The following is a 56,011-nucleotide window of genomic DNA, read 5'->3' on the forward strand; positions in this document are numbered from 1 at the left end:
CTGTGGAACACCAGCATGTCGCCGGCGCGCAGCTTCTCCTCGCGCACGTTGTCGCGGATGACCTTCTTGTCGCGGTTGATCGCCAGCAGGCTGATGCCGTTCTGCTTGCGCAGCCGCATCTCGCGCGCGGTCTTGCCGATGAACTTCGACGTGGGTGGCACCACGGCTTCGGAAATGCCGGCGCGGCTGGGATTGAACAGGTCGCCGAAGTGGCGCAGGCGCGAGGACATCCGCAGGAAATGGTTCTGCGCGAAGTCGGACACTTCCTGCCGCGGGCCCATCACGCCCAGCACGCTGCCCACCCAGATGCGCATGTCCGCCGGCGGCGCCAGCCGGGTATCGTTGCCGGTCTGCAGTGCCAGCATCAGCGGGGCGTCATGCATCGCTTCGGCTTCGCCCAGCGACATGCCCACCAGCGGGCTCTCGGCGCTGACGACGAGTTCGAACACGTCGCCTTCGATGCCGTAGGTGTTGGCGAAATAGCTTTCCGTGCGCGCCGGCGTCACCGCACCATCGCTGTCCGGCGTGTCTTCCTTCAGCTTGCGGTCGCCGTAGAAGCGGAAGTACAGCAGGGACGCCACCACCAGCGCCAGTCCGACCGGCGCCGGCGCGAACATGCGCAGGGGCTCCAGCGTGGCCATGCCCGACGGCAGGTTGTTGTTGGCCGACACCAGCAGGTCGTTCAACAGGATCAGCGGCGAGTTGCCGACCATGGTGAACGCGCCGCCCATGACGATGGCGGCGGCGATGGGCAGCAACAGGCGCTGCAGCGACAACCCGGTGCGCGACGACAGCCGCGAGGCGACCGGCATGAACAGCGCCATCACCGACGGGTTCTGCATGAACGAGGAATTGAGGCTGGCGATGGCGGTGGTCATCAGCAGCAGCCGCTGCTCGATGCCATGCCCTCGGCGCAGCAGCCACGAGGCGAGACGGTTCAGCGCGCCGGTGCGGTCTAGGCCGGCGCCCAGGATCATGGTGGCGATGATGCTCATCACCGCGTTGCCGGAGAAACCGCCGAAGATCTCTTCCGGTGCGATCAGCCCGGTGATGCCCAGCACCACCAGCACCACCAGGGCCACCAGGTCGGCGCGGATGCGTTCGAACAGGAACATCGCCATCGTGAAGCCGACCAGCCCGAGGACGAGCTTCATGTCGTTGGTCAGCGTCAGCGCGTTTTCCATGTCGCGGTCGGTTTCCTGGTGCGTGCTTCGGTGCTACTCGCGGTCGTACAGAAGATCCCACACGCCATGGCCGAGCTTCTGGCCGCGCGTCTCGAAATGGGTCTGCGGCCGCCAGGGCGGGCGGGGCACGCTGCCGCGTGGGCCGGCGCGGTTGCGCAGGCTCGGCGTGGCATCGAGCACGTCCCACATGTGCTCGGCATAGTCCTGCCAGTCGGTCGCCGCGTGCAAGCGCCCGCCGCTGCGCAGCTTGCGCACGAGCAGCGCGGCGAATTCCGGCTGGATCAGCCGGCGCTTGTTGTGGCGCTTCTTGTGCCAGGGATCCGGGAAGTAGATGCGGACTTCGTCCAGTGCGCCGTCCGCGACCTCGTGCTGGAGCACCTCCACCGCGTCGTGGTGGTAGATGCGCACATGGTCGCTGCCGTCTTCGGCCAGCGCGTTCAACAGCCGGCCCACGCCGGGGGCATGCACTTCCAGGCCGATATAGTCACGCGCGTCGTCGTTGGCGGCGGCGAAGCGCAGGGCCTCGCCGTTGCCGAAGCCGATTTCCAGCACGCGCGGCGCCCGGCGGCCGAATACCGCATCGTAATCGCGTGGCTGGCCGGTGTAGTCCAGGCCGAAGCGTGGCCACTGGGTATCGAACGCCCGCTGCTGCGCTTCGGTGAAGCGGCCCTGGCGCAGCACGAAGCTGCGCACCTGCCGGCGGCCTTCCTCCACCGTGAAAGGCTTGGGTGGGGTCTTGGCGCCGGAACTGGAGAACGGGTCCGTCATCGGGTCAGCCGATCAGCCCGTCGATCGGGCTGGAGGCCGAGGCGTTGCGCTTGCGCGGGATGCGGCCGGCCAGGAACGCTTCGCGGCCGGCTTCCACGGCCTTCTTCATGGCGCTGGCCATGAGCACGGGATGCCGGGCGCCGGCGATGGCGGTATTCATCAGCACGCCGTCACAGCCCAGCTCCATCGCGATGGCGGCATCGGACGCGGTGCCCACGCCGGCATCGACCAGCACCGGCACCTTGGCGTTCTCGATGATTTCCAGCAGGTTGTACTTGTTCTGGATGCCCAGGCCGGAGCCGATCGGCGCGGCCAGCGGCATCACCGCCACGCAGCCGATCTCTTCCAGACGGCGCGCCAGGATGGGGTCGTCGCTGGTGTAGACCATCACCTGGAAACCGTCCGCCACCAGCTTTTCGGCGGCGGTCAGGGTCTGCACCACGTCGGGATACAGGGTCTTCTGGTCGCCCAGCACTTCCAGTTTCACCAGGGTGTGGCCATCGAGCAACTCGCGGGCCAGTCGGCAGGTGCGCACCGCGTCGTCGGCGGTGTAGCAGCCAGCGGTGTTGGGCAGCAGGGTGTAGCGGTCCGGCGGCAGCACGTCGAGCAGGTTGGGCTCGTTCGGCGACTGGCCCAGGTTGGTGCGGCGGATGGCCACGGTGACGATCTCGGCGCCCGCGGCCTCGGTGGCCAGGCGGGTCTCCTCGAAATCCTTGAACTTGCCGGTGCCGGTCAGGAGGCGGGAACGGTAGGTCTTGCCCGCAATCACCAGCGGGTCGGTCGGGATGGAATTGGACATGCGGCGATTATCGCCGATGTTGGCGAAGGCGGGGCCGCGAATCGCGCACCCGGGCGCGCTCAACCACCGCCCAGCGCATGCACGATTTCCACGCGGTCGCCCGGATGAAGGGCCTGCGTGGCGTGCTGGCTGCGGGGAACGATGTCGCCATTGACCTCGACGGCCACGCGGCGCTCGGCCAGCCCTTCCTGCAGCAGCAGCGTGGCGATGGTGCTGCCGGCCGGCAGCGGGCGGGTCTGCCCGTTCAACTGGATGTCCATGCCGCCATTGTCGCGCATGGGCAGGGGTCAGGCGTAGACGGGGCCGGTACATGCCGCATTGCAGCGTGTGTGCCGGCCGGCTTGGTGGAACGATGCGCGCCATGCGCAGCCGTACGGGAGAGACGGCGTGCAGCCCATCCACTTCTTATCTGCCCCGGAGATTGCATGAACCGTTCCTCTTCGCCTGTCCGCTCGTTGCTGGCCGTTGCGCTGGCGCTGGCGGCGGCCCCCGCGCTTGCGCAGGAAGCCAATTACTCGCAGACCGTGTTCTTCGGCGACAGCCTGACCGACTCCGGCCACTTCCGTCCGGCGCTGATCCAGGCGGTGGGCCCCAACGGCGCGCTGCTGGGCCGCTTCACCACCAATCCGGGGCTGGTCTGGTCCGAGTACATGGCCGAGTACTACGGCACGGCGGCGCTGAGCGCCAACCAGGGTGGTACCAACTATGCGGTGGGCGGTGCGCGCGTGGGCACCAACAGTGCCGGCGCGCTAGGTGCCATCCCGGCCCTGACCACGCAGGTGAACAGTTATCTGGCGGCCAACGGCGGCCGCGCGGATTCCCGCGCGCTCTATACGGTGTGGGGCGGGGCGAACGACCTGTTCGCCGTGGTCGGCGGGGCGCCCGCGCAGGCGACCATCACCAACGCGGTGACCGCGCAGGTCGGTATTGTCGGCACGCTGCAGACGGCGGGGGCGCGCTACATCCTGGTGCCGACCGTGCCGGACCTGGGCGCGACGCCGCAGTTCCGCGCGCAAGGCGCGGTGGGCATGGCCACCGGCACGCAGCTGTCGACCACGTACAACACGGCCCTGTTCGGCGCACTCAACGGCGCCGGCCTGCGGGTGATTCCGCTGGACACTTTCAGCCTGCTGCGCGAGATCATCGCCAGCCCGGCCGAGTACGGGTTCGGCAACGTCACCGGTACCGCCTGCAATCCGCAGATCACCGCGTCGTCCGTGACCTGCAGCCCGCTGAACTACGTCACGCCGAATGCGCCGGACACCTATGCGTTCGCCGATGGCGTGCACCCGTCGTCGAAGGCGCACAGCATCCTGGCCGATTACGCCGTGTCGATGCTGGAAGGGCCGCGCCAGATCGCGCTGCTTCCCTACACCGCGTCGGTGATCGGTCGCGGCCGTGCCGATCGCGTCGCCTCCCATGTCGACGGCAAGCCTGAGGCCGACGGCATGCGCTGGTGGGGCGACGTGCGCGGCGACTTCCTGCGCTACGGGCACGGTGACCTGTACGACGGCGCCAGCCCGGCCGGCACGTTCGGCGTGGACTGGTCGCGAGGCTCGATGGTGTTCGGTGCGTTCGGTGGCTATGGCCGCGGCAGCTACGACTTCGGGCTGCGCGGCGGCAGCTTCGACCAGTCCGACGCCACGCTGGGCGGTTTCGTGGGCTGGTACGGCGACAGCCTGTGGGCCAATGCGCAGGTGAGCTACAGCTGGCTTGCCTACGACGTGGACCGCGAGGTCGTGCTGGGCGACGTGGTCCGTCGCCACAGCGGTTCCCCGGACGGCACCAACCTAAGTGTCGGCGCCAGCGCCGGTTACGAGTTCGGCGAAGGCGCTTTCCGCCATGGCCCGGTGGTCAGCATCCTGTCGCAGACGATCGAGATGGACGGTTACAGCGAGAGCAATGTCAGCTCCACCGCGCTGGCGTATCCGGACCAGGACTTCGATTCGCTGATCGGCAGCGCCGGCTGGCAGGTGAGCTACGCCATCAACGACCACCTGAAACCCTACGGCCGCCTGACGGTGGACCGCGAGTTCGAAGACCCGGCCGACGAAGTATTCGCGCAGTCGCTGTCGCTGCCGGGCACCCTGCCGTATGCGGTACCGGGCCTGGAAACCGACGACAGTTACGGCACCCTGCTGATGGGTGCACGCACCAGGCTGTTCGGCCTGGATGCCGACCTGGGCGTGAACACCACGGTCAACCAGGCGGGCGGTACCAACACCACGGCGTTCATGACCCTCAGCGGCAGCTTCTGATCGCCGCGGGCGGGCGGCGCCGTATTCCGGCGCCGCATTGCCTTGCCGGTCCCGCCCGGCATAGACTTCCCGCACTCCGCGGGTGTAGCTCAATGGTAGAGCTGTAGCTTCCCAAGCTACTGACGAGGGTTCGATTCCCTTCACCCGCTCCACGCCCCTCCCCCTCGCCACATTCTCGCCGCGCCCGCCTGTCACGGTGGTTTCGCGCGTACGTGTCATGCTGTCGCACGACCTCTTTCCCGCATGCCCATGAAGCTCGCCATCCTGTCGCGCAACAGCAAGCTGTACTCGACCCGGCGGCTGATCGAAGCCGCCCGCCAGCGCGGCCACACGGTGCGCGTGCTGGATCCGCTGCGCTGCTACATGCGCATCGCGTCGACCGGCTTCCAGCTGCGGTACAAGGGACGGCCGATCGCCGGGTACGACGCGGTCATCCCGCGCATCGGCGCGTCCATCACGCGCTACGGCACCGCGGTGCTGCGCCAGTTCGAACTGATGGGGACCTATACCCCCAATCCGTCCGACGCCATCCTGCGCGCGCGCGACAAGCTGCGTGCACACCAGCTACTCGCGGCGCAGGGCATCGACCTGCCGGTGACGGTGTTCGGCGACAACCCGGACGACACCCAGGACCTGCTGTCGATGCTGGGCCCTCCGCCGCACGTGATCAAGTTGAACGAGGGCGCGCAGGGCGCGGGCGTGATGCTGACCGAAAAGCCCTCCGCCTCGCGCAGCGTGGTCGAAGCCCTGCGTGGGCTCTACGCCAGCTTCGTGGTCCAGGAATTCATCGCCGAGGCGGATGGGGCCGACCTGCGCTGCTTCGTGGTGGGGGACGAGGTGGTCGCCTCCATGCGCCGGCAGGCACCGGAGGGCGACTTCCGCTCCAACCTCCACCGGGGCGGTACCGCGCTGAAAGCGGTGGCCACCGAAGAGGAAAAGGCGGTCGCGATCCGGGCTGCCCGGGTGCTGGGCCTGGGGATCGCGGGGGTGGACCTCATCCGCTCCCAGCGCGGCCCGCTGGTGCTGGAGGTCAATTCCACCCCCGGCCTGGAAGGCATCGAAGGGGTCTGCGAGGTGGACGTGGCCGGCAGCATCGTCGCCTACCTGACGCGTGCCACCCGCTAGCGGCCGGTTCAGGCCCGACGTGACCGGCTGGGCGTTTTCACCTGGAATTAACGCGGCCTTTAACGGGTGTTTAATCGCTGCCCGCGTAGCCTTGTCCGGACCGCAGCTCTGCGTTCCTCCCGGTGATTCATCTGGACAGCACAGGATTACGGTAATCGGGGCATTACTTGGCCCAAGCGGGCGTCCGCCCGCTTGGGCTTTTTCTTGCCGGAACCGGCAGAAGCGTAATCTCCGGTATCTATGCCAGAATCGGGGCGATACCGCTGACCGGCAACCTGCACGCATCGCTGCCCGGAAAGCGTTCCCCCCGCCGCATTCCACTCCTCTAAAGGTGCAAGGATGTACAAACTCGCTTTGACTTCGCTCATGATGTTGGCCTTCGCGGGCACTGCCCACGCCACGATCGATTCGTCCAGCAAGAAGGCCCAGGAACACGCTGCACTGGATGTCACCGGCTCGTTCGCCGAACAGCGGCAGGCCATCGATGCGAGGCTGGCCAATGGCGAGACCTACAGCGAGATCAACCAGGAGGACCGGAAGACGGTGAAGGAAGCCCTGGATCGCATGGCGGCCGTGCTCGAGCAATCGGGTGGCGTGGCCGGCCTCAACGAGGAGCAGAAGGTGCGGGTGTTCAACGACCAGGAAGTGGTCAACACCATCCTCACCCGTGCCGCGGACGACAGCCGCCTGGTCTGCCGCCGCGAGAAGCGCATCGGTTCCAACCGCCCCACGACGCAGTGCATGACCGCCCTGCAGCGCCGGGAGCAGCTCGAGGAAGCCCGCAAGTCCATGACCCAGTCGCAGCGGTCCCAACTCTAAGGCACTCTGATTCATGCGCATCCTTGTAATTGAAGACAACAGCGACATCGCCGCCAACCTGGGCGATTACCTGGAAGAGCGCGGCCATACGGTCGATTTCGCCGCCGATGGCGTGACCGGCCTGCACCTGGCCGTCGTCCACGAGTTCGATGCGATCGTGCTGGACCTCAACCTGCCCGGCATGGACGGGCTGGAAGTCTGCCGCAAGCTGCGCAACGAGGCGCGCAAGCAGACGCCGGTGCTGATGCTGACGGCGCGCGATTCGCTGGACAACAAGCTGGCCGGTTTCGATTCCGGCGCGGATGACTACCTGATCAAGCCGTTCGCGCTGCAGGAAGTGGAAGTGCGCCTCAACGCGCTCTCGCGCCGCGGCAAGGGCGTGCAGACGCGCGTGCTGGAGGTGGGCGAGCTGGAGTACAACCTGGACACGCTGGAAGTGCGTCGCCAGGGCAAGCTGCTGCAGCTCAACCCGACCGCGCTGAAGATCCTGCAGGCGCTGATGGAAGCATCGCCCGCCGTGGTGACGCGCCAGGAACTGGAAACCCGCGTCTGGGGCGAAGAACTGCCCGATTCGGATTCGTTGCGCGTGCACATCCATGGCCTGCGCGCCGTGGTCGACAAGCCCTTCGACAGTCCGTACATCCAGACCCGCCATGGCATCGGATACCGCATCGCCGCACCCGATGCCAGCAGCTGAGTCGTCGAAATCCCGCCGCCACCGCCGCTTCCGGCGGCGGCTGCGCACCCGCATCATCCTGTCGTTCGTGCTGTTGGGCTTTGGCCTGACGCTGCTGCTCGCGTTCTCGGCCAACTGGGTGCGCAATCGGGTCGAAGAGGATCTGGTGGTGGACGCCATCAGCCAGAACATCAGCGAATACCAGCGACGGTATATGGAAAGCGGCGGCCGCCAGCGCGACCTGCGCGTGCAGACGATGCGTGCGTATGCCTTCGCGCCGGACAAGTTCGAGCAGCTGCGAAGTGAGCAGCCAGACTGGTACGAACTGCCGAACGGTATTCATGCATTGTCAGGCACGGACGGCGACGGCTCTCCGTTCTCGTATTGGCTGGCGGTGCAGAAGACACCCGAGGCGTGGTTCTTCCTTGCCTATGACATGACCGAGTCCGCCAAGGGCAAGGACAAGTTCAACCGGGCATTGATCGGCGTGGTCGTGGTCTTCACCGGTATCTCGCTTCTGATCGGCTGGTGGTCGGCCGCGCGCGTGATGAGCCCGGTCTCCGAACTCGCTGCGCGGTTGCGTTCCTACCGCGGCAGCAGCAATCCGCGTCCGCTGGCCCCTCATTTTCCTGAAGACGAAGTCGGCGAGCTGGCAAAGGCGCTGGACGACTACTCCGGTCGCCTGACCGAAGTCGTGCAGCGCGACCGCGAATTCAACGCCGACGTCAGCCACGAGCTGCGCACGCCGCTGGCCATCATCCGTGGTTCCGTCGAGCTGATGCTGTCGCGCCCGGACATGGACGAGAAGACGCGCACGCGGGTGCAACGCATCCAGCGCGCCGAACAGCAGTGCACGGACCTGATCAGCGCGCTGCTGCTGCTCTCGCGCAACGAGCGCGGCCATGGCAATACCGACGTCGCGCGCGTGGTCGAGCAGTTGCTGGATGCCCACCGCGCCACGCTGGGCGGCAAGCCCCTGGTGCTGCGCATGGAAGGCGAGGGCGGTGTGACGGTGGATTCCCCCGAAGCGGCGCTGTCGGTCGCGCTGGGCAACCTGATCGGCAACGCGGTGAAGTACACCAAGGAGGGCGAAGTGGTGGTGCGCCTGTTGTCCGATGCGGTGGAAGTGGTCGATTCCGGCCCCGGCCTGAGCAAGGAGGACGCTGCGCGCCTGTTCGAACGCGGCTATCGCGGTACCCACGCCGGCCACTCGCATGGCGGCGGCATCGGCCTGTCCATCGTCAGCCGCCTGTGCGCGCTCTACGACTGGCAGGTGAGCGTGCGGCCGGGCGAGCCCAAGGGTGTCGTCGCGACGCTGCGCTTCTCGCCACAGCGTGATGTGGCAGTGCCGGATGCCCTGGAGCCCCCTGCATCGCGCACCTGATCGCGCGCGATTGCCGGGTTACAGCACGATCCAGAAGCAGTTGTAGGCGCGGCGTATGCCCAGCGTCGTGTTGGACGGCGTGGCGCTGCTCTTCAGCGTCTGCATCACGCGCAGTCCGACAGGTCGCTGCCGCTGCGAGGTCTGCGGGTAATAGCCGTCGGCGTTGGCATCCACTACCAGCCCGGACTCATCAATGATGGGTGCGGGCTCCGGCCGTATCGGCACGATGTCCACCAGGGGCCGCTGCACGATGGCTTCCAGTCGGTCCAGGATGCGGTTGGCGGAGGCATCGGGAACGCCAGACCACTGATAGACGCCTGCGAGCCGGTTGACGTCCTTGGCATTGATGGCGGCGGTGATCTGGTAGACCAGATCGCTGAGCGTGCGCGAACAGCCGCCCCGGTAGAGCGGGCCCGTCGTGGCCGCGCCCGCGTTGCTGACATCGGGCAGCCGGTTCATCGCGCCGACGTCCTCGCAGGCTTTGTCCGTGTAGACCGTCTCGCCCGACATGGTCGTGCAGCGTTGCACGCCCTGCGCGCGCGCGGACGAGGCGGGCAGGAGCCAGGTGCCGGAAAGAACGCTGGCGGTCAGCAGGAGCAGGAGGAAGCGCATTCCGCCAGCCTACCCGTGGCCACGGCGGAAAGTCAGCGGTCCGCCCGCAGATATGTGCGGGCCGTTCAGTTGCTCATCCGCCGCGTGAAGAGGCCTCGCGGAGAGGCGTCCGGAGGCGTGCGGTTCAGCGTGCTACGTTCAACCGCGACAACACCGCCTGGGTGGGCTTGGCCAGGTTGAGCGTGTAGAAGTGCAGGCCCGGCGCGCCGCCGGCGACCAGGCGTTCGCACAGCCCGGCGACCACGTCGGCGCCGAAATCCCGTACCGCCTCGGCGTCGTCGCCGAACGCCTGCATGCGCTTGCCGATCCAGCGGGGAATCTCCGCACCGCACGCCTCGGAGAAACGCCGCAGCTGGGTGAAATTGGAGATCGGCATGATGCCGGGGATGATCGGGATCTCCACGCCCGCCTTCCTCACCTGGTCGACGAAATGGAAGTAGGCGTCCGGGTTGTAGAAGTACTGGGTGATCGCACCGTCGGCACCCGCATCCACCTTGGCCTTGAAGTGCTTCAGGTCGGTGAGGGCGTCATCAGCCTGCGGGTGGGTTTCCGGGTAGGCGCCCACTTCGATGTGGAAATAGTCGCCATGCTCGCTGCGGATGAACGCGATCAGCTCCGAGGCGTAACGCAGGTCGCCCGTGAACCCCATGCCGGAAGGCAGGTCCCCGCGCAGTGCGACCACACGCCTGCAGCCAAGCGCCCGATAGAGGCGGAGCAGTTCGCGGATTTCCTCGCGGCTTCCGCCCACACAGGACAAGTGCGGGACCGATTCGAACCCATGGTGCTGGTGCAGGTGTCGTACGGTCTCGGAGGTATAGCTCAGCGTCGAACCGCCGGCACCGAAGGTGCAGGACACATAGTCTGGCGCATACACCTTCAGCTTTTCCGCCGTGCGGTCCAGCTGCGCGCGCTGTTCGTCGGTCTTGGGGGGATAGAACTCGAAGCTGATGGCAGGCATGAAGGGGGCCGTTCGGATCGTGGCGGCATTATATCTCTTCATCGGGATGAATGATTATCTGTCGCTGCCGAGCCTGTTCCATGGGCTGGGCTGCCGCCCGCACATGCCGCACGATCCTGTGGCGCAGTGCCCGTGCGGGGTAACCTGTCGGTCGTTTTCTGGCCCGCCATCGCATGACCATCGTCCTCACGCCGTTCGCCCGCACCCGCCTTTTCCCCGCCGACAAGCGCCGCAACGCCATCCAGGACTGCAGCCCGGAGGCCTTCGAACGCCGCCTCAATGAGGAGGCCCCGGTTGAAGTGCTGGAGGGCTACGCGCCGTTTTGTCGCCTGCATGTGCACCGCAACTGGACGTCCACCCGCTGCCTCACCGTGCCGGTCACCGACGACAACCGTCACCAACTGCGTTCGTCATACGAGGCGCGCTCCTCCGACGAGCTGCCGGTGCTGGTGCGCTGGTTCGAAGGTATCGAGCCGCCCGTGGCCGATTACCTGGTCGTCATCGTGTACAGCGCCGCGCAGCTGGCGAAGGAAAATGCGCCCATCGAAGGCGACTGGGGCGTGGTCGGCTGCCTGTACACCGCCACGCCGCACGAGATCCCGATGACGCCCATCACGATGATGCGCAATGCCTTGGGGGTGGAGGAGGGCGGCTCCGGCGTGCCGCTCGATCGCGAGGCCTACCGGCGGAGCGTGGCGTTCTGGGAACGCAATGCCAACTGGCGTCCCTGACGCGCGACACGGGAAGCCATGCATTCACGCGCTGACCATCTACGGCACGGAGGATTTCATTCCAGCGCTGCCAACGCATGGTCCAGCTGCGTCGACGGTGACTCCTCAATGCTGAGCCGGACTACATCGGTCTCCGCGGTGGGTTCCTCCAGCGCGGCAAACTGGCTGTCGAGCAGCGACGCGGGCATGTAGTGGCCGCTGCGCGCGAGCATCCGTGCGGCGATGAGCCGCTTGTCTCCGTGCAGGAACAGGAAGCGCAACGGAACCCCGGTCGCACGCAGCCTGTCGCGGTGACGCCGGCGCAGGCCGGAGAACGCCAGTACCACGCGTTCGCCTGCCGCCGTGCGGCGCTGCAGCTCCAGGGCGATGCGGCGCACCCAGGGTGCCCGCATGCGGTCGGTCAGGGGAAGCCCGCCGGCCATGCGCGCCTTCGCGCCGATGCTGTGGAAATCATCGGCATCCAGGAACGCGGCGGGCCAGGCGTCGGCCAGTGCGTGCGCCAGCGTGGTCTTGCCACTGCCTGACACGCCCATCACCACGGCGACCCGGATCCCGCTCATGCCGGCAGTTCCACCCGCACCTGGTACGTGCGTCCGGCTTCGATACCTTCGATCGCATTGTCGTCCTGCCACTGCCCGTCCAGTGCGACGCGCATCCGCGCGAGCCCTGTAACGCGTTCGATGTACATCTCGAACACGGCGCCCCGGAAGCGGCGTGTTGCGCGTGCCGATGGCCAATGGGAAGGCAGCTGGGGCGCGATCCGCAGCCCATCGCCATCGCCGCGCATACCGAACAGTTCCTCCACCAGGCAGCGGTACAGCCAGGCGGCCGTACCGGTATTGAAGAGCTGGCTGGAGCGGCCGGCGGTGCGCGGGTGCAGGCGCCACGCGCCGCGGTAGTAGTTGGGCACGAACACCGGCAACTGGCCACGCTGCAGGCAATCGGCGGCGTCCGGCGTCGGCAGCATCGCGCGCAGTACCTGCCATGCACGGTCGGCGTCGCCGGCCTGGTACAGGCTGTACAGATAGAACGCCGCCGCGTGGTTGTAGACCGCACCATTCTCGGCCGTGCCCGGGAATTTCTGCGTCACCCGTCCGACATCCTCGCGCATGCGGGTGTACGGCGGGTCATACATGGTCACGCCGTAGGGCGACACCAGGTGCGTGTCGACGGCGGCCAGCATGCGCGCGCGCTTGTCGGCGTCGGCCGCGCCACTGAGGATGGCCCAGCTCTGCGGGTTGAGGAAGATGCGGCCTTCGCCATCCCCGCTGACGCCGAACGCGACACCATCGTCGGTGATGCCGCGCCCGTACCAGTCGCCGTCCCACAGGTGTGCGTTCATGGCGGCGTTGCACGCCTGCGTGCCCACGCGGAACTCGTCGGCGAGCATGTCGTCGCCGCGGCGCGCGCAGATCTCCGCCCACTGCTTCAATGCATAGGCGCTGGCCAGCGTCAGCCAGCCGGACACGCCGCGTCCGCGCCAGCCGACCATGTTCATCGGGTCGCACCAGTCTCCCTGTGCGATGTAGCTGAGGCCGCGCGCATCGCGTGCCTGCAGCAGCCAACGCATGGCGCGCGTGATGCGTTCCGACACGCTGGCCACCTGTCCGTGGGCGTCGGTCACCGTGGCGTCGAGGATGCCGTCGTCGCCTGTCTCGTCCAGATAGGCCCGCAGGCAGATCGGCAGCCACACGCAGTGGTCGGTGTGCGGGATCTGGTTGATGTACTTCAGCTCGGCGCCCTCCACCAGCAGGATGCCGTCCGGCATCGCCCCGGAAGGCTCCTGCTGCGACAGGGCATGCAGGAACGCCGCCCGCGCCGCTTCCGGACGCAGGAAGCCCATGCCCATGTGGTCCTGCAGGTAATTGCGCGTCTGCGGATCGGTGGTCAGGCGGTTGACGTCGCCGTGGTAGTAGACCTGGCGCGGCAACCAGTGGTTGGCGAACGCATCCAGCCACGGGTCCGGTGTCTCGACGCGCAGGCATCCCGTGCCCGCGTCAACGTAGGCCGCGCTGCCTGCCGCCGCTCCCGCGAACGCTTCCTTCGACAGGTGCCGTTCGCGCAGGCGCCGGATCTCGTCGTCGTCGCGCGCCGGCGCGAACAGGAAGCGGTACTCCTGCACGTCATCCTCTGCGAGTTCCACCCGGTACTGCAGCACGGCGGTGGGCATTTCGTAGGCCGCGTCGCCGCCGCCCAGCAGTTCCTGGCCGACGATGGCCTGCGGTGCATGCAATCCGCCTTCGCCTTCGAAGTTCGCCTGCTGGGCTTCCCATGCATCCGGCGTCCGCTCGTAGAGCAGCACAGTGCGGTCCTTGAAGGCGCGGTTGCGGAAGTAATCCTCGACTTTCTGGTAAGGCGTGACGCTGGCGCAGACGATGCCGCCGAGGTCGTCGCGATGGCTGCCCGACTGGTTCATCCACGACATGTAGCCGACCGGGAAGTAGGGATACAGGCTGAGGCGTCGCCGGCGCCCCGAACGGTTGTGCACGCGCAGCGTCCACAGTTCCGCCACCTCGTCCACCGGCAGCATCACGCCCATCTCCACCTCGATGCCGTCGCAGCTGACCCGCCATGCCACGTCGGACAGGCCGACGGAGAATGCGAATGCATCCGGCATCCGTCGCACGGGCTCGTGCGGTACCGAGAAGAGCCTGTGGTCTTCTTCGTCCTTCACGTAGCAGAAGCGACCCGGGTGATGCGCGTAGTAGGGCTGCTCCGGCTGCATGAAGGTCTTGGCCTCCAGCGTGGGTGCATGCGCGTACTTGGCCGGTTCGGGCTGCATGAACTGCGCGGTGGCGAATCCCCGGCAGTTGAGCTGCAGCAGCATCCGTCGGTTCCACAGGAACGTGGACGCGGCCGGCATCGCGGTGGGACTCGTCAGGACGAAGCGGCGTCCCTGCTCTTCGAAACCGTAGGGCAACCTGGTCATGCAGCGGCTTCCCGACGGGATTGCAGGTCGCTCTGCACCTGCGACAGGTTGGTCGCATCCAGCGGGTAGAAACGCATCACCCAGGCCGCCAGCAGGGCGACGGCGCCGGGGATCACGGTCAGCAGCAGCACGATGCCGAGCCGCGAGGCGTCCGACTGCGCCGCGTTGGCCACGTAGCCCATCCCGGCCAGGATCCAGGCGATGGTCGCCGACGCCAGCGCGCCGCCGAGCTTCTGCGAGAACGTCGCGGCGGCAAAGGTCATCGCAGTGGCGCGCCGGCCGGTCTTCCATTCGGTGTAGTCGGCGCAGTCGGCGTACATCGAGAAGGCGAGGGGCGACTTGGGTCCCAGCATCAGCCCGACCAGCAGGTTCAGCGCGAACATGAGCCAGACCGCGTCAGGGGGGATGAAGAACATCGCACAGCTCACCACGCCGACGCCCGCCATCAGCCACGCCATCAAACGCCGCTTGTCCACGTAGCGGGTCATCAGGGGCGTCAGCCCGGCGCCCACGGCCAAGGCCAGCGCATAGGCGCCCAGGAAGAGACCGGTCAGCTCCGGCCGCTCGAGGTGGTACTTGAGGTAATACGCCAGCGAGCCGCCACGCATCACGATGGTCACCATGATGATCAGCGCCAACGCGAACAGCACCATCCACGGCCGGTTGTGCAGCAGGTCGATCACGTCCTGGCGGACGGCGCTGCTTTGCTGCGGCAGCGGTGCGACACGTTCGCGCGTGGTCAGGAACACCGTGACGAACGCGGCGGTGGCGACCACGCCGTACAGCGACAGCGTCAACTGCCAACCCAGCGCCTCATCGCCACGTCCCAGCCACCGCACCAGGTCCAGCGTGAGCCAGTTCACCGCCATCGTGCCGGCGAAGGCGGCGATGAAGCGGAAACTGATCAGCTGGGTGCGCTGCTGGCTGTCGGCGGTGATGACGCCGGAGAGCGCGGAATAGGGAATGCTCAGCACCGTATAGGCGAGCATCATCAGGGTGAAGGTCGCGTACGCCCAGACCAGTCGTCCCCCGTCGTCCAGGTCGGGTACGGTCCACGTCAGCACGCCCGCCAACGCCATCGGCAGTGCACCGAAAAGCAGATAGGGCCGGAACCGACCAAACCGGCTGCGCGTGCGATCGGCGATGGCGCCCATCAGGGGATCGGTGATCGCGTCCACCACCTTGGTGACCAGCATCATCGTGCCGACGGCGGCAGCGGCCAGTCCCATCACGTCGGTGTAGAAAATGAGCAGGAACGCCGAGATGTTGGCCCAGTAAAGGTTGAAGCCGAAATCGCCGACGCCGTAGCCGACCTTCTCGCGCAGGCGAGGCTCCGTGCTGCTTGCGGGATGCGCGGTCGCTCCGCCCCCCTGATCAGGTCGCATGTCCACTCCCGGGATGATGGTTCGCTCCGGCCCACGAAACGCATGCGTCGCGGCGACCGAAACGGCGGCCAAGCTTGCGATGATCGCGGCAGTGAGGCAAGCACCCTTGCGGTCCCGTCGGCCGGCATCCGTGCGCCAGCACGGGCGTGGCCGGCCGCGGAATGCAGAACGGGCGCCGTGAGGCGCCCGTTCCGGGAGTACAGCGCAATCGCCGGAGCGATCAGTAGCGGTAATGGTCCGGCTTGTACGGGCCTTCCACCGGCACGCCGAGGTAGTCGGCCTGGTCCTTCGTCAGCTTGGTCAGCTTCACGCCGATCTTATCCAGATGCAGGCGGGCGACTTCCTCGTCCAGGTGCTTGGGCAGACGGTAGACGGTCTTCTCGTACACGTCCTTGTTGGCCCACAGGTCGATCTGCGCCAGCGTCTGGTTGGCGAACGAGTTGGACATCACGAAGCTGGGGTGGCCGGTGGCGCAGCCCAGGTTCACCAGGCGGCCCTCGGCCAGCAGGAAGATGGCCTTGCCGTCGGCGAACACGAACTTGTCCACCTGCGGCTTGATGTTGATCTTCTGCACGCCCGGCAGGTTGTACAGCGCATCGACCTGGATTTCGTTGTCGAAGTGGCCGATGTTGCAGACGATCGCCTGGTCCTTCATCGCCTTCATGTGATCGATGGTGATGATGTCCTTGTTGCCGGTGGTGGTGACGTAGATGTCGGCCGTGCCCAGCGTGTCTTCGACGGTGTTCACCTCGAAGCCTTCCATTGCCGCCTGCAGCGCGCAGATCGGATCGATCTCGGTGACGATGACGCGCGCGCCGTAGGCCCGCAGCGAGTGCGCCGAACCCTTGCCCACGTCGCCGTAACCGCAGACCACGGCGACCTTGCCGGCCAGCATCACGTCCATCGCGCGCTTCAGGCCATCGGCCAGCGATTCGCGGCAGCCGTACAGGTTGTCGAACTTCGACTTGGTGACCGAGTCGTTGACGTTGATCGCCGGGATGAGCAGCGTGCCGGCTTCGGCCAGCTGGTACAGGCGGTGCACGCCGGTGGTGGTTTCCTCGGAAACACCCTTCCAGGACTTGACCACTTCGGTCCAGTAGCCGGGGCGTTCCTGGTGCACGCGCTTGAGCAGGTTCTTGATGACCTGCTCCTCATGGCTCGACGAGGGGCTGTTGACCCAGTCCGAACCGTTTTCCAGCTCATAGCCCTTGTGGATCAGCAGGGTGACGTCGCCGCCGTCGTCGACGACCAGTTCCGGCCCGAGCTTGCCGTTGCCGAAATTCAGCGCGTCCAGCGTGCAGTCCCAGTACTCCTCCAGCGTCTCGCCCTTCCAGGCGAACACCGGCGTGCCGGTGGCGGCGATCGCCGCGGCGGCATGGTCCTGGGTGGAGAAGATGTTGCACGAGGCCCAGCGCACGTCGGCGCCCAGGTCGACCAGCGTCTCGATCAGCACGGCGGTCTGGATGGTCATGTGCAGCGAACCGGTGACGCGCACGCCCTTCAGCGGCTTGGCGGCGGCATGCTTGCGGCGGATGGACATCAGGCCCGGCATCTCGTGCTCGGCGATGTCGATCTCCTTGCGGCCCCAATCGGCCAGGGAGATGTCGGCGACCTTGTAGTCGCCTTCGGTGGAGAACTTGCGTACTGCGTTCATTGCGGTGGCTCCGGGGAAGTGGCGAGCTGTGCTCGCATTCTTGACCGGGCGCCGTTACAGGAACGTCCTGCCGAGCCTGGCCGTGCTGTTTCCACGGTCGCAGCGCCCCTCGGCGAGGGTGCGCATTATATCGCTTCCTCCGGATGGAAAGATGGCCCGCCGACGGACGCGATGGGGTAGGCTTCGGATGTTGCCGTGCAGCAGACCATTTGTCCGTGCGGACAATACCAATCCACACCATCGAACGACGACGCGACCCCGCATGAACAGCCCCCGCAGTCTTGAATTCGCCGCTCCCGATGTTCCCCTGCGTGAAGACGTGCGCCGTCTCGGCGCACTGGTCGGCGACATGCTGGCCGAACAGGTCTCGCCGGAATTCCTCGCCAGCGTGGAACGGGTGCGCACCACCGCCATCGCGCGCCGCCAGACCGATGCGCCCCCGCAGTCGCTGGCCGGCCTGCTGGACGGGCAGCCGCCGGAACAAGCCGAAGCGCTGATCCGCGCCTTCAGCACGTATTTCCAGGTGGTCAACATCGCCGAGCGCGTGCACCGCATCCGCCGCCGCCGCGACTACCAGCGCACGGGCGGCACCACGCCGCAACCGGATGGCCTGCACGATGCGCTGTCGAAGCTGAAGGCACAGGGCGTCACGCTGGAGGAGCTGGCCGACTGGCTGCCGCGCCTCGACATCGAGCCCGTCTTCACGGCGCACCCCACCGAAGCCGTGCGGCGCGCGCTGCTGGAAAAAGAACAGCTGATGGTCGCCAGCCTGATCAACGGGCTGGATGGCCAGCGCACGCCCGGCGAACAGGCCACCGACATCGCGCGCTTCCGCATGGCGCTGACGTCCGCGTGGCAGACCTCCGACTCCTCACCCGTCCGCCCGGGCGTGGAGGATGAGCGCGAGCATGTCGGCTTCTACCTGGTCGAGGTGCTGTATCGCGTGATCCCGGTGCTGTACGAAACCCTGGAGAACGCCATCACCGAGGTCTACGGTCCGGCGCCCCGGGTTACCAACGACCTGCCGCGACTGCTTCGCTTCGGTACCTGGGTGGGCGGCGACATGGACGGCAACCCCAACGTGGATGCCACCACCATCGCGGCAACGCTGACCGCGCAGCGCAACGCCATCCTGACGCGCTACCTGAAGGAACTCCGCCAGCTGACCACGCTGCTCAGCCAGTCCAGCGCGGTGATCGGGGTGTCGCCTGAAGTATTGGCGCGCGTGGACGAGTACCGTGCGCTGATGCCGGCGGCGGCGGCGAAATCACGCCCGCGCCATGGCGACATGCCGTACCGCCTGCTCAACGACCTGATGCGTGCCCGCCTGCAGGCCACCCTGGAAGACCGGCCGGAAGCCTATGCGTCGCCCGAGCAGTTTGCCGGGGACGTGGACCTGATCCTGCAGAGCCTGGAAGCCAATCGCGGCATCCATGCCGGTTGGTTCGCCGTGCGCCGGCTGGCGTGGCGCGTGCGTACCTTCGGGTTCCATCTGGCACGCCTGGACGTGCGCCAGGAATCCAGCGTGCACGCGCGCGCGGTGGCCGCCGCGCTGGGCGATGACGGTTGGGAAGCGCGCGATGCGGTGGATCGGGCCGCGCGGCTGGCGCCGTATGCCGGCGGTCAGCAGGCGTTGCCGCCTTCGCAGGAAGAAGGCAATCCCCGCCTGGATGCGGTGTTCGCGGCACTGGCCGATGCGCGGCAGCGCCACGGCAGCGATGCGCTGGGCGCCTACATCATCAGCATGGCGCACAACCGTGCCGACGTGCTGACCGTGCTTGCGCTGGCGCGGCGCGGCGGCCTGGTGGATGCGGAAGGCAACGTGCCGCTGGACATCGCGCCCCTGTTCGAAACGGTGGGCGACCTGCAGCACGGACCGGACACCCTGCGCGACCTGGCGGCCGACCCTGTCTATCGCGCGCACCTGGCGTCGCGCGACAACGTGCAGATGGTGATGCTGGGGTATTCCGACAGCGGCAAGGATGGCGGCATCGCCGCTTCGCGCTGGGGCCTGCAACGCGGCCAGGTGGAACTGCTGCAGGCGGCCAAGGAGCTCGGCATCAAGCTGACGTTCTTCCATGGCCGCGGCGGATCGATCAGCCGCGGCGGGGGCAAGACCACCCGCGCGGTGGATGCCTCGCCGCGTGGCAGCGTGGACGGCCGCCTGCGGGTGACCGAGCAGGGCGAGGTGATCCATCGCAAGTACGGCATCCGCGCGCTGGCGCTGCGCTCGCTTGAACAGTCGGTGGGCGCGGTGCTGGTATCCAGCCTGCGGCCGCGCCCCGCCGAGCCGAGGGAAGAAGCTTGGCGCGAGGTGATGGACGTGGTGTCGCGCGAGAGTACGCGCGCCTATCGCGCCTTCGTCGAGGCGCCGCGCTTCATGGATTATTTCCGCAGCGCCACGCCGATCGACGTGATCGAGCGGATGACGCTGGGCTCGCGGCCGTCGCGTCGCCTGGGCCAGGACGCGGCGCTCGGCAACCTGCGCGCGATCCCATGGGTGTTCGCCTGGAGCCAGGCACGTGCGGTCATTCCCGGCTGGTATGGCGTGGGCAGCGGATTGAAGGCGGTCGTGGACGCCGGCGGCGAAGAGACGCTGCGCGAGATGGCGCGTGACTGGCCGTTCTTCAAGACCTTCCTGGACGACATCTCCATGGTGCTCGCCAAGGGCGACCTGAGCATCGCGCAGATGTTCTCGCGCATGTCCGGTGACCTGCACGACGAATTCTTCCCCCGCATCCAGCAGGAGCACGCCTCCACCCTGCAGTGGGTGATGGCGTTGAACGGCAACACCTGGCTGCTGCAGCACGACCAGCGGCTGGCGCTGTCCATCCGGCTGCGCAACCCCTACATCGACCCGATCAGCGTGATGCAGGCCGACCTGCTGAAGCGCTGGCGCGCGAGCGGCCGCGAGGACGAGGCCCTGCTGCACGCGCTGGTCGCGAGCATCAACGGCGTGTCGCAGGGCGTGCAGAACACGGGGTGAGCCGGTTTGCTGTTGTAGGAGCGACGTAAGTCGCGACCGCACGTTGTCAGATCGCGGCCGAGAACGGAGCCCAGCCATGGGCGGCCGTCAGGTCGCGGAATGCATTCAACCGCTATCGGCAGTCAATGTCTGCGGTCGCGACTGACGTCGCTCCTACAAGGAGCCAGTCGCTCACCCATCCAGCTCCGACCAACGCCGATAGGCCTGGTCCAGTTCCGCCTGCTTCGCGGCGAGTTCGTCGTTGGCGCGCTGCAGGTCGGCCGGGGCCTGCTGGTAATAGGCCGGGTCGTTCATCGCCGCGGTGCGTGACGCGATGTCGGCTTCGAGGACTTCGATACGCCCGGGCAGCTGCTCCAGCTCGCGCGCTTCCTTGAAGCCCAGCTTGCGCTTGGCGGTGACGGGCTCGGGTTGGTGCGAGAGCGTGGGCTTGGCGGGCGCTGCGGAAGTGGCGACCGGCGTGCGACGCTGCCGAAGCCAGTCGGTATAGCCGCCCACGTAGTCGCCCAGCCGTCCTTCACCCTCCAGCACCAGGGTGCTGGTGACCACGTTGTCGAGGAAGTCGCGGTCGTGGCTGACCAGCAGCAGCGTGCCCTTGTAGTCCAGCAGCAGTTCTTCCAGCAGCTCCAGCGTTTCCACGTCCAGGTCGTTGGTGGGTTCGTCCATCACCAGCAGGTTGGAGGGCTGCGCGAACAGCTTGGCCAGCAGCAGGCGGTTGCGCTCGCCGCCGGACAGGCGGGTGATCGGCGCGCGCGCACGCTCCGGCGAGAACAGGAAATCCTGCAGATAACCGATGATGTGCTTGCGGCTGCCATTGATCTCGACGAAGTCGCTGCCCTCGGCCACGTTCTCCAGCGCGGTGCGGGTTTCATCCAGCTGGCTGCGGTGCTGGTCGAAGTAGGCGATCTGCAGGCCCGTGCCGAGCTTCACGTCACCGTGTTGCGGCGCCAGCTCGCCCAGCAGGATCTTCAGCAGCGTCGACTTGCCGGCGCCGTTGGGGCCGATGATGCCGACGCGGTCGCCGCGCAGGATGGTGGCCGACACGTCGTCCAGCAGCACGCGGCCGTCATACGCCTGGGTGATGCCCTTGGCCTCGATGACCTTCTTGCCGGAATTCTGCGCGCTGGCGACTTCCATCTTGACGTTGCCGGACAATTCGCGCCGCTGCGAGCGTTCGCGACGCATCGCCTTCAGCGCGGTCACGCGGCCTTCGTTGCGGGTGCGGCGCGCCTTGATGCCTTGGCGGATCCAGACTTCCTCCTGGGCAAGCAGCTTGTCGAAGCGCGCGTTCTCCTGCGCCTCGGCGTGCAGGCGTTCCTCGCGGCGGCGCAGGTAGTTGTCGTAGTCGCCCGGCCAGCTGGTCAGCTGGCCTCTGTCGATCTCGATGATGCGGGTGGCCAGCGAGCGCAGGAAGCTGCGGTCGTGGGTGACGAAGACGATGCTGCCGTCGAACTGCTTCAGGAAGCCTTCCAGCCAGGCGATCGCTTCGATGTCCAGGTGGTTGGTGGGTTCGTCCAGCAGCAGGATGCCCGGCTTGCGCACCAGCGCCTGGGCCAGCAGCACGCGACGCTTCATGCCGCCGGACAGCGCGGCGAAGTCGGTGTCTTCCGGCAGTTCCAGCCGTTCCAGCACCTGTTGCACGCGCCGGTCCAGATCCCATCCGTGCTGCGCTTCGATCTGCGCCTGGGCTTCGCCCATCGCGTCCATGTCGCCATCGTGCAGCGCATGGTGGTAGCGCGCCAGCAGCTGGCCCAGGTCGCCCAGGCCCTGCGCGACGACGTCGAACACCGTGCCTTCCGTGTCCTGCGGGACCTCCTGCGCCATGCGCGCGACCACCACGCCGTTCTGCACGCGGATTTCGCCGTCGTCCGGCTTCAGTTCGCCGGCCATCAGGCGCATCAGCGTGGACTTGCCGGCACCGTTGCGGCCGACGATGCAGACGCGTTCGCCGGGTTCGATGGACAGGTCGACGTGTTCGAGGAGGAGCGGCCCGCCGACACTGAAGTCGACCCGCTGGAATTGCATCAGGGACATGGGGACATTGTACCGGCGCGGGGTTGCGCCATGCGGGGAAAAAAGAAAAGCCCCGCCAGGGCGGGGCTTCTCGGCAACGGGCAGGCCCGCGGCTTACTTCAGCTTGGCATCCTTGCGCAGCGCGTCGGCGCGGTCAGTCTTCTCCCAGGAGAAGGCGGTCGCGGTGTGCTTCTTGCCGGCGCCGTCCACGTAGCTGATCTCGCGCGGCTTGCGGCCGAAGTGGCCGTAGCTGGCGGTGGCCTGGTAGATGGGGTGCTCCAGGTCCAGCATGCGGGTGATGCCGTACGGGCGCAGGTCGAAGTGCTTGCGGATCAGCTTCTCGATGACGTCGTCACCCACCTTGCCGGTGCCGAAGGTGGTCACCGAGATGGAGGTCGGCTCGGCCACGCCGATGGCGTAGGAGACCTGCACTTCGCACTTGTCGGCCAGGCCGGCGGCCACGATGTTCTTGGCCACGTAGCGCGCGGCATAGGCGGCCGAACGGTCCACCTTCGACGGATCCTTGCCCGAGAACGCGCCGCCACCATGGCGGGCCATGCCGCCGTAGCTGTCGACGATGATCTTGCGGCCGGTCAGGCCGCAGTCGCCCACCGGGCCGCCGATGACGAACTTGCCGGTCGGGTTGATGTGCACCTTGTTCTTCGGCAGCGCGTCCAGCCACTTCTTCGGCAGCACGGGCTTGAGGATGCTCTCGCGCACCGCCTCGATCAGGTCCTTCTGCTTGATGTCCGGGTCGTGCTGGGTGGACAGCACGACGGCGTCGAGGCCGAGGATGCTGTTGCCGTCGTAGCGCAGCGTGACCTGCGACTTGGCGTCCGGGCGCAGCCACTTCAGCTTGCCGTTCTTGCGCACCTTGGCCTGCTGTTCCACCAGGCGGTGGCTGTAGTACAGCGGGGCCGGCATGAATTCCGGCGCCTCGTTGCAGGCGTAGCCGAACATCAGGCCCTGGTCGCCCGCGCCCTGTTCTTCCGGCTTCTTGCGGTCCACGCCCTGGTTGATGTCAGGCGACTGCTTGCCGAGCATGTTGATGATGGCGCAGGTGTGGCCGTCGAAGCCGACGTCGGAATTGTCGTAGCCGATGTCGTTGATGACCTTGCGCGCCAGCGACTCGATGTCCACCCACGCGGTGGTGGTGACTTCGCCGGCCACGATGGCGGCGCCCGTCTTCACCAGCGTCTCGCAGGCAACGCGTGCGCGCTTGTCCTGGGCCAGGATCGCGTCCAGCACGGCGTCTGAAATCTGGTCGGCGATCTTGTCCGGATGACCTTCGGAGACCGATTCGGAGGTGAACAGGTAGCTGGACATCAGGCTTATATCCTTTAATTCGGATGAAAAGATGGGCGCGCATGATACACGCCGGAGGCGGCGCGTGCATTTTGCGCCGTTCAGGGTTGCCCGGGGTTAAGCCCGCATCACGTGCCGCCTTGTGTCACCGGACTGCCAGAAAACCGCAACGGCGCTGTCGCAGGCCAGGCGCAGGCTGCGCGGCGAAACCCCGCCGCAGGCCCTGCCCACGACCATGCGCCCCCTGGAACAGCAGATCGTCGAACGTTACCCGCACTGGTTCCGGGGCCGTCGCGCCGGGCTGACCCGCCCGCTGCTGCGCACGCTGGGCCGCTGGTCGCGGATCGATGAGGCACATGACTTCCTGGCAGGACATGCGCATCTGCGCGACCTCGCCTTCGTCGACGCGGCCAGCGATTTCCTCAACCTGCGCTGCCGCGTGGACCAGGGCGATGTCTCCCGCATTCCCGCCCGGGGCCGGTTGCTGATCGTCGCCAACCATCCGTCCGGCGCGCTGGACGCGCTGGCCCTGCTGCAGGTGGTCGGCAAGGTGCGGCAGGACGTGCGGATCGTCGCCAACGACCTTCTGGCGGGCATCGACAGCCTGGCAGGCCTGCTGCTGCCGGTACGCATCCTGGGTGGCCGGCCGACAGCGGACAGCGTGCGTGCCGTGGAGCAGGCGCTGAAGGACGAGCAATGCGTGATCGTGTTCCCGGCCGGCGAGGTATCGCGATTGTCACCGCGTGGCATCCGCGACACGCGCTGGCGGCGTGGGTTCCTGCGCTTCGCACGCAGCACCGACACGCCCGTGCTGCCCATCCGTGTGCAGGCGAGGAATTCCGTGTTGTTCTACGGCGCGTCCACGCTGTTCAAGCCGGCGGGCACCGCGCTGCTGGCGCGAGAAATGTTCAAGCGCAGCCAGCAGTGCGTCACCCTGCGCATCGGCCGCACCATGGTGCTGGACCGCGACACGGATACCAAGGCATTGCTCGCGCGGGTGCGCGCTGAACTGTATGCCTTGGGTCGGCGGCAGCCCGCGGATACGCGGGAGAAGGCCGAACCGGTGGCCGCACCGGTCGATGGCGCATTGCTGCAGCCGTGCATCGATGCCATGGAGGTGCTGGGCCAGACCGGTGACGGCAAGCGCATCTGCGTGGGCAGGCTGGGGCCGGATTCTCCGCTGCTGCGCGAGATCGGCAGGCTGCGCGAACTGACCTTCCGTGCGGTGGGCGAGGGCACCGGCAGGCATCTCGACGTGGATGCCTACGATGCCTGGTACGAACACATCGTCCTGTGGGACGCGCCGCAGCGCAAGATCGCCGGCGCCTACCGCATCGCGCGCGGCGCGCCGGTGCTGGCGTCCCACGGACTGAAGGGACTCTACAGCGCGTCGCTGTTCCGCTATGCCGACGAGGTATTGCCACGGCTTGCGCAGGGCATGGAACTGGGGCGCAGCTTCGTGGCCCCGGAATACTGGGGCAGCCGCAGCATCGACTATCTGTGGCAGGGCATCGGTGCCTATCTGCGGCGCCATCCGGGTGTGCGTTACCTGTTCGGCGCCGTATCGATGAGTGCCGCGCTGCCGTTGCATGCGCGGGAACAGATCGTCGCCTACTACGCCCACTTCTATGGAGACCATCGCGGTGACGCGGCATCGCGCAATCCGTTCCGCTACACCGCCGTCCCGCCTTCATTCCAGGCGCTGGATGCGGAAACGGCGTTCCGCGTGCTGAAGGCGAACCTGGACGTGCTGGGGGCGAGCGTGCCGATGCTCTACAAGCAGTACACCGACCTGTGCGAGCCGGGCGGCACGCGTTTCCTGGCGTTCGGCGTGGACCCCGCCTTCAGCGGCTCGATCGATGGCCTGATCCAGGTGGACCTGCACCGGATCCGCCCGAAGAAGCGGGCGCGCTACCTGGGCGAGGTTTCCCGGACAGCGGAGGCCGGGGCGTGAGTCCGTTGGCCGCGCCACCGCCGATGCGGCGCGCGGTTTTCGTCTCCGACGTGCACCTGGGCTCGAAACACTGCCACGCGGCGGAATTCGCGGATTTCCTGGGCGGACTCCACTGCCGTCGCCTGTATCTGGTCGGCGACATCGTCGACCTGTGGTGGATGGCGCAACGGCGCGCGGCGTGGGATGCCGCCCACAACCGCGTGGTCGAGGCCCTGCACGCGCTGGTGCGCAACGGCACCGAACTGGTCTATGTCCCCGGCAACCACGACCGTCCGATCCGCCGCTTCTGTGGCCTGATGCTGCCGGCGATGCAGGTGCGCCGCCGCGCCATCCACGTCACGCTCGACGGCCGCCGCCTGCTGGTCATCCACGGCGACGATTACGACGGCATCACCCACTTCGGCGGGCTGCAGGAGAAATTCGGCGACTGGCTCTACTACCGCATCCTGACCGGCAACCGCCTGACCAACCGCATCCGGCGCCGGCTGGGCCTGCGCTACTGGTCGCTGGCCGAATACCTCAAGCGCCAGAGCGACGCCGCCGAACGCTACATCGGCCGCTTCGTGCAGGCCGGGCTGGATGACGCGAAACGCCGCGGCCTGGATGGCATCGTCTGCGGGCACATCCACCGGGCGGCGCTGTTCCAGCGCGATGGCCTGCTGTACGCGAACGACGGTGACTGGGTCGAGAGCCTGACGGCGCTGAGTGAAGAAGCGGACGGCCGGCTGTGCCTGCTGGGACACAACGGGCAGGTATTGGCCGAGGTCGCACCGCGATTGCAGCTGATGGTCAGCGGGGTACCGCGGGCGGCCTAGCGGCCCGCCTTCGATCCGCCGGGTCGGCCTGCTAGCATCCGGCCATGGATTCCCTCAGCCAGATCGTCCTCGGAGCCGCCGTCGCCGCGGCCATCGTCCCCGCTTCCCATCGCCGTTCCGCCTTGCTGGCGGGCGCCGCGCTCGGCACGCTGCCCGACCTCGACAGCCTGCCCATCGCATTGTTCTCGGACAATCCGATCACGCTGATGACCGTGCACCGCAGCTTCAGCCATTCGCTGTTCGTGCTGCCGCTGGTGGGGTGGCTGGTGTGGTGGCTGTTCAAGCGTTACGGCAAGGGGCGGGTGGCTGCTTCGCCGGCACGCTGGTTCTGGGCCATCCAGCTGGCGCTGGTCACCCATCCCCTGCTGGACGCGTTCACCGTGTACGGCACGCAGCTGTGGTGGCCGCTGGCGTCATCGCCGGTGATGTGGTCCAGCGTCTTCATCATCGACCCGCTGTACACCGTGTGGCTGTTGGTGGGATGCGTGGTGGCGTGGTTCGCGCGCGGGCGCGTGGTCGCCCAGCGCGCCTTGGTGGCGGGGCTGGTGCTGAGCACGGCCTACCTGGGCTGGTCGCTGCTGGCCAAATCCATGGTGGACCGGGAAGCCGAACGTACGCTCGCATCCATGGGCCTGGGCGGCGCGCCGTATTTCTCGGTGCCGATGCCGTTCAACACGCTGCTGTGGCACGTGGTGGCCATGACGCCCAGCGGCTACGTGGAAGCCGAGCGCTCGGTGGTGGCGGACGAAGGGCCGCTGGTGTTCCGTGGTTATCCGTCGCAGGTGCAGGCCCTGGCCGAGGCGCGCGACATCGTCGCGGTGAAACGCCTGACGTGGTTCAACCGCGGCTTCATGCGCGCGCAGGTGCAGCAGGACCGGCTTGTGCTGTCGGACCTGCGCATGGGGCTGGAACCGGACTACAACTTCCGCTTCGAGGTCGCGGAGCGGCGCGGGGACCGCTGGCAGGCGATCGCGCCCGTGCAGCAGCCGTGGACGGCACCGGTCTCCGGCATGGCGGGCCTGCGGTCACTCATGGCGGCCATGTGGAAACGCATCCGGGAACCTTCACCCGAACCGCTGCGCGCATCGATGGGCTAACCGTCATGCAGTGTGGTGCGTGCGCGACTCGCGCGCGGCACCATGGCACGCGAGGCGTCCTGCTACATCACGGTTGCCCGGATCGCGGCAGCGGATCCGGGCATCGTGTGCATCGCCACGCATCGGACGCGTCGTGCGCGCCCGCGGCGCTCAGGAGCCGGTGACCGCTTCCTTCTGGACGTCCTTCGCGGGCGTGCTGTCGTCCTCGCGGGCCACGCGGGTGGCCTCGTCCTTGTCCGACGCCTTCTGCAGGACCACGGACTGGCCGTTCATCAGGCGCTGGTAGTTCTCTTCGCCCAGTGCGCTGCGGAACTTTTCCACCGAACGCTGGTAGGTGTACGGATACTCGGCAAAGGACGTGCGGTTGCCCAGGATCATCTGCACCTTGCGTTCGCTGAGGCCGGTGTGTTCCGAAAGCTGCTGGATGGTGTCGCCAGCCTGCGCGGAGAAAGGCGCGGCCAACAGGGCGACAACGAGTGCGGTTCTTGTATTCATGACATCCTCCTCGGGAGGTGATTACCGCTTGCTTGCTGCGTGTGATCGCAGGCCGGCGGGGGAACCGGCGTGGTCATCCTCGCGCTGCATGCAAGCGGGCCCCAGTGCCGGAAAGCACAGTGACTCCGGTCATGTTTACGATGCGTATACCTTCGTCAATAGACCGTCGCGCGGGCCTGCACGAAGGCATAGAAGAACACCGCATCCGGATCGTTCTGCACGTCGTGCATCTCGCGCCGCATGCCGTCCACCACGTCCTGGGTGACACGCCCGGCCTGCACCAGCGAGTCGGCGGCCGACAGCAGCAGTTCCTCCCAGAACGCGATCATGTCCTTGCGTCGCGCCGGCTCGCGGTTGTCGAAATGCACCGTCTTGATCTCGGTGGTGACGTCGCGGTAGCCGCCGGCCAGCAACAGGTTCCCCAGCTTCGCGCCGATGAACGGGTCGCCGCCGCTGTCGTACTGGAAATCGTTGAACGCCATCCAGTAGCGCCAGGTATTGGGTGAATAGGGGTGCAGCAGGAACGACGAATTCATCACCTCGGTGACGTAGATCGGCGAGCCGGGAGCCAGCACGCGACGCACTTCGCTGAGGACGCGTGCGGGGTTGGGGACATGTTCCAGCACCCAGCACAGGAACGCCGCATCGAAGTCGCGCGCCGCGTACGGCAGGCGGCTGGCATCCGCCTGCTGCAGCGTGTAGCGGTCGCGGCACCAAGGCATGGTGGCGAGATTCTGCCGCGCGGCGTCCAGTTGCACCTCGTTGAGGTCCACACAGGTCACGTGCAGGTCGGGAAAACGGCGCAGCAGGATCTCGGTCTGCGCGCCCACGCCACTGCCCACTTCCAGCAGGCGGCGGGTGCCTGTGTAGTCGACGTGGTTGAACAGGGTGCTTTCCAGCAACCGCGCCTGCTTCATGAGCCTTGCCTGTTCGACCGGGGAAAAGCCGTGCAGGTAGGTGGGAGTGTCTTCGCTGGGGGTCATGGGAAACTCCGGGAAAGAAGTCAGGCGGCTGCGGGAAGGCCCGGCGCGACGCCGGCGACCAGCGCGTCGAAGTAATCCTGCGTCAGTCGGATCTGTTCGTCGGCGCTGTCCGCGCGGTTCACCACGGCGCGGAAGGCGAGGTTTTCGGGACGGTCCTTGGCATACCAGCCCAGGTGCTTGCGGGCGATGCGCACGCCTTGGGGTTCGCCATAGAAGCCATGCAGCGCCTGCAGGTGACCCAGCAGGATGTCGCGGATTTCCTGCAGCGTCGGTGAAGGCAGATGCTCTCCGGTGGCGAGGAAGTGCGCCACTTCGCGGAAGATCCAGGGGCGACCCTGCGCGGCACGACCGATCATCACCGCGTCCGCGCCCGTCTTCCGCAGGACATGGGCGGCTTTCTCCGGCGAGTCGATGTCGCCATTGGCCACCACCGGGATGCGCAGCGCGGACTTGATGGCGGCGATGGTCTCGTACTCGGCCGTGCCGGTGTAGTGCTGGTCGCGCGTGCGCCCATGCACCGCGAGCGACGCGATACCGCTCTGCTCGGCGATATGCGCGATGACCGGTCCGTTGCGGTGGTCGCAATCCCAGCCGGTGCGGATCTTCAGGGTGACCGGTACGTCGACGGCCTTCACGACCGCTTCCAGGATGCGGCCCACCAGCGCCTCGTCGCGCATCAGCGCCGAGCCGGCCCAGGCGTTGCAGACCTTCTTGGCGGGGCAACCCATGTTGATGTCGATGATCTGCGCGCCATGGTCGGCGTTGTAGCGGGCGGCGTTGGCCAGCTGCCCGGGCTCGGTGCCGGCGATCTGCACGCTGACCGGCGTGGGTTCGCCGTCGTGGTCCATGCGGTGCAGCGACTTCTGCGTGTTCCAGAAGCGCGGATCGCTGATGGTCATTTCCGACACCGCCAGGCCCGCACCCAGCCGCTTGCAAAGCAACCGGAACGGCTTGTCGGTGACGCCGGCCATGGGAGCCAGCATCACGCGCGGCTGGATGAGGTAAGGACCGATCTGCATGATGGCATTATCCGCCGCAGGTTCGGTCCGGGGAAAGGCGGCGGCCGGCTCAGTCCGGGAAACGCGCCACCACATCGGCCAGCGCGGGCATCGACAGCGCGGCGCCGGGGCGTTCGGTGGAAAGCGCCGCGTACCGGTTGGCGGCGCGTACATGGTCGGCGAAGGCGGGCAGCGGGCCTGCGGCCAGCGACGCGGCCAGGGCGCCGTTGAAGGCGTCGCCGGCGCCGGTGGTATCGATGCTGTTGACGTTCTCGGCCGCGACCCGGTAATGCGCGCGCGCATCGCCGCGCAGCTGTTCGTCCGGATGCGAAACGTACACGCCGGTGGCGCCCAGGGTCACCACGACGGTGCCATGCGGGAGCAGCAGCCGGCAGTGCTGGTGCAGGGTCACGCCGTCCAGCGTGGCGACGTCATCGGCGCTGATGCGTTCGCCCAGGTGACGGGCGAGGAGGGCGGCGAATTCGGTTTCGTTCGGCGTGATGACGTCCGCCTGCGACAGCAGGTCGGTCGACGTCGCGGCGTTCGCCGGTGCGGGATTCAGCAGCGTGGTCGCCCCGTGGCGGCGGGCGGCCTGCAGAGTGGACAACACCGTTTCGACCGGCGATTCCAGTTGCACCAGCACCACGCCGGAACCCGCCAGTGCGGTGTCCTGCTGCGCCACGAAGGCGGCATCCAGCACCGCGTTGGCGCCCGGACCGATGACGATCATGTTGCGGCCGTGCCCGTCCACGTAGATGCCGGCCGTACCGGTGGCCTCTTCACTGGCCTGCGCGCGAAGGTCCAGGCCGTCGCCTGCCGCCAGCTCACGCGCCAGCGTGCCGCCGGCATCGTTGCCCAGGGCGCAGATGAACGTGGTGGAGGCGCCGGCACGCGCCGCCGCTATGGCTTGGTTGAATCCTTTTCCGCCCGGGCCGCTGGCATAGCGCCCGGCAATGGTCGCGCCGGCATTGGGCAGCGTGTCGCAGCGCCAGACGTGGTCGACATTGAAGGAGCCGACGACGGTGACGTGGCCGGAGGCGGATGGGGTGGGGCTGTTCATCGGGGAATACCTGGAAACCGGCTGGCGGAGGTTCCGCCATCAGGGGTTGTAACGCAGTCAACGGGAACGAAGCGGCCGGCGCGGACGCCGGCCCGCCGTCAGCCGAAGTGGGACAGTACGCCGGCGATCGTCGCCGTCATCAGCGTGGCGATGGTGCCGCCCAGCACGGCCCGCAAGCCGAAGCGTGCCAGGTCGGAGCGGCGTTCCGGGGCCAGGCCGCCGATGCCGCCGATCTGGATCGCGATCGAACTGAAGTTGGCGAAACCGCACAGCGCGTAGGTGGCGATCAGCCGCCCTTCCTCGCTGAGCGTCACGCCGGGGGTCTGCCCGTTCACGATGCCTGCCAGCTGCAGGTAGGCGACGAACTCGTTGATCACCACCTTCTGGCCGATCAGCGAACCCACGGTGTTGGCGTCCTGCCACGGCACGCCGATCACCCACGCGATGGGGGCCAGCACGTAGCCGAAGATCGTGGCCAGGTCGGTGGGCTTGCCGATCATGGCGGACAACCCGGTGACCTCGCCGACCCAGGTCAGCGGCGCATTGATCAACGCGATCAGCGCGATGAAGGCCAGCAGCATCGCGCCGATGTTCAGCGCCAGCTTCAGGCCGTCGCCCGCACCGGCCGCGGCGGCGTCGATGATGTTGCTGGAGGTCTTCTCCACTTCCATCTTCACCGTGCCGCGGGTCAGCGGCGTGCCGGTTTCAGGGATCAGCAGCTTGGCTACCACCAGGGTCGCGGGTGCGGCCATGATGCTGGCGGCCAGCAGGTGCTTCGCATAGAACGCCTGCTGTTCCGGGTCGCCACCGCCCAGCATGCCCACGTAGGCCGCCAGCACGCCGCCGGCGATGTGGGCCATGCCACCGATCATCATGGTGATGAGTTCGGATTCGGTCATGCGCGGGATGTACGGGCGCACCGTCAGCGGTGCTTCGGTCTGGCCGATGAAGACACTGGCGCAGACGCTGGTGGTTTCGGCGCCGGACACTTTCATCACCTTGGTGATCGCCAGCGCCATGATGCGCACGATGAACTGCATCACGCCCAGGTGGTACATCACGCCCATCAGCGCAGCGAAGAAGATGATGGTGGGCAGTACCTGGAACGCGAAGATGAAACCGAACTTCTCGGTGTCCATCAGGCTGCCGAAGATGAAGCTGGAGCCCGCCTTCACGAACTCCAGGATCTTCACGAAGCCATGGCCCAACCAGTCGAAGACTTCGCGCCCGCCCGGCACCAGCAGGACCAGGGCGGCAAAGCCGATCTGCAGGGTGATGCCGGTGGCGACCAGCTTCCAGTCGATGGCCTTCCGATTGTTGGAAAACAGCCAGACGATGCCGATCAGCACCGCCAGGCCGAACAGGCCAAAGCCAATCCGCCCCAGGACTTCCACCATGCAATCCCCCAACCGTCGTCGTTCTTTTGATCGCGCAGTCTAGCAGCCGGGCCCCGGCCCCAGCCGTTCAGCCGACGCCCCGCCAGGCCACCCAGCCAGCCAGTGCCAGGAACACCACCGCGGCCAGCGTTCGGGCCAGCGCCAGCGGCAACCTGTCGGCAAAGCGATGCCCCAGCCAGACCACCGGCAGGTTGGCCAGCAGCATGCCGATCGTGGTGCCGGCGATGACCTGCCACAGCGGCTCGTACCGGGTGGCCAGCAGGACGGTGGCGACCTGGGTCTTGTCGCCGATTTCCGCCAGGAAGAACGCCACCGTGGTCGCCAGGAAGGCGCCGTGGGCCGGCAGGTTGTCGGCTTCGTCTTCCAGCGTGTCGGGTTTGAGCGTCCACAGCGCCACCGCCAGGAAGCTGGCCGCCACGCCCCAGCGCAGCACTTCCGGTGACAGCCACTCGGTGAGTTCCGCGCCCAGCCAGGCCGAGATCGCATGGTTGACCAGCGTGGCGGCGAGGATGCCCAGGGCGATCGGCCAGGGCTTGCGGTAGCGGGCCGCCAGCAGCAGGGCCAGCAGCTGGGTCTTGTCGCCGATTTCGGCCAGGGTGACGGTGCCGGTGGAAACCAGCAGGGCGTGCAGGGACAGCATCTACAACTCCGGGGCCAGGCATTCGCGTCGGGCGCGAAGGCAAACGACGCGCTGCCCGGCCCGGGTAAGCACGACGCCTGCCTTCGGTCTTGCCCGGCGGAAGCCAGAAGCTTCGCCCCGCGCACCATGGTCTGCGACCAAGTGTGTTGACGCGCGGAACCCGCTTGCCGCGGGTGGGCTACTCCCCGGAGGAGGAAAGTGCGCGCATTGTAGCCAGCCCCGCATGATCGGGGCGGAGTCGTTCTCATTTGGCGTGGGCCGGCACGGGCGCGCGGTAGGATGGACCCTCCCGCAGCAGGGGTGGATCATGCGCTACCGTCGCCTGGGCAGTTCCGGTCTCCCGCTCTCCGCACTGTCCTTCGGTGCCTGGGTGAATTTCGGCCAGCAGGTGGGGCGCAGCGAGGCGCGCGAGCTGCTGGCGCTGGCGTGGGAGCACGGGGTCAATTTCTTCGACAACGCCGAGGTCTATGGCCATGGCGTCGCCGAGCAGGTGATGGGCGATGCCCTGCGCGACCTGCGTCTGCCGCGCGACGGTTATTGCATCTCCAGCAAGGTCTATTTCGGTGCCTGCGAAGACCCCAGGCCCACGCAGCGCGGCCTGTCGCGCAAGCATGTGACCGACGCCTGCCACGCCGCGCTGCAACGCCTGCGCGTGGACTACCTTGATCTCTTCTATTGCCATCGCCCCGACCCGGAAACCCCGGTGGAAGAAACGGTGCGCGCGATGGATGCGCTGGTGCGCCAGGGAAAGATCCTCTACTGGGGAACGTCGGAATGGCCGGCGGCGCGCATCCGCGAAGCGGCCGATGTCGCACGAAGGCACCACCTGCAGGGGCCGACGATGGAGCAGCCGCAGTACAACCTGCTGCATCGCCAGCGCGTGGAGCTGGAATACGCGCCGCTGTACGCCGAACTCGGCCTCGGTACGACGACCTGGTCGCCACTGGCCTCCGGCTTGCTGACCGGCAAGTACGACACCGAGGTGCCGGCCGATTCGCGACTTGGCCAGGTCGGGCACGGCTGGCTGCGCGACCTGGCGTTCGGCGACCCGGGCAGTCATCGCCGCGAGCGGGTGCGGCGGTTCACCCGGCTGGCAGGGGAACTGGGCGAAAAACCGGCGCCCCTGGCGATTGCCTGGTGCCTGCGCAATCCGCACGTCTCCAGCGTCATCCTGGGCGCCAGCCGGCCCGAACAGCTGCGGGAGAATCTCGGCGCGCTTGACCTGGTGGAGCGCTACGACGACGCCGTATGGGCGCGATTGACGGCCGCCGCGGACTGATCGCGCCACACATCGGTCGGCCCGTGTCGCCCTATTGACTCGCAAATAAGAATCATTATCATCTGAATCCGTTCCACCACGGAGCTTCCCGATGATCACCAACGTCACTCCCTTGCCGAACGTGGATGCCTCGCTGCTGCGCGAGCGTCTGGGCTCACCGGTCCAGGCGCCCGTCGCAGAAGAATCGCTCGACAGCGAACTGCTGCTGAAAGGGCGCCGCGAGATCCTGATCCGGCATGGCGACCGCGTCTACCGCCTGCGCCACACCAGCAACGACAAGCTGATCCTCACCAAGTAAACCGCATTGCCAGCGCTGCCGCAGCGGGCGAAAGCCTCCGCTCCGGTGTCGCGTTCCACCACAACCTGATCTCTCCACCTGGGCGCCAGCCATCGGAATACCGGCCGCCAGCCTTCCGGGTTTTCCCACACCCTTAGGAAAGCTGTACGCCGATGATGCGCCCCACGCTGCTGAGCACCGCTCTGTGGCTGGCATTCGCCAGCCTCGCCCATGCCGAAACCGCTGCCGATACCTCCGGCGCCCCCTCTTCTTCCGCCGATGCGGCCACGCACGAATTCGAGCGCATCCAGGTCACGGCCACGCGCAGCGAGCGCGCCATCGGTGATGTGCCGAACACCGTCAGCGTCATCGACCGCGAAGAACTGGACGACCACCTGGTCCGCGACATCAAGGATCTGGTCCGCTACGAACCCGGCGTGTCGGTGACCTCGAGCTTCGGCCGCTTCGGCTTGGGCGGTTTCCGCATCCGTGGACTGGACGGCAACCGTGTGCGCATCCAGACCGACGGCATTCCCGTGTCCGACGCGTTCTCGATCGGCAGCTTCTCCAACGCCAACCGCGACTTCGTCGATCTCGACACGCTGAAGCAGGTGGAAATAGTCCGTGGTCCGTCCAGTTCGCTGTACGGCTCGGATGCACTCGGTGGCGTGGTCTCGTTCATCACCAAGGATCCGTCCGACTATCTGGAAGACGGCAAGGACGCGTACTTCGGCTTCAAGCTGGGCTACGACAGCAGCTGGGATGGCCTGTTCGGTGGCGCCACGGCGGCCTTCGGTGGCGAGCGCTGGAGCGGACTGGTGGCCGTCAGCCATCGCCAGGGGCAGGAAACCGAGAACCAGGGCAGCGTCGGCGGCACGGGCGCGACGCGCACGCAACCCAATCCCCAGGAGCGCGATGGCCGCAGCCTGCTGACGAAGCTGGTGTTCGCGCCCAGCGAGGACCAGCGCTTCAAGCTGACGGTGGAAGGCAACGAGGACAGCGCCGATACCGACCTGCTGACGCAGCAGGGCTTCCAGTCGCTGACGCGCGCCACCAACGTGTCGGTCATCGCGCGCGATCACCAGACCCGTGCGCGCGTCGCGTTCACCCACGAATGGGACCAGCTCGGCACCGCGTTCGCCGACAGCCTGGACTGGCAGATCTATCGCCAGGACAGCGAAACCACCCAGTACACGCGCGAGGACCGGACCCTGCCGGCGCCGACGCTGCGCGACATCCGCGAGCGCGAGTTCAATTTCGACCAGCGCACGTACGGCCTGCAGGCCAACTTCCGCAAGCGCTTCGGCGAAGGCGTGCGCCATGACCTGGCCTACGGGCTGGATGTGTCGCAGACCGAGACGCGCCAGAAGCGCGATGGCCTGCGTACGTTCCCGCTGACCGGCACCAGCACGCCGGTGATGTCGCCCGATGTGTTTCCGGTGCGCGACTTCCCGGTCAGCGAGACCACCAATGCCGCGCTTTACGTACAGGACGAGATCAGCTTCGCCGACGGTGCCTTCCGCCTGGTGCCGGGACTCCGCGTGGACCACTACCGTCTGCAGCCCGAGCTTGACCCGATCTTCGCCGGTGACAATCCGGGCGTGGCGGTGGTGGACATCACCGAAACCAGTGTCTCGCCCAAGCTTGGCATGGTGTGGCACTTCGCACCGGACTGGTCGCTGTTCGGCGGCTACGCGCATGGCTTCCGCTCACCGCCCTACAACGACGTCAACATCGGCTTCACCAATGTGCAGTTCGGTTATACCGCCATCGCCAATCCGGACCTGAAGCCGGAAACCAGCGACGGCCTGGAACTGGGCGTGCGTTTCTCGGGCGAGGCGGTCTATGCAAGCCTGTCGGGCTACTACAACCGCTATGACGATTTCATCGAATCCATGCGCTTCATCGGTTTCAACGCCGATGGCCTGATGATCTACCAGTCGCAGAACATCGCCGAAGCCGAAATCCATGGCGTGGAAGCCAAGGCCGGCGTGGACTTCGGCGCACTGTCCGATGCATGGGCAGGCTGGTCGCTGCGCGGCGCGGCGGCGTGGTCGCGTGGCGAGGACCGCAGTAACGGCACGCCGCTGGACAGCGTGGATCCGCTGACCGCGACGCTGGGCCTGGCGTATGACCAGGACACCTGGGGGGCCGAACTGGCGGGCCGGTTCGTGGACCGCAAGGACCGGGTTTCCGATCCGTCCTACTACCAGCAGGGGGGATACGGCGTGCTCGACCTGTACGCGCACTGGAATTTCGCACCGGGAGCCAAGTTCAACGTGGGCGTGTTCAACCTGGCGGACCGCAAATATTCCGATGCCGGTGACGTGCCACTGGTCGCCGACACCAGCACCACGCTGGACCGTTACACCGCGCCGGGCCGCACGCTGTCGGCCAGTCTCTCGGTGAACTGGTAGCCGCCGTGACCCGCGTGCCGGGGCATCCGGGCAGCGTGCGCTTGCATCAGGCGGGCCGGTTGCCCACGTCCCGGCAACTGGCTGCACTGGGCACGGTGCTGTGCCTCTATCGCACGCAGCACGGCAGCGAGCTTGCCGGCTGGCACCAGGCCGTGCGCGCGGAAGTCTGCGCCGGTCTGGACAGCGATGGTCTGAACGAAAGCGTGGTGTTCTTCGATGCGGCCGGTCGCTGCTGCTGGCGTCTCTGCCTGTTGCCCGACAGCGATTTCGTGGCCTGGGATCGCCTGATCGACGCGCTGCCCGCACGTGCAGAGAACGCCGGCGAAGGCCTGGGCGAACGCCTGTGGCGGCGCCTGGCCGGAAGGCTGTCGAACGGGCAGTGGCGTGCCTGCGCGCTGCGCCTGCATGCCGTGGCGCAGGAGGTCGCACCGCAGGCGCAAGCCACGCCATGGCTGGCGGCCAGCCTGGCAACGGTCTCGCCTCTGGGCGTGGCCACGGCGCGCAGGATCGCACTTGCCGAAGGTGCCGAGGCGGATGCGTCGATCGATGACTGTTGTTGCGCGGCATCGGCTTGCCCGGCTGGGCCGCGCGTGGATGGAAAAGGTGCGGGGGACGGCGACGTGATCCCGCTGGTCAGATTCAAACAGAGAGAAGCCTCATGAAGAAACCGGTAGCCGTTCTGCTTGCCACCACCGCCATATGTGTTTCCACCCAGGCGGAGGCCGCGACCGATCCCGCGCGTGACCGCCAGTCGATCCTCGCGATGCAGGGTGACTATGTCGTCGATTTCGCTTTCGACGAGACGGTGCTGCTGCAGCCGGGGTATGAACGCCAGGCCGCCATGCGCAGTGGTGGCGACGAGACCGTCATCGTGGTGGAAGACACGCCCACACGGATCGTGCTGCAGCACATCCTGGTGGACGCCAAGAGCGGCCACGTGACCAAGCACTGGCGCCAGGACTGGACCTACCAGGCACCGACCCGCTTCGAGTTCACCGCCGACCAGACGTGGCATGTGCGCGCCGTCGATGCCGCGCTGAACGCGGGTGCCTGGACCCAGTGCGTCTACGAAGTCAGCGATGCGCCGCGCTACTGCGGTACGGGTCGCTGGGACTACGCCAACGGCGTGGCCACCTGGACCAGCGACGTCAGCTGGCGTCCGCTGCCGCGCCGCGAATACACCAAGCGCAGCGACTACAACGCGCTGGCGGTGGTCAATCGCCACACGCTGACGCCGAACGGCTGGACGCACGAGCAGTTCAATACCAAGGTGTTGCGCAAGCCCGACGGCACGCAGGTGGAACTGGCGCGCGAGTTCGGCTTCAACGATTACCAGAAAACCGTCGATGTCGACTTCAAGCCGGCCCGCGACTACTGGCAGGCCACCGCCGCCTACTGGGCCAAGGTGCGCGCGCACTGGGACGGCTTCCTGTCCAGCGCGCCGGGCGTACACCTGAAGACCAAGGTCGACGGCATGGCGATGATCATCCCGTTGTTCACCCAGGCCAGCGACGTGCAGGCAGGAAAGCCGGTGACCGATGCGCAGATCGCGGCGGTGTTCACGCAATGGGTCGACAACGCACCCGCCGAAGTAAACGCATCGGCGCGGGTGGCGAAGTAGGCAGGTTTGAACCGGCACAGGGACGTGCCCTTCCGTCTTCCGCACCTCGTCAACAAAAAAAGCCCCCGCGTTCGGCGGGGGCAGGGGATTCACGGGAGCAGGTTTCTTGTAATGGCTCAAAGCGGGATGGAGGCGGGCGCGGCGGCTGGCGTGTCGTTGTCTTCGAAGGTCTGCACGTTGCCATCCTGGTCGACGATGACCATGCGTCGCTTCTCGATGGCCTGGGGCGTAGTCGCGCCGTGTGGCAGCGGGTGCTGGCGCAGCGCGATGCGCGGCGCCACGGGCAGGCGCAACGGCATGGACCTGGGCACGGTGATGATGGCGGTGCGCGGCTGGCGGTCACGCAGGTACTCGATGGCCACCTTGGCGTCTTCGGGCTTGCCGCGCAGGGCATCCATCACGTCGCGTGGTGACGACACGGCCTTGCCTTCGACCTTGCGGATCACGTCGCCGGCCTGCAGTTCGTCCAGGTCGTCCCCGCGGGACAGGACCAGCACACCTGCATCGGTGCCGAAGTAGCGACCCAGCGAGGCATCCACCGTCGCGAGATTGAGGCTGCTCCAGCGGAAGGCCTCCGCCAGCAGCGGCAGCTGGCAGTCGTCGCCCTTGCAGTCCTCCAGCTTGCCCAGGCGGCGAAGTTCGCGCTGCACTTCCGGTGCGATGCCCATGCGCAGTTCATCCAGCGGCAAGGGCACGCCCTCCAGCCATGGCATGCCTGCGCCATCGCCGGGCATCGCCGACGCCGGTGCCGCGCCGACGGCGCGGCTGGAGAACGCCATGCGCGGACTGCTCAGCGAGGGCGTAACGCGCACGGACTGCGTGCGGCCGTCGCGCTGGTAGTCCAGCGCAACCGGGGTGCCGGCAGCGAGATCGGCCAGCGCAAGGCGTGCATGCGCCAGCCTGGCTTCGGCGTCCTTGCCGGTGATCGGGTTGCCGGCGATCTTCAACACCCTGTCGCCCGCTTTCAGGCCGGCCTTGGCCGCGCCGCTGTCGGGCGTGACGCCGGTGATGCGCACGCCGGCTTCGGCGTCGCCGGCAAGCAGTACGCCCAGGCGGGGTTGGGGTCGGCTCACGCGATCGATATGGATCGCCGCAGGCAGCGCGCCGGATTGCCGGGACAGATCGGCGACGCGTTTGGCCGCGCGCTGCAGATCGGCACGGGCGGCTTCCAGTTCCTTCTGTTTCGTTGCCGTGTCGTCCTGTTGGGCGAGGCCGTCGAACGGACACATCAGTGCGAGCGAAAGCAGGGTGGCGGTGAACAGGGTCGGTTTCATTCGGGCCTCTTGGCGTGATGCTCGTGGCGGATCAATAGACGGACGGATCGGTGTGCGGCAGCTCGCCCCGCGCGACTTGCCAGCGCTGCGTGGTGGCCACGCCGGTCAGCTGGCGCAGCGTGTCCACGCGTTGCTGCCAGAGATCGGCCTGCGCATCGGAGGACATCGCGGGCTGCGACAGGGCGGCGTCGATGCTGGCCACGCGATCCTGCAGCCCGGCGGACAGCGCTTCCGTGGCGGCATTGGCAACCTGTGAATCCGGCAGCTGCGCCAGCACGGCCTCGAGCTGCGCGGATTCGGCATACAGCGCGTCGAGGGGATCCGGCCCCGAGGGTTCAACACGTCGTGCGGCGACGACAGGCGCGTGGCCGGCCGTCGCGCGGTTGCGATCGGGCGGGGAAACCACGCCGACGTCGCCATCGACGACAGTCGCGCTCTCTGCTGCAAGGCGCGGCATTTCCTCCGATGGCGGAACCCGCGGACGTGCTTCTCCATATATATGTGTGGGAACCGCCGCCGGGCGCGCGCTGGCCTGGCGTTCGACGACGCCCGGCGTGGCAGGCGGTGCCGGCCGCGTGAACTGCCATGCCGGCACCGACACGACCACCATCACCGCGGCCATCATCGCAGCGCGGTGCCACCGGCGTTGACGGGCAGACCGTACGGACAAGGTGGGGGGCAGGCGAGCGGCCAGCGTCGACCAGCCGTCCGATGGCGGCGTTTCCATGGGAAGTGCGGCGAGTGCGTCGCCCCAGTCGCGTGGCGCCGGGCGATGTGCGCGGGAATCAGGCATGGGCGGGTTCCTCGATCTGCAGCAGCGCTCGCAGGCGGCGGGTGCCCCGCGACAGCTGTGACTTGGAGAAGCTGGGCGTGCGCTGCATCAGCGTGGCGATCTCGTCGTGCGTATAGCCCTCGGCGTGGTACAGCCACAGCACGCTGTGGGTGCTCGCGGGCAGTGATTCAAGCGCGCGCTGCAGCAGGGCGGCGTCGGCGGCTGCCGGTGGCGGCAGGCCGTGGTCCTCGGGCAGGTCGTCTTCGTCCACGGCGATCTCGGCGACCAGCCGCTTCTGCCGGCGCAGCCGCAGCAGTGCCTCGTTGACGGCGATCTGTCGCAGCCAACCCCAGAACGGGCTGTCGCCGCGGAAATCGGGCAGGTGGTGGAAGAGCTTGAGCATGGTGTCCTGCAATACCTCGCTGGCCGCCTCGCGATCGCCACAGATGCGCAATGCCAAGGTGAAAACCGGACGCTCGAATCGCCGGTACAGCTGCTCGAACGCGTCCTGCCCGCCTGCACGGGCGCGGGCGACCAGGCTTTCCGGCACATCGATGGCGAACGAAGACCTTGGCAAGCGGGCGGTTTCGGTGGGCTGTCAGGGAATAGGGATGCCGCAGCGGGCAATACCGTCGCAGCGACCGGAAAGTTCCTCCCGCGCGTCCTTCGCCGGCCGACGCCGGGCCACCGCCGCCGAGGTCTATACTCGACGCGTATCCGTGGATTCGAGGGGGAGAACAACGATGTTCGAGACAAGCTTCGTGGCGATCGTCCTGCTGGTCGCCGGCATCATCATCCTGTTCAAGACCGTGCGGATGGTGCCGCAGGGGTTCGAATGGACCGTCGAGCGTTTCGGCAAGTACACGCACACGCTGGACCCGGGCCTGCACTTCCTGTTCCCGATCGTCTACGGCATCGGCCGCAAGATCAACGTGATGGAACAAGTGCTGGACGTGCCCAGCCAGGACGTCATCACCAAGGACAACGCCGTGGTCAAGGTGGACGGCGTGGTGTTCTTCCAGGTGCTGGACGCGGCCAAGGCTGCGTATGAAGTCTCCAACCTGGAGCAGGCCACCATCGCGCTGGTGCAGACCAACATCCGTACCGTGATCGGCTCGATGGACCTGGACGAGTCGCTGAGCCAGCGCGAAACCATCAACGCCCAGCTGCTCAACGTGGTCGACCAGGCCACCAATCCCTGGGGCATCAAGGTCAACCGCATCGAGATCCGCGACATCCAGCCGCCGCGCGACCTGGTGGATGCCATGGCGCGGCAGATGAAGGCCGAGCGCGAGAAGCGCGCGCAGATCCTGGAGGCGGAGGGTTCGCGCCAGTCCGAGATCCTGCGCGCCGAAGGCGAGAAGCAGGCGGCGGTGCTGGAAGCCGAGGGCCGCAAGGAGGCCGCGTTCCGCGATGCCGAGGCGCGCGAGCGCCTGGCCGAAGCGGAAGCCAAGGCTACCCAGATGGTCAGCGATGCCATCGCGAAGGGCGACGTGCAGGCGATCAACTACTTCATCGCGCAGAAGTACGTGGAAGCCTTCAAGGAACTGGCCACGGCGCCCAATCAGAAGTTCGTGCTGATGCCGATGGAAAGCAGCGGCATCATCGGCTCGATCGCCGGCATCGCCGAACTGGCCAAGGAAGCGCTGACCAAGCAGCAGGCCGCGCCCCCGCGCGTGCCGCCGCGGGCGGGGGGCTGAGCCATGCGCTGGGATGTGGCGGGTTGGGCCGCGGTGGCCTTGCTGCTGTTCGCGGCGGAAACGATGGCGCCGGGCGCCTTCATGCTGTGGATGGGATTCGCGGCGGCGCTGGTCTTCCTGGGCGTGCTGCTGGTGGATGGCATTCCGCTGCTGGCACAGGTGGCGGCCTTCGTCGTGCTCAGCTTCATTTCCATCCAGATCTATCGCACCTGGTTCCGCGGCAAGGCACGCGAGAGCGACAAGCCCTTGCTCAACCGCCGTGCCGAACAGCTGGTCGGCAAGGTCGCGACACTGGACCAGGCCATCATGGGCGGCCGCGGCCGGGTCAAGATCGACGATGCGTTCTGGGTAGTGGATGGCCCCGACCTGCCGGTGGGCACGCGCGTGCGTGTGGTGGCCGTGGACGGAATGACGCTGAAGGTCCAGGAGGCCTGAGCCATGCGCACGGCGATGCTCGGTTGGCTGACATCGCTGCTGGCTGCTTCGCCCACCGCCACACCGGAACTGGTGGGCAAGGTGGTACCGCCGTACCCGGAGGGGCTGCAGGACATCGGCGGCAGCTGCGTGTCCGATTCCGCCGACCCGGCGCGCGTCTGCGATTACGCCATCACCCTGCTGGCATCGACGCCCCTCGAGGATGACGTGGTGCCCGAGCCGCGCTACGTGATGGCGGGAAAGATGGTCGGCCGCGATGGTGCACGCGCGCGCTGGCAGGTCACCGACGCGGTGCCGTATCCGCGGGTGGCGCCAGGCTATTACCTGCAGTTCGGTACGTGCCGCCTGCAGGGCCGGAACGATGCCCGCGTCGCCGCCATCGTGCGCCAGCACGGCATGCAGGCGTGGCTCGACGACGTCGCCTGGGCCGGTCGCCTTGAGCTGCCTGCCGGGCGCTTCACCGTGCTCGATACCCGGGCCGTCGACTGCATCAACGAGGCCTACGACGGCCTGTAGCAGGCAATCCGCGCGCGCGGCGGGCTTCTGGGATAATGCGCTTCTTTGTCCCGGACGCCGTCATGACCCAGAAGACCATCCTCAACGACACCCATCGCGCGCTCGGCGCCAAGATGGTCGACTTCGGCGGCTGGGACATGCCCATCCACTACGGCTCGCAGATCGAGGAACACCACCTGGTCCGCCGCGACGCCGGCATGTTCGACGTCAGCCACATGACCGTGGTGGACCTGCGCGGCGCGCGCACGCGCGCGTTCCTGCGCCACCTGGTCGCCAACTCCGTGGACAAGCTGCAGAAGCCGGGCAAGGCGCTGTACACCACCATGCTGGACCGGAACGGCGGCGTGATCGACGACCTGATCGTCTACTTCATGGCCGAGGACTTCTTCCGCCTGGTGGTCAACGCCGCCACCCGCGACAAGGACCTGGCGTGGATCACCGCCCAGGCCGCCGCCTTCGACGTGCAGGTCAGCGAGCGCCCCGAGTTCGCGATGATCGCCGTGCAGGGCCCGACCGCGCGCGAGCGCGTGCAGGGGCTGCTGCGCGAAACCGACCGTGCCGGCGCAGCCAAGCTGGCACGCTTTGCCGCGATGGATGCGCAGACCGCCACCGGTATTCCCCTTTTCGTCGCGCGCACCGGCTACACCGGCGAGGACGGTTACGAGATCGTGTTGCCGGAAAACGAAGCGGTCGCCTTCTGGAATGCGCTGCTCGACGCCGGCGTCAAGCCGGCAGGCCTGGGGGCGCGCGACACGCTGCGCCTGGAGGCCGGCATGAACCTCTATGGCCAGGACATGGACGAGACCGTCTCGCCGTACGAAGCGGCGCTTGCCTGGACGGTGGCGCTGGACGTGGGTGCTGATTCGAAGCCGCGCGACTTCATCGGCCGCGACGTGCTGGAACAGCAGAAGGCCAACGGCGTGCCGCGCCAGCTCATCGGCCTGGTGATGGACGAGAAGGGCGTGCTGCGCCACGGCCAGAAGGTGCTCACCGCGCATGGCGAGGGCGAGATCCTCTCCGGCACCTTCTCCCCCACCCTGGGCAAGGCCATCGCCTTCGCGCGGGTGCCGGCCGGCGATATCGCGCTGGGTGCGGAAGGCGGCGTGCGGGTGGACATCCGCGGCAAGGAAGTGCCGGTGCGCGTGGTGAAGTTCCCGTTCGTGCGCGACGGCCAGCCGCAGCCAGGCGTGCTGGACTGAGCGGCGTCGTGGCGGCCACGGTCGACTACTTCTTCTCGCTGGTATCGCCGTATGCCTACCTCGGGCATGCGGCGTTCCTGGAGGTCGCCCGCCGGCATGGCGTGGCCGTTCGCTACCGTCCCGTGCACATGCTGGAAGTGTTCGCCGCCGCCGGAGGCGTCCCGTTGGGGCAACGCCCCGCATCGCGCCAGCGCTACCGCCTGCTTGAACTGCAGCGCTGGCGGGCCGCACGCGATCTCCCGCTGAACCTGCATCCCCGCTTCTTCCCGGTGGACGCGTCGCTGGCCGACCGCGCCGCCATCGCGCTGCTGCATGCGGACCGGGATCCTGCCGACTACATGCTGTCGGTGTTCCGTGCGCTGTGGGTGGAAGACGCCGACATCGCCGACCCGCAGGTGCTGGCGACATGCCTGGCCATGCAGGGCCATGACGCCGCGAAGGTGCTCGCGTCCGCCGGGGCGGATGGCGTCCATGCCGAGTATCAGGCCAACACCGAAGCGGCGATGAGGGCGGACCTGCCCGGCGTGCCCGGCTATGTGCGCGACGGCGAAGCCTTCTGGGGGCAGGACCGCATCGCGCAGCTGGACGACGCGCTGCGCAGTGGACGCGCGGCCTTCCTGCCCACCTGACAGGCGGTGCTTCCTTCACCGCCTGCTTACTCCGCTAAACTATCGTTCCTGTCCCGACCCACTGTTCGAATCCGGAGTAGCCCCATGAGTGAGATTCCTGGCGATCTTAAATTCCTCAAGTCCCATGAATGGGCGCGCGTCGAAGGTGGTGGCCGCATCACCGTCGGCATTTCCGACCACGCGCAGGGCCTGCTGGGCGACCTGGTCTATGTCGAACTGCCCAACGTGGGCGACCGCATCGAAGCCGGCAACGCCAGCGCCGTCGTCGAGTCGGTGAAGGCCGCTTCGGACGTCTACAGCCCGGTCACCGGCAAGGTCGTCGAGGTGAACACCGCCCTCAGCGACAAGCCCGAGACCATCAACGAGGACGCCTACGGCGAAGGCTGGATCTTCGTGATCGAAGCCGAAGAGCCCGACCAGCTCAACGAGCTGCTGTCGCCGGACGACTACGCCGAACTGCTGGAAGACGAAGACCACTAAGCCGGTCTTCCCTGCGGATACCCGGGGAGCCGGGAGTGGTGGATCGACGATCCGCCATTCCCTGGCTCCCCGTTTCGTTTCCGGAAGCGTGGCGACATGCCAGGGACGTGACATGCCGTTCGTCGGCAGCGGTGCGCTGGAGCCAGGCGCGCCAGATGATTGACGCGCACATCACCGCGTCGGCCGCGCGCGGCGCCATCATCGAGCGGCGTTCGGGACGGATCGCCCATGCCGCTGGCCGAGATCCGTGCGCAAGGCGAGTGGCGACGTCGTGCTTCGCCAAGGGCATCGAAGGTCACGCCGCACGGTGCCGATGTGTCGCTCGTCGCGTCGCTGCGGTGCGTCGGCACGCCGCGATCGGCTGCCGACGATGCCTTCGGCGGCGAAAAATTCTTGCGCAAATCGACGCATTCCGGCTTGTGCGACGCGAAATCCGGCACCCCCTGCGAAAGTTTTTTTTAGCCGCCGTTCAACCCTGCAGGACGCCTTCGAAGGTCGCGCGTCCGCGACCCGAGGCATCGCCTCCATGATGCGTGCGCATCGCACGCGAAAAAAAAACATGCGTTTTCCCGATGTTTTTTTACAAGGGCTTCCTGCATGGGTGCGCATGACGCCTTCGTTGCCGGCACGGGCGACGACCGCGGGCGTGTCGAACGACCGGGTGGCGCGACGCCCGCTCCCGAAAAAAGTTTCGCTAAAGTGTTGACACCTTGAAAAACCGTGATTAGGTTTCGCCCCAGCAGAGCATGCTGCGGAAGCGAGTGAGTCGAATCAACACGACAGCGCGAGAGACAACAAGGCCAATCGTCCGCACCGGGATCTCGGTGGACGCAGGGTTCGCTTCCCCCCGAAAAACGCATCGCCCCATTTCCAGAGCACCCGTGTCGCCGCGCGACGCGGGTGTTTTCGTATTTGTAGGGAGCCGGGTTTCGCACGCCCGACCCCCTGGAGAATCCGCACTGCCGCGCTGGTCGCGGTGGCGGCTGCCGGCGGGTCCGACTCCCGCGGCGTTTCTTGCAACTGGGCCTGCCTGCGGGCAGATGTGCTGTAACCAGATGTACCAATCCATAGTTCATTGACGAGGAGCCATCACATGGCAACGAAGAAAGCTGCGAAAAAGAAACCGGCTGCCAAAAAGGCCGCCAAGAAGGCCACCAAGAAGTCGGCGGCCAAGAAGACCGTGAAGAAGGCAGTGAAGAAGGCTGCCAAGAAGGTCGCCAAGAAGGTCGCCAAGGCCAAGAAGGCAGTGAAGAAGGTCGCCAAGAAGGCTGCGAAGAAAGTAGCCAAGAAGCCGGCGAAGAAGGCTGCCAAGAAGACCGCCAAGAAGGCCACCAAGAAGGCTGCCAAGAAAGTAGCCAAGAAGCCTGCCAAGAAGGCTGCCAAGAAGACCGCGAAGAAGGCTGCCAAGAAAGTAGCCAAGAAGCCGGCCAAGAAGGCCGCGAAGAAGGCCGCCAAGAAGCCTGCCAAGAAGTCCAAGAAGAAAGCGGCCCCGGTCGCGCTGCCGGCAACTCCGGCTCCGCTGATCTAAGCCAACCCCGATTAGCCGTAACACCATGGACTCTCTCCCCGATGCCCAGCGGGGGGAGAGTTTTTTTATGGGCGACCGGTTAGCCTGTCGCCGTCCGTGACCGGGAGGAGAGACGCATGAGGATCATCAAGTGGGTGTTGGCCGTGATCGTCGGCCTGGGCTTGCTGGCGGGGGTAGGCAGCCTGCTGCTGCCGGCCAGCACGCACGTCGAGCGGGCCATCACCATCGACCGCAGCCCGGAGCAGGTCTACGCCACGCTCAACTCGTTCGAGCGCTTCTCCGCCTGGTCGCCCTGGGCCGAATACGACCCGCAGGCCAGGTACACCTTCGAGGGACCGGCCAGCGGCGTGGGCGCGCGCATGCGCTGGGTGGGAAATCGTTCGGTGGGCAGCGGCAGCCAGCAGATCACCGAAAGCATCCCGCACCGGAAGATCGTGGTGGCCTTGGACTTCGATGGCAGTGTGGCCCGCGCCACCTACCTGATCGAACCCGCAGGCAGCGGCACGCGGTTGACCTGGGCCTTCGACAGCGACCATGGATACAACCCGTTCGGCCGCTGGCTGGGCCTGCTGTTCGACCGGATGATCGGTGCGGACTACGAGAAGGGCTTGTTGAAGCTGAAGGGCCTGCTGGAAAGCACGCAGGCCTGAGCGGCAGCGCCACGCGCGTACCACCGCCGTGCGGCGGTACGGGCGACTCGGGAACTTACTGGGGCGTCGCCTTGGCCCGCTGCGAGGACGTGCCGCTCTCTTCGTTTGGCGGCATGGCCGGTGAGTCGGCCATCAGCAGGTCGTAATCGCTCGGCGTATCGACCCACGGTTGCCCAGGGATGCCCATCGCGCGATCCAGGATGGTAGGCAGCAGGCCTGAGGGCAGCGAACTGTCGCTGTTCCAGACGATCGCCACGCCCAGGTCGCGTTCCGGCAACAAGGCCACCAGACCGCGGTAGCCCTGCACGGCGCCGGCATGGAACACCACCGGCTGTCCCGCGTAGTCGAACACCCGCCAGCCCAGCGCGTAGCTGGCCGCATGCAGGCGTTCGCGACGCCAACCGGCGCGCATTTCGCCGGGCGTGGAGATGATGGGCGCGTGCAGCGTGGCCAGCAGCGGTGCGGGCAACACGTCGGTGCGGTGGCCGGTCTGCGCCAGCAACCATTGCGCCAGGTCGCTGGCGCTGGCGTTGACGCCGGCGGCCGGTGGCAGGCGGTAGTAGGTGGGCTTGGGCGTCAGCGACACCCAGCCGTTGCGGCTGCGCACGTGCGGGCGCGCCCAGCGCGTGCTGCCCTGGATGCCGGAGAGCCCCACGCTGGCGTCATTCATGCCCAGCGGCTTGAAGATGCGGCGGTCGAGCGCCTGGTCGTAGAACGTGCCCGACGCAGCGAACACCACGTCGCCCACCAGGCTGAAGGCCACATTCTGGTAGGCATAGCACTGGCCCGGTGCGCACTTCAGCGGGGCGTAGGCCAGCTTGCGGGTGACGTCGTAGTAATCGGCGTTGCCCTCGATGTCGCGGTCGAACGCGTTGTGCGACTGCAGGCCGACGCGGTGGCTCAGCAGATCGGCCACGGTCACCCGCGATGCCGCGGCCGAATCGCTGAGCTGGAAGCCCGGCACGTACTGGCTGACCTTGCTGTCCCATCGCAGCGAACCGTCGTTGACCATCAGGCCGGTCAGCGTGCTGGCGAACGCCTTGGACAGCGAAGCCAGGCGGAACACGGTGTGCGAATCCACCGCCTGCGGTGCGGCCACGTCGGTGACCCCGTAACCGCGCGCACTCAGCACGCGGCCGTTGTGCACGATGGCCATCGCCATGCCGGGCACGCGCTGGCCCACCGTCAGCTGCTGCGCCATCCTCTCGAAGCTGGCAACGTCAAAGCCCTGAGCCAATGGCAACATCCGCTGCTCGGCCAGTGCGGTACGGTAGGGGCGTGGCTGCGTGGGCGAGGAGTAGTGCGTGCCCGTGCTGACCGGGGCAGCGCTGGTGGTCGCCGGACTGGCGGTGTCGTTCCAGCGCAATGGCGTCTGTGCGGTGGAGGACAGCGTCAGGGGCAACAGCATGCCGACCAGCCCGAACCTGAGGGACTGCATCGTCCGCCGTGTACCCTTGTGTTTCATTTTGCGCGTGGCCTGCATGAGCTCTTGCTGTCGGGGATCATAACGCCGCTTTTTTCGATTGCACAAACCGGGAGAAGTTCCATGTCCATGTTGTTCATCCTGCTTCTGATTATGGGTGTGGCGGCCGTCGCAGTTATCTGGGGCGTTGGCATCCATAACGGCCTGGTGGCGGCACGCAACGCATTCAGGAATGCTTTCGCGCAGATCGATGTCCAGCTGCAGCGGCGCTTCGACCTGATTCCCAATCTGGTGGAGACGGCCAAGGGCTATCTGAACCACGAGCGCGAAACCCTGGAATCCGTGGTGGCGGCGCGTTCAGCGGCGCAATCGGGCCTGGCGGCGGCCAAGGCCCATCCTGGCGATCCTGGTGCCATGGCGCAGCTGGCGGCGGCGCAGGGGCAGCTGAACGCGGGTCTGGGCCGCCTGCTCGCGGTGGCGGAGGCCTATCCGGATCTGAAGGCCAACCAGAACATGATGCAGCTGACGGAGGAGCTGACCTCCACCGAGAATAAGGTGGCGTTCGCGCGCCAGGCCTACAACGATGCGGTGATGGCCTACAACAACAGGCGCGAGATGTTTCCCTCCAGCGTGGTGGCGGGTGCGTTCAACTTCACCCCCGCCGCGTTGCTGGACATCCCGGCGGAGAAGGTCGCCCAGGTGCGCGAGGCGCCGAGGGTGCAGTTCTGATCCGTCGCCCGGCGTGACGGCGTGCATGCGTCCTGTGCGGGGAGCGCCGGACGCGGGGAACCAGGCGACGAGTGCAGGCCCGGCGTGGCAGGGCAGATTGGACAAGGGGAATGATGCGATGAATTTCTTCGAGCACCAGGCCGCGGCACGGCGTGGATCGTGGCGGATGGTCATGCTGTTCGCGCTGGCCGTGGCGGGCATCGTCGCGGTGGTGGATGTGGTGGTGCTGGTGCTGCTCGGCAGCCAGCTGTGGGACGGTGGCGAAGGCAGTGGCTCGGTCGTCGGCGTGTTGCTGCTGGCCACGCTGGGCACGCTGGCGGTGATCGGGTTGGGTTCGCTTTACCGGCTGGCCTCGCTGCGCACGGGCGGCGAAGCGGTAGCCCAGCAGATGGGGGGCAGCGAAGTGCCGCCGCAGACCACGGATCCCTCGTTGCGCCGGCTGCGCAACGTGGTGGAGGAGATCGCGATCGCCTCCGGCGTGCCGGTGCCGCGGGTGTATGTGCTGGAGAACGAAGCCGCGATCAATGCCTTCGCCGCCGGCTATTCGCCCGCCGACGCGGCGGTGGCCGTCACCCGCGGCGCGCTGGACCGCTTGAACCGCGACGAGCTGCAGGGCGTCATCGCGCACGAGTTCAGCCACATCCTCAATGGCGACATGCGGCTGAACATCCGACTGATGGGCGTGCTGTTCGGCATCATGATGCTGGGCATCGTCGGTCAGCGCGTGCTGGTCTACGGACGTGGCGCGCGCGGCAGGGACGGCGTGGCCGTGCTGGGGATCGCGATGGCGGCAATGGTGGCCGGCGGCGTGGGGCTGTTCTTCGGCCGCATGATCAAGGCGGGTGTGAGCCGTCAGCGCGAACTGCTGGCGGATGCGTCCGCCGTGCAGTTCACCCGGCAGACGGCGGGGCTGGCCGGCGCGCTGAAGAAAATCGGCGGCCTGTCCGCCGGTTCGACACTGGAGGACAAGGGCAAGGTGGAGGAAGTCAGCCACATGCTGTTCGGCGAGGGGCGTGCGTTCTCGCGCCTGTTCGCCACCCATCCGCCCCTGCTGCAGCGCATCCGCATGCTGGACCCGCTGTTCGGCAAACAGCAACTGGACGACCTGACCCGCCGTTGGGCGGTCTCGCCCCCGGACGGGCGGCAGGAAGACATCGCGAAAGGGCTGGCCGCACGCGAGCCTTCCGCATTGCCGCCGCCATCGACTTCCATCCCGCTGACGCCGGCGATGGTCGCCGCGCAGGTCGCCACGCCCACGCCCGACGACTACCGCCGCGCCCACGTCATCGCCACCGAGCTGCCGGAGCAACTGCACGCGCTGGCGCGCGACCGCGAACAGGTCATGCCCTTGCTGCTGGGCCTGGTGCTCGATGCCGCGGAAACGGTGGCCGCCCGCCAGCGTTTCGAGATCGCGGCACGCCTCGGCGCGCCCATGGCCGAGCGCGCCGTCGCGCTGCGCGAGACGCACCTGCGCCACCTGCACCCCATGCTGCGGCTGCCCCTGGCAGCGCTCGCCTTCCCGCTGCTGCGCCGCTTCCCGCGGCCGGAACTGGATGCCTTCATCGATACCGTCGACGCTGCGGCGCATGCCGACGGCAGCGTGTCGTTGTTCGAATACTGCCTGGCGCGGCTGTTGCAGGTGCAGGTGCGCGAAGCCCTCTCACCCGGCCGCGACAGACCGTTCGGGCGGCGCAAACCGCGCGATGTGCGCCAGCCGTTCGCCACGTTGCTGGCCGTCATCGCCCAGGCCGGGCACGACTCGCCGGCGAGGGCGCAACAGGCCTACCTGGCCGGCCTGCAGCGCGTGCTTCCACGCGACCATCTGCCCTACACGCCCCCGACGGGAGGCGTGCAGGCGCTGGATGAGGTCTGGGAGCCGCTGGATGGCCTGGATCCGCTGGCGAAGGAGCTGCTGGTGGAGGCCGTGGTCGCCGCGGTGAGCCATGACGGCCAGGTACGCGTGGAGGAAGCCGAGCTGCTGCGCACCGTCTGTGCGGTGCTGCATTGCCCCCTGCCCGCCATGCTGGAAGGCAAGTAATCGTCAGGCCGTCAGCGCGGGGTGCGGTGCGGCCTGCGGCACGACGGGTGTCGCTGAAGACAGGGGCACCCGCCCCCGGATCAGGTCCGAGGCCCGCTCGGCGATCATGATGGTGGGCGCGTTGGTGTTGCCGCCGATCAGGCGCGGCATCACCGAGGCGTCCACCACGCGCAGGCCCTGCAGGCCCTGCACGCGCAGCTCCGTATCCACCACCGCGCCGTCGTCGCTGCCCATGCGGCAGGTGCCGATCGGGTGGTAGACGGTTTCGGCCTTGGCACGGATGAAGTCCATCAACTCGGCGTCCGACAGATTGGTGCGGGCGGGATGGATGGGGGCGCCGCGGTAGGCGTCGAAGGCCTTCTGCGCGAACAGCTCGCGCGACAGCTTGGCGCATTCGACCATCATCTTCATGTCGAAGCCGTCCGGATCGCCCAGGTAATTGGCCTGGATGCGGGCGTCGGCGCGTGGATCGGCGCTGGCCAGGGTCACCTCGCCGCGGCTGCGCGGACGCAGGAAGCACGCATGCAGGGTATAGCCGTCGCCGGCCAGCCGGTTGCGGCCGTGGTCGTCCAGCATCGCCGGGACGAAATGCAGCTGGATGTCGGCGCGCTCGTCGGGTGCCAGCGCCGAACGTACGAACGCACCGCCTTCGGCGATGTTGCTGGTGCCGGGGCCGCGATGGCCGCGCAGGAAGTAATCGAAGGCGGTCTTCAGCTCGCTGGTACGGTCGTAGGTCACGCGTTGCGTCGAATGCTGCAGCGTGCAGATATCCAGGTGGTCCTGCAGATTGCGCCCGACGGCGGGCAGGTCATGCCTCACCGTGATGCCATGTTCGCGCAGGTGGTCGGCCGGGCCGATGCCCGACAGCATCAGCAGCTGCGGCGAATTGATGGCGCCACCGCTCACCAGTACCTCGCGCTCGCAGCGCACGGTCACCTCGTGTCCGCTGCGGGCGTAGGCCACGCCCACCGCGCGACCGTTCTCCAGCAGGATGCGCCGCACCAGCGCGCCGGTGACGATGTCCAGGTTCTGGCGGTCGCGCGCCGGGTTGAGGTAAGCCACGGCGCTTGAACAGCGGGCGCCGTCCTTCTGGGTGACCTGGTAGAAGCCGAAGCCTTCCTGCCGCGGACCATTGAAGTCGGCGGTGAGCGCGAAGCCCGCCTGCTCACCGGCCTGCAGGAAGGCCGATGACAGCGGGTTGGTGTAACGCAGGTCGGATACATGCAGCGGGCCGTCGCCGCCATGCAGCGCATCCGCGCCGCGGCTGTTGCGCTCGGAGCGCTTGAAGTACGGCAGCACGCTGGCCCAGTCCCAGCCCTCCGCGCCCGCTTCCGCCCAGTCGTCGTAATCGCCGGGCACGCCGCGGATGTAGCACATGGCGTTGATGGAACTCGAACCGCCCAGGACCTTGCCGCGCGGCCACCACAGCCGGCGTCCGTCGAGATGCGGTTCGGGCGCGGTGTCGTAGTTCCAGTTGACACCCTTCTGCCCGACCAGCTTGGCCAGGCCCGCCGGCATGTGGATGAAGGGGTGCCAGTCGCGCGGACCCGCTTCCAGCAGCAGCACGCGGCAGCTGGGATCTTCGGACAGGCGGTGGGCCAGCACGCAACCGGCGGAGCCGGCACCGATAATGACGAAGTCGTACACGCGTGGACCTGTTCCAGAGACCGACCGAACCTAGCCGCCGGGCATAGAGCAAATGCTCTGCCGCCGTGCCGGGCGCGCCGTGTCACACAACCGCGGGCGCTGTGGCGCCTGCCGCCTGCGCAAAGCTCTGGCGATGTTGCAGTGCATCGGATACCTTGCGCGCCAAGGCGGACCGGCGGGTCGCCCATCCCCTCCGCTTGCGCAGGAACTGCCCACGTTCATGAACGCGTCCGACGCTGCCTCGTCCCGGTTCGGCCGGTTGCGTACCGCCATGGACGAGTCGCCGCCGCTGCTGTGGTCGTTCGTCTACTTCTTCTGCCTGCTCAGCGGCTACTACGTGCTGCGGCCGGTGCGCGAGGCGATGGCCGCGTCCAGTGACATCGAGGCGGTGTTCCCGCCGGCGATGATCGCGTTCTTTGCCGACCGGGGCGTGGCGTTGAACGAATTCACCCTGCAGGTGATCTTCAGCCTGGTCTTCGTGATCATGCTGTTGCTGCAGCCCGTCTACGGGTGGCTGGTCAGCCGTTTCCCGCGCCGGGTCTTCCTGCCGGTGATCTACCTGTTCTTCATCGCCACGCTGCTGCTGTTCTACGCCATGTTCGACAGCGGCATCGCCGGGCGCGGGCTGGCTTTCATCCTGTGGATCACGGTGTTCAACCTGTTCGCCGTCGCCGTGTTCTGGAGTTTCATGGCCGACGTGTTCACCAATGCCGAAGCACGCCGGTACTACGGCTACATCGGTGCGGCCGGCACGGTGGGCGCGTTCCTCGGCCCGGCGCTGACCAAGGCGCTGGTCGAGCGGGTCGGGATCGCCAACATGATGCTGGTGTCGGCGTTCCTGTTCTCCGTCTGCGTGGTGTGCATCTTCAAGCTCAGGACCTGGGCGGTGGCGCGCGAAGCGGCGCGGAAGCAGGTCAGCGGCGAGATTCCGATGGGGGGCGAGGTGCTCGCCGGCCTGAAGCTGATCGCGCGCGAGCCGCTGCTGCGCTGGCTGGCCGTCATGGTGGTCATGGGGGTGGGCGTGGGCACGCTGCTGTACAACGAGCAGAACGCCATCGCCCGCACCATGTTCAGCTCGGCCGAAGCGCGCGCCAGCTATTTCGCCACGCTCGACCTGGCGGTCAATTCGCTGACCCTGGTGGTGCAGCTGCTGGTGACGCGCGCGTTGCTGTCGCGCTACGGCATTGCACCGGCGCTGCTGATCCCGGGCTGCGCGATCATCCTCGGCTTCTCGATTCTTTCGGCATCGCCGTTGCCGCTGATGGTGGCCATCGTGCAGGTGGTGACGCGCGCCAGCGAGTTCTCACTGGCCAAGCCCGCGCGCGAGACCATCTACACCCGCGTGGGGCGCGAGTGGCGCTACAAGGCGGGCGCCGCCATCGACACGGTCATCTACCGCGGCGGCGATCTGACCTTCGTCTGGCTGCACAAGCTGCTGTCGGCCTTCGGGTCCAGCGTGGTGTTCGGCGCCGGCCTGCTGGTGGCCAGCGGCATGACGTTCGCGGCGTGGCGCCTGCTGCGTGAAGAAGCACGGCTGCCCTCGGAGCGGGCCACGCCGGCGCCTGCTGCCAACGCCCCCTGAACCTGCATCGTGGGCGGGGCGGCGCTATGCTGCGCCGTGCCCTTCAAGGAGTGATTGAATGACCCTGGTTGCGTCCGTCCTGGTGGTGCTGGTCGCCCTGCTGCACGTGTATTTCCTGGTGCTGGAAATGTTCCTTTGGACCAGGCCCGTTGGCCTGAAGACCTTCCGCAACACGCCGGAGAAGGCGGAAACCACGCGCGTGCTGGCCGCCAACCAGGGGCTCTACAACGGCTTCCTGGCGGCCGGCCTGCTGTGGGGCCTGTGGACCGGCCAATGGAACGTGGTGGTGTTCTTCCTCGGTTGCGTGATCGTGGCGGCGCTGTACGGCGCGTGGAGCGTCAACAAGCGCATTCTCTATGTGCAGGGTGTGCCGGCCATCGCGGCACTGGCGGCTGTGCTTGTTGTGGGAGCGACGTGAGTCGCGACAACCTGTCCGTAACGCCTCATCGCGACCCACGTCGCTCCCACGATCGGGATCAGCGAAGGAACAGCGGCAGCGCGAACAGCAGTGCGCCCAGCACGAACAGGGCGGTCAACGCATGCACCAGTGGCCGGTTGATGCGCAGGAAAACGAACTGTTCCATCGTGCGCCCCACCCAGAACAGCGACATGAAGCCCAGCACGGCGTGGCCCAGCACGGTGCGCGCCAGCTCATCGGTGAACACGAAGCAGGCGGCGGCCACGCCCAGGAAAAAATAGATCAGCCGCAGGTTGAGGATCTGCATGATGGCGCGGTTGGCCACGCTGCTGCGGGCCAGGGTGTGCTTCCAGTCGAACAGTTTCCAGAAGCCCA

Annotated in this window: 52 protein-coding genes, 1 tRNA gene and 1 riboswitch (2 of these 54 cut by a window edge); of the genes, 29 read left to right on the forward strand and 24 right to left on the reverse strand. The window is 67.3% G+C overall.

Annotated elements, in window-relative coordinates; all coding sequences use genetic code 11:
* The 4 genes in view from OVA13_RS17160 to thiS are tightly spaced (at most 59 nt apart) and all read right to left on the reverse strand, a layout consistent with a single transcriptional unit that may run on beyond the window.
* Window positions 1-1,184 carry the 5' portion of an SLC13 family permease gene (locus OVA13_RS17160; protein ID WP_267791663.1) on the reverse strand. 685 nt of this gene lie to the left of the window's left edge, so only the first 1,184 of its 1,869 coding nucleotides appear in the window; its start codon is at window positions 1,182-1,184; its stop codon lies off the left edge, out of view.
* Window positions 1,185-1,217: 33 nt separating this feature from the next.
* Window positions 1,218-1,952 carry a tRNA (guanosine(46)-N7)-methyltransferase TrmB gene (gene trmB / locus OVA13_RS17165; protein WP_267791664.1) on the reverse strand — a complete coding sequence of 245 codons (735 nt, stop codon included), beginning with the start codon at window positions 1,950-1,952 and terminating at the stop codon, window positions 1,218-1,220.
* 4 nt (window positions 1,953-1,956) lie between these two features.
* On the reverse strand, window positions 1,957-2,751 hold the full coding sequence (locus OVA13_RS17170) for a thiazole synthase (protein ID WP_267791665.1): 795 nt from the start codon (window positions 2,749-2,751) through the stop codon (window positions 1,957-1,959).
* Window positions 2,752-2,810: 59 nt separating this feature from the next.
* Window positions 2,811-3,011, reverse strand: a complete 201-nt coding sequence (thiS, locus tag OVA13_RS17175; protein WP_267793565.1) for a sulfur carrier protein ThiS — start codon at window positions 3,009-3,011, stop codon at window positions 2,811-2,813.
* A 198-nt stretch (window positions 3,012-3,209) separates the two neighbouring features.
* Between thiS and OVA13_RS17180 the strand changes: the two genes are divergently transcribed.
* The 6 genes from OVA13_RS17180 (at window position 3,210) to OVA13_RS17205 (ending at window position 9,013) form a co-directional block, all read left to right on the forward strand.
* The gene (locus tag OVA13_RS17180) at window positions 3,210-5,009 is read left to right on the forward strand and encodes an autotransporter domain-containing protein (protein ID WP_267793566.1); all 1,800 of its coding nucleotides are present in this window, start codon (window positions 3,210-3,212) and stop codon (window positions 5,007-5,009) included.
* A gap of 78 nt (window positions 5,010-5,087) precedes the next feature.
* Window positions 5,088-5,161, forward strand: a tRNA-Gly gene (locus OVA13_RS17185).
* A 97-nt stretch (window positions 5,162-5,258) separates the two neighbouring features.
* The gene (gene rimK / locus OVA13_RS17190) at window positions 5,259-6,134 is read left to right on the forward strand and encodes a 30S ribosomal protein S6--L-glutamate ligase (protein ID WP_267793567.1); all 876 of its coding nucleotides are present in this window, start codon (window positions 5,259-5,261) and stop codon (window positions 6,132-6,134) included.
* 366 nt (window positions 6,135-6,500) lie between these two features.
* Window positions 6,501-6,953 carry a hypothetical protein gene (locus tag OVA13_RS17195; RefSeq protein WP_267791666.1) on the forward strand — a complete coding sequence of 151 codons (453 nt, stop codon included), beginning with the start codon at window positions 6,501-6,503 and terminating at the stop codon, window positions 6,951-6,953.
* A 13-nt stretch (window positions 6,954-6,966) separates the two neighbouring features.
* Complete coding sequence (locus OVA13_RS17200) at window positions 6,967-7,650, forward strand: response regulator transcription factor (RefSeq protein ID WP_055936695.1); 684 nt, start codon at window positions 6,967-6,969, stop codon at window positions 7,648-7,650.
* Window positions 7,637-9,013 (forward strand): sensor histidine kinase, encoded by a 1,377-nt coding sequence (locus OVA13_RS17205; RefSeq protein WP_267791667.1) that lies wholly within the window; start codon window positions 7,637-7,639, stop codon window positions 9,011-9,013. Before OVA13_RS17200 ends, OVA13_RS17205 begins: the two co-directional genes overlap by 14 nt.
* Before the next feature lie 18 nt (window positions 9,014-9,031).
* On the opposite strand, the gene OVA13_RS17210 is transcribed toward OVA13_RS17205, so the two are convergent.
* Window positions 9,032-9,625, reverse strand: a complete 594-nt coding sequence (locus tag OVA13_RS17210; protein WP_267791668.1) for a hypothetical protein — start codon at window positions 9,623-9,625, stop codon at window positions 9,032-9,034.
* Window positions 9,626-9,749: 124 nt separating this feature from the next.
* Window positions 9,750-10,583 carry a methylenetetrahydrofolate reductase [NAD(P)H] gene (gene metF, locus OVA13_RS17215; RefSeq protein ID WP_267791669.1) on the reverse strand — a complete coding sequence of 278 codons (834 nt, stop codon included), beginning with the start codon at window positions 10,581-10,583 and terminating at the stop codon, window positions 9,750-9,752.
* 173 nt (window positions 10,584-10,756) lie between these two features.
* Here metF and OVA13_RS17220 point away from each other — a divergent pair, with 173 nt between their 5' ends.
* Complete coding sequence (locus OVA13_RS17220; RefSeq protein WP_267791670.1) at window positions 10,757-11,314, forward strand: DUF3228 family protein; 558 nt, start codon at window positions 10,757-10,759, stop codon at window positions 11,312-11,314.
* Window positions 11,315-11,370: 56 nt separating this feature from the next.
* Here the strand turns inward: OVA13_RS17220 and OVA13_RS17225 are convergent, their stop codons facing one another.
* From OVA13_RS17225 to ahcY, 4 genes are all read right to left on the reverse strand, one after another.
* A complete protein-coding gene (locus OVA13_RS17225; protein WP_267791671.1) occupies window positions 11,371-11,874 on the reverse strand; it encodes a gluconokinase in 504 nt (167 codons plus the stop codon).
* On the reverse strand, window positions 11,871-14,243 hold the full coding sequence (locus tag OVA13_RS17230; RefSeq protein WP_267791672.1) for a GH36-type glycosyl hydrolase domain-containing protein: 2,373 nt from the start codon (window positions 14,241-14,243) through the stop codon (window positions 11,871-11,873). The genes OVA13_RS17225 and OVA13_RS17230 overlap by 4 nt, the downstream gene beginning before the upstream one ends.
* Window positions 14,240-15,628 carry an MFS transporter gene (locus OVA13_RS17235; protein WP_267791673.1) on the reverse strand — a complete coding sequence of 463 codons (1,389 nt, stop codon included), beginning with the start codon at window positions 15,626-15,628 and terminating at the stop codon, window positions 14,240-14,242. Before OVA13_RS17235 ends, OVA13_RS17230 begins: the two co-directional genes overlap by 4 nt.
* A gap of 220 nt (window positions 15,629-15,848) precedes the next feature.
* On the reverse strand, window positions 15,849-17,282 hold the full coding sequence (ahcY, locus tag OVA13_RS17240; protein WP_267791674.1) for an adenosylhomocysteinase: 1,434 nt from the start codon (window positions 17,280-17,282) through the stop codon (window positions 15,849-15,851).
* A 39-nt stretch (window positions 17,283-17,321) separates the two neighbouring features.
* A riboswitch (S-adenosyl-L-homocysteine riboswitch) is annotated at window positions 17,322-17,399 on the reverse strand.
* Window positions 17,400-17,544: 145 nt separating this feature from the next.
* On the opposite strand from ahcY, the gene ppc reads away from it, so the two are divergent.
* Window positions 17,545-20,268 carry a phosphoenolpyruvate carboxylase gene (ppc, locus tag OVA13_RS17245; protein WP_267791675.1) on the forward strand — a complete coding sequence of 908 codons (2,724 nt, stop codon included), beginning with the start codon at window positions 17,545-17,547 and terminating at the stop codon, window positions 20,266-20,268.
* A gap of 171 nt (window positions 20,269-20,439) precedes the next feature.
* Here ppc and OVA13_RS17250 read toward each other — a convergent pair whose 3' ends face one another.
* Together OVA13_RS17250 and metK are read right to left on the reverse strand one after the other, a co-directional pair.
* Window positions 20,440-22,299: an ATP-binding cassette domain-containing protein gene (locus tag OVA13_RS17250; protein WP_267791676.1), complete on the reverse strand. Its 1,860-nt coding sequence runs from the start codon at window positions 22,297-22,299 to the stop codon at window positions 20,440-20,442.
* A gap of 93 nt (window positions 22,300-22,392) precedes the next feature.
* Window positions 22,393-23,604, reverse strand: coding sequence for a methionine adenosyltransferase (gene metK / locus OVA13_RS17255; protein WP_267791677.1), 1,212 nt, complete (start codon window positions 23,602-23,604; stop codon window positions 22,393-22,395).
* 214 nt (window positions 23,605-23,818) lie between these two features.
* On the opposite strand from metK, the gene OVA13_RS17260 reads away from it, so the two are divergent.
* The 3 genes from OVA13_RS17260 to OVA13_RS17270 are packed head-to-tail and all read left to right on the forward strand — an operon-like array spanning window position 23,819 to window position 27,449.
* Window positions 23,819-25,537: a bifunctional ornithine lipid synthase OlsF gene (locus OVA13_RS17260; RefSeq protein ID WP_267793568.1), complete on the forward strand. Its 1,719-nt coding sequence runs from the start codon at window positions 23,819-23,821 to the stop codon at window positions 25,535-25,537.
* Window positions 25,534-26,352: a UDP-2,3-diacylglucosamine diphosphatase gene (locus tag OVA13_RS17265; protein ID WP_267791678.1), complete on the forward strand. Its 819-nt coding sequence runs from the start codon at window positions 25,534-25,536 to the stop codon at window positions 26,350-26,352. Before OVA13_RS17260 ends, OVA13_RS17265 begins: the two co-directional genes overlap by 4 nt.
* 44 nt (window positions 26,353-26,396) lie before the next feature.
* Window positions 26,397-27,449 carry a metal-dependent hydrolase gene (locus OVA13_RS17270; protein ID WP_267791679.1) on the forward strand — a complete coding sequence of 351 codons (1,053 nt, stop codon included), beginning with the start codon at window positions 26,397-26,399 and terminating at the stop codon, window positions 27,447-27,449.
* A 150-nt stretch (window positions 27,450-27,599) separates the two neighbouring features.
* On the opposite strand, the gene OVA13_RS17275 is transcribed toward OVA13_RS17270, so the two are convergent.
* The 6 genes from OVA13_RS17275 to OVA13_RS17300 form a co-directional block, all read right to left on the reverse strand.
* The gene (locus tag OVA13_RS17275) at window positions 27,600-27,944 is read right to left on the reverse strand and encodes a hypothetical protein (RefSeq protein ID WP_267791680.1); all 345 of its coding nucleotides are present in this window, start codon (window positions 27,942-27,944) and stop codon (window positions 27,600-27,602) included.
* A 155-nt stretch (window positions 27,945-28,099) separates the two neighbouring features.
* Window positions 28,100-28,927, reverse strand: a complete 828-nt coding sequence (locus OVA13_RS17280; protein ID WP_267791681.1) for a class I SAM-dependent methyltransferase — start codon at window positions 28,925-28,927, stop codon at window positions 28,100-28,102.
* A gap of 20 nt (window positions 28,928-28,947) precedes the next feature.
* Window positions 28,948-29,946 (reverse strand): tRNA dihydrouridine synthase DusB, encoded by a 999-nt coding sequence (gene dusB, locus OVA13_RS17285; protein WP_267791682.1) that lies wholly within the window; start codon window positions 29,944-29,946, stop codon window positions 28,948-28,950.
* A 49-nt stretch (window positions 29,947-29,995) separates the two neighbouring features.
* Window positions 29,996-30,985: a ribokinase gene (locus OVA13_RS17290; protein WP_267791683.1), complete on the reverse strand. Its 990-nt coding sequence runs from the start codon at window positions 30,983-30,985 to the stop codon at window positions 29,996-29,998.
* Window positions 30,986-31,083: 98 nt separating this feature from the next.
* Window positions 31,084-32,382, reverse strand: coding sequence for a NupC/NupG family nucleoside CNT transporter (locus OVA13_RS17295; protein ID WP_267791684.1), 1,299 nt, complete (start codon window positions 32,380-32,382; stop codon window positions 31,084-31,086).
* A gap of 67 nt (window positions 32,383-32,449) precedes the next feature.
* Window positions 32,450-33,022 (reverse strand): TMEM165/GDT1 family protein, encoded by a 573-nt coding sequence (locus OVA13_RS17300; protein ID WP_267791685.1) that lies wholly within the window; start codon window positions 33,020-33,022, stop codon window positions 32,450-32,452.
* Window positions 33,023-33,329: 307 nt separating this feature from the next.
* Between OVA13_RS17300 and OVA13_RS17305 the strand changes: the two genes are divergently transcribed.
* The 5 genes from OVA13_RS17305 (at window position 33,330) to OVA13_RS17325 (ending at window position 38,616) form a co-directional block, all read left to right on the forward strand.
* Window positions 33,330-34,301, forward strand: coding sequence for an aldo/keto reductase (locus OVA13_RS17305; RefSeq protein ID WP_267791686.1), 972 nt, complete (start codon window positions 33,330-33,332; stop codon window positions 34,299-34,301).
* 91 nt (window positions 34,302-34,392) lie between these two features.
* A complete protein-coding gene (locus OVA13_RS17310) occupies window positions 34,393-34,599 on the forward strand; it encodes a hemin uptake protein HemP (RefSeq protein ID WP_267791687.1) in 207 nt (68 codons plus the stop codon).
* A gap of 152 nt (window positions 34,600-34,751) precedes the next feature.
* Complete coding sequence (locus OVA13_RS17315) at window positions 34,752-36,995, forward strand: TonB-dependent hemoglobin/transferrin/lactoferrin family receptor (RefSeq protein ID WP_267791688.1); 2,244 nt, start codon at window positions 34,752-34,754, stop codon at window positions 36,993-36,995.
* A 14-nt stretch (window positions 36,996-37,009) separates the two neighbouring features.
* Window positions 37,010-37,657 carry a Hemin transport protein gene (locus tag OVA13_RS17320; RefSeq protein ID WP_267793569.1) on the forward strand — a complete coding sequence of 216 codons (648 nt, stop codon included), beginning with the start codon at window positions 37,010-37,012 and terminating at the stop codon, window positions 37,655-37,657.
* Entirely contained in the window at window positions 37,654-38,616 is a 963-nt protein-coding gene (locus OVA13_RS17325) for a DUF6607 family protein (RefSeq protein ID WP_267791689.1), read from the forward strand. The genes OVA13_RS17320 and OVA13_RS17325 overlap by 4 nt, the downstream gene beginning before the upstream one ends.
* 116 nt (window positions 38,617-38,732) lie before the next feature.
* Here the strand turns inward: OVA13_RS17325 and OVA13_RS17330 are convergent, their stop codons facing one another.
* Genes OVA13_RS17330 through OVA13_RS17340 form a run of 3 tightly spaced genes read right to left on the reverse strand, consistent with a single transcriptional unit; the run spans window position 38,733 to window position 41,239 of the window.
* Window positions 38,733-39,890: a PDZ domain-containing protein gene (locus OVA13_RS17330; protein WP_267791690.1), complete on the reverse strand. Its 1,158-nt coding sequence runs from the start codon at window positions 39,888-39,890 to the stop codon at window positions 38,733-38,735.
* A 31-nt stretch (window positions 39,891-39,921) separates the two neighbouring features.
* Window positions 39,922-40,683 carry a hypothetical protein gene (locus OVA13_RS17335; protein ID WP_267791691.1) on the reverse strand — a complete coding sequence of 254 codons (762 nt, stop codon included), beginning with the start codon at window positions 40,681-40,683 and terminating at the stop codon, window positions 39,922-39,924.
* Window positions 40,676-41,239, reverse strand: coding sequence for an RNA polymerase sigma factor (locus OVA13_RS17340; RefSeq protein ID WP_267791692.1), 564 nt, complete (start codon window positions 41,237-41,239; stop codon window positions 40,676-40,678). The genes OVA13_RS17335 and OVA13_RS17340 overlap by 8 nt, the downstream gene beginning before the upstream one ends.
* A gap of 166 nt (window positions 41,240-41,405) precedes the next feature.
* Here OVA13_RS17340 and OVA13_RS17345 point away from each other — a divergent pair, with 166 nt between their 5' ends.
* The 9 genes from OVA13_RS17345 (at window position 41,406) to OVA13_RS17385 (ending at window position 47,799) form a co-directional block, all read left to right on the forward strand.
* Complete coding sequence (locus tag OVA13_RS17345) at window positions 41,406-42,362, forward strand: SPFH domain-containing protein (RefSeq protein ID WP_267791693.1); 957 nt, start codon at window positions 41,406-41,408, stop codon at window positions 42,360-42,362.
* A 3-nt stretch (window positions 42,363-42,365) separates the two neighbouring features.
* Entirely contained in the window at window positions 42,366-42,797 is a 432-nt protein-coding gene (locus OVA13_RS17350) for an NfeD family protein (RefSeq protein ID WP_267791694.1), read from the forward strand.
* A gap of 3 nt (window positions 42,798-42,800) precedes the next feature.
* Window positions 42,801-43,313, forward strand: coding sequence for a hypothetical protein (locus tag OVA13_RS17355; RefSeq protein ID WP_267791695.1), 513 nt, complete (start codon window positions 42,801-42,803; stop codon window positions 43,311-43,313).
* Window positions 43,314-43,375: 62 nt separating this feature from the next.
* Window positions 43,376-44,512, forward strand: a complete 1,137-nt coding sequence (gene gcvT / locus OVA13_RS17360; RefSeq protein ID WP_267791696.1) for a glycine cleavage system aminomethyltransferase GcvT — start codon at window positions 43,376-43,378, stop codon at window positions 44,510-44,512.
* A gap of 8 nt (window positions 44,513-44,520) precedes the next feature.
* Complete coding sequence (locus tag OVA13_RS17365; RefSeq protein ID WP_267791697.1) at window positions 44,521-45,141, forward strand: 2-hydroxychromene-2-carboxylate isomerase; 621 nt, start codon at window positions 44,521-44,523, stop codon at window positions 45,139-45,141.
* 84 nt (window positions 45,142-45,225) lie between these two features.
* Window positions 45,226-45,621 carry a glycine cleavage system protein GcvH gene (gcvH, locus tag OVA13_RS17370; protein ID WP_267791698.1) on the forward strand — a complete coding sequence of 132 codons (396 nt, stop codon included), beginning with the start codon at window positions 45,226-45,228 and terminating at the stop codon, window positions 45,619-45,621.
* 228 nt (window positions 45,622-45,849) lie between these two features.
* On the forward strand, window positions 45,850-46,083 hold the full coding sequence (locus OVA13_RS17375; protein WP_267791699.1) for a hypothetical protein: 234 nt from the start codon (window positions 45,850-45,852) through the stop codon (window positions 46,081-46,083).
* Between the two features lie 631 nt (window positions 46,084-46,714).
* Complete coding sequence (locus OVA13_RS17380) at window positions 46,715-47,149, forward strand: hypothetical protein (RefSeq protein ID WP_267791700.1); 435 nt, start codon at window positions 46,715-46,717, stop codon at window positions 47,147-47,149.
* 116 nt (window positions 47,150-47,265) lie between these two features.
* The gene (locus tag OVA13_RS17385) at window positions 47,266-47,799 is read left to right on the forward strand and encodes an SRPBCC family protein (protein ID WP_267791701.1); all 534 of its coding nucleotides are present in this window, start codon (window positions 47,266-47,268) and stop codon (window positions 47,797-47,799) included.
* A gap of 55 nt (window positions 47,800-47,854) precedes the next feature.
* On the opposite strand, the gene OVA13_RS17390 is transcribed toward OVA13_RS17385, so the two are convergent.
* Complete coding sequence (locus OVA13_RS17390) at window positions 47,855-49,264, reverse strand: serine hydrolase domain-containing protein (RefSeq protein WP_267791702.1); 1,410 nt, start codon at window positions 49,262-49,264, stop codon at window positions 47,855-47,857.
* A gap of 87 nt (window positions 49,265-49,351) precedes the next feature.
* On the opposite strand from OVA13_RS17390, the gene OVA13_RS17395 reads away from it, so the two are divergent.
* Together OVA13_RS17395 and OVA13_RS17400 are read left to right on the forward strand one after the other, a co-directional pair.
* Window positions 49,352-49,951: a LemA family protein gene (locus OVA13_RS17395; RefSeq protein ID WP_267793570.1), complete on the forward strand. Its 600-nt coding sequence runs from the start codon at window positions 49,352-49,354 to the stop codon at window positions 49,949-49,951.
* A 118-nt stretch (window positions 49,952-50,069) separates the two neighbouring features.
* Window positions 50,070-51,989: a M48 family metallopeptidase gene (locus OVA13_RS17400; protein WP_267791703.1), complete on the forward strand. Its 1,920-nt coding sequence runs from the start codon at window positions 50,070-50,072 to the stop codon at window positions 51,987-51,989.
* A gap of 3 nt (window positions 51,990-51,992) precedes the next feature.
* Here the strand turns inward: OVA13_RS17400 and OVA13_RS17405 are convergent, their stop codons facing one another.
* Window positions 51,993-53,636 (reverse strand): GMC family oxidoreductase, encoded by a 1,644-nt coding sequence (locus OVA13_RS17405; protein WP_267791704.1) that lies wholly within the window; start codon window positions 53,634-53,636, stop codon window positions 51,993-51,995.
* Between the two features lie 220 nt (window positions 53,637-53,856).
* Here OVA13_RS17405 and OVA13_RS17410 point away from each other — a divergent pair, with 220 nt between their 5' ends.
* Window positions 53,857-55,218: an NTP/NDP exchange transporter gene (locus OVA13_RS17410; protein ID WP_267791705.1), complete on the forward strand. Its 1,362-nt coding sequence runs from the start codon at window positions 53,857-53,859 to the stop codon at window positions 55,216-55,218.
* Window positions 55,219-55,276: 58 nt separating this feature from the next.
* Window positions 55,277-55,636, forward strand: coding sequence for a DUF1304 domain-containing protein (locus tag OVA13_RS17415; RefSeq protein ID WP_267791706.1), 360 nt, complete (start codon window positions 55,277-55,279; stop codon window positions 55,634-55,636).
* A 58-nt stretch (window positions 55,637-55,694) separates the two neighbouring features.
* On the opposite strand, the gene OVA13_RS17420 is transcribed toward OVA13_RS17415, so the two are convergent.
* Window positions 55,695-56,011, reverse strand: the 3' portion of a protein-coding gene (locus tag OVA13_RS17420; RefSeq protein WP_267791707.1) for a hypothetical protein. It continues 64 nt past the right edge of the window; 317 of the gene's 381 nt are visible here — the last part of the coding sequence; its start codon lies beyond the right edge, outside the window; the stop codon is at window positions 55,695-55,697.

It is taken from the genome of Pseudoxanthomonas sp. SL93 (genome assembly GCF_026625825.1).
In the GTDB taxonomy this organism is placed as follows: Bacteria; Pseudomonadota; Gammaproteobacteria; order Xanthomonadales; family Xanthomonadaceae; genus Pseudoxanthomonas_A.

Bases quoted from the DNA above. Each gene is read 5' to 3' on its own strand.
- trmB (WP_267791664.1), bottom strand. From the start codon at position 1,952: ATGACGGACCCGTTCTCCAGTTCCGGCGCCAAGACCCCACCCAAGCCT.
- OVA13_RS17170 (WP_267791665.1), bottom strand. From the start codon at position 2,751: ATGTCCAATTCCATCCCGACCGACCCGCTGGTGATTGCGGGCAAGACC.
- thiS (WP_267793565.1), bottom strand. From the start codon at position 3,011: ATGGACATCCAGTTGAACGGGCAGACCCGCCCGCTGCCGGCCGGCAGC.
- rimK (WP_267793567.1), top strand. From the start codon at position 5,259: ATGAAGCTCGCCATCCTGTCGCGCAACAGCAAGCTGTACTCGACCCGG.
- OVA13_RS17195 (WP_267791666.1), top strand. From the start codon at position 6,501: ATGATGTTGGCCTTCGCGGGCACTGCCCACGCCACGATCGATTCGTCC.
- OVA13_RS17200 (WP_055936695.1), top strand. From the start codon at position 6,967: ATGCGCATCCTTGTAATTGAAGACAACAGCGACATCGCCGCCAACCTG.
- OVA13_RS17205 (WP_267791667.1), top strand. From the start codon at position 7,637: ATGCCAGCAGCTGAGTCGTCGAAATCCCGCCGCCACCGCCGCTTCCGG.
- OVA13_RS17210 (WP_267791668.1), bottom strand. From the start codon at position 9,625: ATGCGCTTCCTCCTGCTCCTGCTGACCGCCAGCGTTCTTTCCGGCACC.
- metF (WP_267791669.1), bottom strand. From the start codon at position 10,583: ATGCCTGCCATCAGCTTCGAGTTCTATCCCCCCAAGACCGACGAACAG.
- OVA13_RS17220 (WP_267791670.1), top strand. From the start codon at position 10,757: ATGACCATCGTCCTCACGCCGTTCGCCCGCACCCGCCTTTTCCCCGCC.
- OVA13_RS17225 (WP_267791671.1), bottom strand. From the start codon at position 11,874: ATGAGCGGGATCCGGGTCGCCGTGGTGATGGGCGTGTCAGGCAGTGGC.
- OVA13_RS17230 (WP_267791672.1), bottom strand. From the start codon at position 14,243: ATGACCAGGTTGCCCTACGGTTTCGAAGAGCAGGGACGCCGCTTCGTC.
- OVA13_RS17235 (WP_267791673.1), bottom strand. From the start codon at position 15,628: ATGCGACCTGATCAGGGGGGCGGAGCGACCGCGCATCCCGCAAGCAGC.
- ahcY (WP_267791674.1), bottom strand. From the start codon at position 17,282: ATGAACGCAGTACGCAAGTTCTCCACCGAAGGCGACTACAAGGTCGCC.
- ppc (WP_267791675.1), top strand. From the start codon at position 17,545: ATGAACAGCCCCCGCAGTCTTGAATTCGCCGCTCCCGATGTTCCCCTG.
- OVA13_RS17250 (WP_267791676.1), bottom strand. From the start codon at position 22,299: ATGTCCCTGATGCAATTCCAGCGGGTCGACTTCAGTGTCGGCGGGCCG.
- metK (WP_267791677.1), bottom strand. From the start codon at position 23,604: ATGTCCAGCTACCTGTTCACCTCCGAATCGGTCTCCGAAGGTCATCCG.
- OVA13_RS17260 (WP_267793568.1), top strand. From the start codon at position 23,819: ATGCGCCCCCTGGAACAGCAGATCGTCGAACGTTACCCGCACTGGTTC.
- OVA13_RS17270 (WP_267791679.1), top strand. From the start codon at position 26,397: ATGGATTCCCTCAGCCAGATCGTCCTCGGAGCCGCCGTCGCCGCGGCC.
- OVA13_RS17275 (WP_267791680.1), bottom strand. From the start codon at position 27,944: ATGAATACAAGAACCGCACTCGTTGTCGCCCTGTTGGCCGCGCCTTTC.
- OVA13_RS17280 (WP_267791681.1), bottom strand. From the start codon at position 28,927: ATGACCCCCAGCGAAGACACTCCCACCTACCTGCACGGCTTTTCCCCG.
- dusB (WP_267791682.1), bottom strand. From the start codon at position 29,946: ATGCAGATCGGTCCTTACCTCATCCAGCCGCGCGTGATGCTGGCTCCC.
- OVA13_RS17290 (WP_267791683.1), bottom strand. From the start codon at position 30,985: ATGAACAGCCCCACCCCATCCGCCTCCGGCCACGTCACCGTCGTCGGC.
- OVA13_RS17295 (WP_267791684.1), bottom strand. From the start codon at position 32,382: ATGGTGGAAGTCCTGGGGCGGATTGGCTTTGGCCTGTTCGGCCTGGCG.
- OVA13_RS17300 (WP_267791685.1), bottom strand. From the start codon at position 33,022: ATGCTGTCCCTGCACGCCCTGCTGGTTTCCACCGGCACCGTCACCCTG.
- OVA13_RS17305 (WP_267791686.1), top strand. From the start codon at position 33,330: ATGCGCTACCGTCGCCTGGGCAGTTCCGGTCTCCCGCTCTCCGCACTG.
- OVA13_RS17310 (WP_267791687.1), top strand. From the start codon at position 34,393: ATGATCACCAACGTCACTCCCTTGCCGAACGTGGATGCCTCGCTGCTG.
- OVA13_RS17315 (WP_267791688.1), top strand. From the start codon at position 34,752: ATGATGCGCCCCACGCTGCTGAGCACCGCTCTGTGGCTGGCATTCGCC.
- OVA13_RS17325 (WP_267791689.1), top strand. From the start codon at position 37,654: ATGAAGAAACCGGTAGCCGTTCTGCTTGCCACCACCGCCATATGTGTT.
- OVA13_RS17330 (WP_267791690.1), bottom strand. From the start codon at position 39,890: ATGAAACCGACCCTGTTCACCGCCACCCTGCTTTCGCTCGCACTGATG.
- OVA13_RS17335 (WP_267791691.1), bottom strand. From the start codon at position 40,683: ATGCCTGATTCCCGCGCACATCGCCCGGCGCCACGCGACTGGGGCGAC.
- OVA13_RS17345 (WP_267791693.1), top strand. From the start codon at position 41,406: ATGTTCGAGACAAGCTTCGTGGCGATCGTCCTGCTGGTCGCCGGCATC.
- OVA13_RS17350 (WP_267791694.1), top strand. From the start codon at position 42,366: ATGCGCTGGGATGTGGCGGGTTGGGCCGCGGTGGCCTTGCTGCTGTTC.
- OVA13_RS17355 (WP_267791695.1), top strand. From the start codon at position 42,801: ATGCGCACGGCGATGCTCGGTTGGCTGACATCGCTGCTGGCTGCTTCG.
- gcvT (WP_267791696.1), top strand. From the start codon at position 43,376: ATGACCCAGAAGACCATCCTCAACGACACCCATCGCGCGCTCGGCGCC.
- gcvH (WP_267791698.1), top strand. From the start codon at position 45,226: ATGAGTGAGATTCCTGGCGATCTTAAATTCCTCAAGTCCCATGAATGG.
- OVA13_RS17375 (WP_267791699.1), top strand. From the start codon at position 45,850: ATGCCGCTGGCCGAGATCCGTGCGCAAGGCGAGTGGCGACGTCGTGCT.
- OVA13_RS17380 (WP_267791700.1), top strand. From the start codon at position 46,715: ATGGCAACGAAGAAAGCTGCGAAAAAGAAACCGGCTGCCAAAAAGGCC.
- OVA13_RS17385 (WP_267791701.1), top strand. From the start codon at position 47,266: ATGAGGATCATCAAGTGGGTGTTGGCCGTGATCGTCGGCCTGGGCTTG.
- OVA13_RS17390 (WP_267791702.1), bottom strand. From the start codon at position 49,264: ATGAAACACAAGGGTACACGGCGGACGATGCAGTCCCTCAGGTTCGGG.
- OVA13_RS17395 (WP_267793570.1), top strand. From the start codon at position 49,352: ATGTTGTTCATCCTGCTTCTGATTATGGGTGTGGCGGCCGTCGCAGTT.
- OVA13_RS17400 (WP_267791703.1), top strand. From the start codon at position 50,070: ATGAATTTCTTCGAGCACCAGGCCGCGGCACGGCGTGGATCGTGGCGG.
- OVA13_RS17410 (WP_267791705.1), top strand. From the start codon at position 53,857: ATGAACGCGTCCGACGCTGCCTCGTCCCGGTTCGGCCGGTTGCGTACC.
- OVA13_RS17415 (WP_267791706.1), top strand. From the start codon at position 55,277: ATGACCCTGGTTGCGTCCGTCCTGGTGGTGCTGGTCGCCCTGCTGCAC.